Annotated in this window: 56 protein-coding genes (1 of these 56 only partly in view); 22 read left to right on the forward strand and 34 right to left on the reverse strand. The window is 72.0% G+C overall.

The features are described 5' to 3' along the window. Positions 1–547 carry the 3' portion of a YbhB/YbcL family Raf kinase inhibitor-like protein gene (locus tag JYK04_RS12215; protein ID WP_373297399.1) on the forward strand. It extends 17 nt beyond the left edge of the window, so the window shows 547 of its 564 coding nt (coding positions 18–564); its start codon lies off the left edge, out of view; its stop codon occupies positions 545–547. Positions 548–696: 149 nt separating this feature from the next. Continuing rightward, positions 697–1,200, forward strand: a complete 504-nt coding sequence (locus JYK04_RS12220; RefSeq protein WP_030773127.1) for an HNH endonuclease — start codon at positions 697–699, stop codon at positions 1,198–1,200. 60 nt (positions 1,201–1,260) lie between these two features. Here JYK04_RS12220 and JYK04_RS12225 read toward each other — a convergent pair whose 3' ends face one another. The 4 genes from JYK04_RS12225 to JYK04_RS12240 all read right to left on the reverse strand — a co-directional run bounded on the left by JYK04_RS12225 (position 1,261) and on the right by JYK04_RS12240 (position 4,652). After that, a complete protein-coding gene (locus JYK04_RS12225) occupies positions 1,261–2,031 on the reverse strand; it encodes a sulfite exporter TauE/SafE family protein (protein WP_189735746.1) in 771 nt (256 codons plus the stop codon). An 89-nt stretch (positions 2,032–2,120) separates the two neighbouring features. Next, positions 2,121–3,107 (reverse strand): SPFH domain-containing protein, encoded by a 987-nt coding sequence (locus tag JYK04_RS12230; protein ID WP_189735748.1) that lies wholly within the window; start codon positions 3,105–3,107, stop codon positions 2,121–2,123. 84 nt (positions 3,108–3,191) lie between these two features. Continuing rightward, a complete protein-coding gene (locus tag JYK04_RS12235) occupies positions 3,192–3,620 on the reverse strand; it encodes an NfeD family protein (protein ID WP_189735750.1) in 429 nt (142 codons plus the stop codon). A 237-nt stretch (positions 3,621–3,857) separates the two neighbouring features. Then, positions 3,858–4,652: an ABC transporter ATP-binding protein gene (locus tag JYK04_RS12240; protein WP_030010491.1), complete on the reverse strand. Its 795-nt coding sequence runs from the start codon at positions 4,650–4,652 to the stop codon at positions 3,858–3,860. 133 nt (positions 4,653–4,785) lie between these two features. Between JYK04_RS12240 and JYK04_RS12245 the strand changes: the two genes are divergently transcribed. After that, on the forward strand, positions 4,786–5,568 hold the full coding sequence (locus tag JYK04_RS12245) for a hypothetical protein (RefSeq protein ID WP_189735753.1): 783 nt from the start codon (positions 4,786–4,788) through the stop codon (positions 5,566–5,568). A gap of 209 nt (positions 5,569–5,777) precedes the next feature. On the opposite strand, the gene JYK04_RS12250 is transcribed toward JYK04_RS12245, so the two are convergent. From JYK04_RS12250 to JYK04_RS12260, 3 genes are all read right to left on the reverse strand, one after another. Then, positions 5,778–6,023 carry a chaplin gene (locus JYK04_RS12250; RefSeq protein ID WP_030012639.1) on the reverse strand — a complete coding sequence of 82 codons (246 nt, stop codon included), beginning with the start codon at positions 6,021–6,023 and terminating at the stop codon, positions 5,778–5,780. A gap of 149 nt (positions 6,024–6,172) precedes the next feature. After that, positions 6,173–6,835 (reverse strand): response regulator, encoded by a 663-nt coding sequence (locus tag JYK04_RS12255; protein ID WP_189735755.1) that lies wholly within the window; start codon positions 6,833–6,835, stop codon positions 6,173–6,175. Further along, complete coding sequence (locus JYK04_RS12260; protein ID WP_189735757.1) at positions 6,828–7,976, reverse strand: GAF domain-containing sensor histidine kinase; 1,149 nt, start codon at positions 7,974–7,976, stop codon at positions 6,828–6,830. The genes JYK04_RS12255 and JYK04_RS12260 overlap by 8 nt, the downstream gene beginning before the upstream one ends. A 157-nt stretch (positions 7,977–8,133) precedes the next feature. Between JYK04_RS12260 and JYK04_RS12265 the strand changes: the two genes are divergently transcribed. The 3 genes from JYK04_RS12265 (at position 8,134) to JYK04_RS12275 (ending at position 11,036) form a co-directional block, all read left to right on the forward strand. Next, positions 8,134–8,925 carry an SDR family NAD(P)-dependent oxidoreductase gene (locus JYK04_RS12265; RefSeq protein WP_189735759.1) on the forward strand — a complete coding sequence of 264 codons (792 nt, stop codon included), beginning with the start codon at positions 8,134–8,136 and terminating at the stop codon, positions 8,923–8,925. Positions 8,926–8,939: 14 nt separating this feature from the next. Beyond that, positions 8,940–10,073 carry an S-adenosylmethionine:tRNA ribosyltransferase-isomerase gene (locus tag JYK04_RS12270; RefSeq protein ID WP_373297411.1) on the forward strand — a complete coding sequence of 378 codons (1,134 nt, stop codon included), beginning with the start codon at positions 8,940–8,942 and terminating at the stop codon, positions 10,071–10,073. A gap of 282 nt (positions 10,074–10,355) precedes the next feature. After that, a complete protein-coding gene (locus JYK04_RS12275) occupies positions 10,356–11,036 on the forward strand; it encodes a transglycosylase SLT domain-containing protein (RefSeq protein WP_189735761.1) in 681 nt (226 codons plus the stop codon). 129 nt (positions 11,037–11,165) lie between these two features. Here the strand turns inward: JYK04_RS12275 and JYK04_RS12280 are convergent, their stop codons facing one another. After that, the gene (locus JYK04_RS12280; RefSeq protein ID WP_189735763.1) at positions 11,166–13,697 is read right to left on the reverse strand and encodes an ABC transporter ATP-binding protein/permease; all 2,532 of its coding nucleotides are present in this window, start codon (positions 13,695–13,697) and stop codon (positions 11,166–11,168) included. Positions 13,698–13,929: 232 nt separating this feature from the next. Between JYK04_RS12280 and JYK04_RS12285 the strand changes: the two genes are divergently transcribed. Next, entirely contained in the window at positions 13,930–15,471 is a 1,542-nt protein-coding gene (locus tag JYK04_RS12285) for a streptophobe family protein (RefSeq protein WP_189735765.1), read from the forward strand. A gap of 171 nt (positions 15,472–15,642) precedes the next feature. Further along, positions 15,643–16,842, forward strand: coding sequence for a phosphoserine phosphatase SerB (serB, locus tag JYK04_RS12290; protein WP_189735767.1), 1,200 nt, complete (start codon positions 15,643–15,645; stop codon positions 16,840–16,842). Positions 16,843–16,921: 79 nt separating this feature from the next. On the opposite strand, the gene JYK04_RS12295 is transcribed toward serB, so the two are convergent. From JYK04_RS12295 to JYK04_RS12305, 4 genes are all read right to left on the reverse strand, one after another. Further along, the gene (locus JYK04_RS12295) at positions 16,922–17,443 is read right to left on the reverse strand and encodes a SixA phosphatase family protein (protein ID WP_030720119.1); all 522 of its coding nucleotides are present in this window, start codon (positions 17,441–17,443) and stop codon (positions 16,922–16,924) included. A gap of 80 nt (positions 17,444–17,523) precedes the next feature. Further along, a complete protein-coding gene (locus JYK04_RS12300; RefSeq protein WP_189735770.1) occupies positions 17,524–17,751 on the reverse strand; it encodes a hypothetical protein in 228 nt (75 codons plus the stop codon). 156 nt (positions 17,752–17,907) lie between these two features. Next, complete coding sequence (locus JYK04_RS41885) at positions 17,908–18,027, reverse strand: SGM_5486 family transporter-associated protein (protein WP_266598082.1); 120 nt, start codon at positions 18,025–18,027, stop codon at positions 17,908–17,910. A 5-nt stretch (positions 18,028–18,032) separates the two neighbouring features. Continuing rightward, positions 18,033–19,325, reverse strand: coding sequence for a CynX/NimT family MFS transporter (locus JYK04_RS12305; protein WP_189735772.1), 1,293 nt, complete (start codon positions 19,323–19,325; stop codon positions 18,033–18,035). Positions 19,326–19,434: 109 nt separating this feature from the next. Between JYK04_RS12305 and JYK04_RS12310 the strand changes: the two genes are divergently transcribed. Next, complete coding sequence (locus JYK04_RS12310; protein WP_189735774.1) at positions 19,435–20,139, forward strand: FadR/GntR family transcriptional regulator; 705 nt, start codon at positions 19,435–19,437, stop codon at positions 20,137–20,139. Here the strand turns inward: JYK04_RS12310 and JYK04_RS41160 are convergent. The 3 genes from JYK04_RS41160 to fabG form a co-directional block, all read right to left on the reverse strand. Further along, positions 20,120–20,521: a hypothetical protein gene (locus tag JYK04_RS41160; RefSeq protein ID WP_308431017.1), complete on the reverse strand. Its 402-nt coding sequence runs from the start codon at positions 20,519–20,521 to the stop codon at positions 20,120–20,122. The two genes, JYK04_RS12310 and JYK04_RS41160, sit on opposite strands and share 20 nt — an antisense overlap. A gap of 236 nt (positions 20,522–20,757) precedes the next feature. Then, positions 20,758–21,528, reverse strand: a complete 771-nt coding sequence (gene fabI / locus JYK04_RS12320; protein WP_189735778.1) for an enoyl-ACP reductase FabI — start codon at positions 21,526–21,528, stop codon at positions 20,758–20,760. A gap of 5 nt (positions 21,529–21,533) precedes the next feature. Next, positions 21,534–22,253 carry a 3-oxoacyl-[acyl-carrier-protein] reductase gene (gene fabG / locus JYK04_RS12325; RefSeq protein ID WP_030016879.1) on the reverse strand — a complete coding sequence of 240 codons (720 nt, stop codon included), beginning with the start codon at positions 22,251–22,253 and terminating at the stop codon, positions 21,534–21,536. A gap of 144 nt (positions 22,254–22,397) precedes the next feature. Between fabG and JYK04_RS12330 the strand changes: the two genes are divergently transcribed. From JYK04_RS12330 to tyrS, 3 genes are all read left to right on the forward strand, one after another. Then, the gene (locus JYK04_RS12330; protein ID WP_373297400.1) at positions 22,398–23,960 is read left to right on the forward strand and encodes a TldD/PmbA family protein; all 1,563 of its coding nucleotides are present in this window, start codon (positions 22,398–22,400) and stop codon (positions 23,958–23,960) included. After that, positions 23,957–25,357, forward strand: a complete 1,401-nt coding sequence (locus JYK04_RS12335) for a metallopeptidase TldD-related protein (protein ID WP_189735782.1) — start codon at positions 23,957–23,959, stop codon at positions 25,355–25,357. Before JYK04_RS12330 ends, JYK04_RS12335 begins: the two co-directional genes overlap by 4 nt. 72 nt (positions 25,358–25,429) lie before the next feature. Then, complete coding sequence (gene tyrS, locus JYK04_RS12340) at positions 25,430–26,698, forward strand: tyrosine--tRNA ligase (RefSeq protein WP_189735784.1); 1,269 nt, start codon at positions 25,430–25,432, stop codon at positions 26,696–26,698. Positions 26,699–26,803: 105 nt separating this feature from the next. Here tyrS and JYK04_RS12345 read toward each other — a convergent pair whose 3' ends face one another. Further along, entirely contained in the window at positions 26,804–27,082 is a 279-nt protein-coding gene (locus JYK04_RS12345; protein WP_189735786.1) for a GlsB/YeaQ/YmgE family stress response membrane protein, read from the reverse strand. Positions 27,083–27,258: 176 nt separating this feature from the next. Here JYK04_RS12345 and JYK04_RS41165 point away from each other — a divergent pair, with 176 nt between their 5' ends. Both JYK04_RS41165 and JYK04_RS12355 read left to right on the forward strand, forming a co-directional pair. Then, positions 27,259–27,600 carry a DUF3099 domain-containing protein gene (locus tag JYK04_RS41165; protein ID WP_268254140.1) on the forward strand — a complete coding sequence of 114 codons (342 nt, stop codon included), beginning with the start codon at positions 27,259–27,261 and terminating at the stop codon, positions 27,598–27,600. Positions 27,601–27,736: 136 nt separating this feature from the next. Next, positions 27,737–27,988 (forward strand): hypothetical protein, encoded by a 252-nt coding sequence (locus JYK04_RS12355; RefSeq protein ID WP_189735791.1) that lies wholly within the window; start codon positions 27,737–27,739, stop codon positions 27,986–27,988. Between the two features lie 33 nt (positions 27,989–28,021). Here JYK04_RS12355 and moaA read toward each other — a convergent pair whose 3' ends face one another. From moaA to JYK04_RS12370, 3 genes are all read right to left on the reverse strand, one after another. Further along, on the reverse strand, positions 28,022–29,011 hold the full coding sequence (gene moaA, locus JYK04_RS12360; RefSeq protein WP_229875131.1) for a GTP 3',8-cyclase MoaA: 990 nt from the start codon (positions 29,009–29,011) through the stop codon (positions 28,022–28,024). Between the two features lie 178 nt (positions 29,012–29,189). Next, complete coding sequence (locus tag JYK04_RS12365; RefSeq protein WP_189735795.1) at positions 29,190–30,818, reverse strand: solute symporter family protein; 1,629 nt, start codon at positions 30,816–30,818, stop codon at positions 29,190–29,192. Beyond that, positions 30,815–31,180 carry a DUF485 domain-containing protein gene (locus JYK04_RS12370; RefSeq protein WP_189735797.1) on the reverse strand — a complete coding sequence of 122 codons (366 nt, stop codon included), beginning with the start codon at positions 31,178–31,180 and terminating at the stop codon, positions 30,815–30,817. The genes JYK04_RS12365 and JYK04_RS12370 overlap by 4 nt, the downstream gene beginning before the upstream one ends. Before the next feature lie 258 nt (positions 31,181–31,438). Between JYK04_RS12370 and JYK04_RS12375 the strand changes: the two genes are divergently transcribed. Then, a complete protein-coding gene (locus tag JYK04_RS12375) occupies positions 31,439–32,995 on the forward strand; it encodes a S8 family serine peptidase (RefSeq protein ID WP_189735799.1) in 1,557 nt (518 codons plus the stop codon). Positions 32,996–33,082: 87 nt separating this feature from the next. Here the strand turns inward: JYK04_RS12375 and JYK04_RS12380 are convergent, their stop codons facing one another. From JYK04_RS12380 to JYK04_RS12390, 3 genes are read right to left on the reverse strand one after another with little or no spacing between them, the layout of a single operon-like run. After that, entirely contained in the window at positions 33,083–34,126 is a 1,044-nt protein-coding gene (locus tag JYK04_RS12380; RefSeq protein WP_189735801.1) for a zinc-dependent alcohol dehydrogenase family protein, read from the reverse strand. Between the two features lie 56 nt (positions 34,127–34,182). Beyond that, entirely contained in the window at positions 34,183–34,869 is a 687-nt protein-coding gene (locus JYK04_RS12385) for a lysoplasmalogenase (RefSeq protein WP_189735804.1), read from the reverse strand. After that, on the reverse strand, positions 34,866–35,813 hold the full coding sequence (locus tag JYK04_RS12390; RefSeq protein ID WP_189735805.1) for a sterol desaturase family protein: 948 nt from the start codon (positions 35,811–35,813) through the stop codon (positions 34,866–34,868). The genes JYK04_RS12385 and JYK04_RS12390 overlap by 4 nt, the downstream gene beginning before the upstream one ends. A 115-nt stretch (positions 35,814–35,928) precedes the next feature. On the opposite strand from JYK04_RS12390, the gene JYK04_RS12395 reads away from it, so the two are divergent. Beyond that, complete coding sequence (locus tag JYK04_RS12395; RefSeq protein WP_189735807.1) at positions 35,929–39,021, forward strand: NACHT domain-containing protein; 3,093 nt, start codon at positions 35,929–35,931, stop codon at positions 39,019–39,021. A 22-nt stretch (positions 39,022–39,043) separates the two neighbouring features. Here JYK04_RS12395 and JYK04_RS12400 read toward each other — a convergent pair whose 3' ends face one another. Genes JYK04_RS12400 through JYK04_RS12415 form a run of 4 tightly spaced genes read right to left on the reverse strand, consistent with a single transcriptional unit; the run spans position 39,044 to position 43,270 of the window. Next, positions 39,044–40,267: an amidohydrolase family protein gene (locus tag JYK04_RS12400; protein WP_189735809.1), complete on the reverse strand. Its 1,224-nt coding sequence runs from the start codon at positions 40,265–40,267 to the stop codon at positions 39,044–39,046. After that, a complete protein-coding gene (locus JYK04_RS12405; RefSeq protein WP_189735811.1) occupies positions 40,264–41,562 on the reverse strand; it encodes an amidohydrolase family protein in 1,299 nt (432 codons plus the stop codon). Before JYK04_RS12405 ends, JYK04_RS12400 begins: the two co-directional genes overlap by 4 nt. Positions 41,563–41,574: 12 nt before the next feature. Next, complete coding sequence (locus JYK04_RS12410) at positions 41,575–42,459, reverse strand: SDR family NAD(P)-dependent oxidoreductase (RefSeq protein ID WP_189735813.1); 885 nt, start codon at positions 42,457–42,459, stop codon at positions 41,575–41,577. A 1-nt stretch (position 42,460) separates the two neighbouring features. Beyond that, positions 42,461–43,270 carry an acetoacetate decarboxylase family protein gene (locus JYK04_RS12415; RefSeq protein ID WP_189735815.1) on the reverse strand — a complete coding sequence of 270 codons (810 nt, stop codon included), beginning with the start codon at positions 43,268–43,270 and terminating at the stop codon, positions 42,461–42,463. A gap of 124 nt (positions 43,271–43,394) precedes the next feature. Here JYK04_RS12415 and JYK04_RS12420 point away from each other — a divergent pair, with 124 nt between their 5' ends. The 6 genes from JYK04_RS12420 to JYK04_RS12445 all read left to right on the forward strand — a co-directional run bounded on the left by JYK04_RS12420 (position 43,395) and on the right by JYK04_RS12445 (position 49,778). Further along, a complete protein-coding gene (locus JYK04_RS12420) occupies positions 43,395–44,042 on the forward strand; it encodes a TetR/AcrR family transcriptional regulator (protein ID WP_189735817.1) in 648 nt (215 codons plus the stop codon). A 151-nt stretch (positions 44,043–44,193) separates the two neighbouring features. Further along, complete coding sequence (locus JYK04_RS12425; protein ID WP_189735819.1) at positions 44,194–46,782, forward strand: MXAN_6230/SCO0854 family RING domain-containing protein; 2,589 nt, start codon at positions 44,194–44,196, stop codon at positions 46,780–46,782. 53 nt (positions 46,783–46,835) lie between these two features. Beyond that, a complete protein-coding gene (locus tag JYK04_RS12430; RefSeq protein WP_189735821.1) occupies positions 46,836–47,813 on the forward strand; it encodes a DEDDh family exonuclease in 978 nt (325 codons plus the stop codon). 96 nt (positions 47,814–47,909) lie between these two features. Continuing rightward, on the forward strand, positions 47,910–48,143 hold the full coding sequence (locus JYK04_RS12435; RefSeq protein WP_030009585.1) for a hypothetical protein: 234 nt from the start codon (positions 47,910–47,912) through the stop codon (positions 48,141–48,143). Positions 48,144–48,221: 78 nt separating this feature from the next. Next, positions 48,222–49,013 carry an SURF1 family cytochrome oxidase biogenesis protein gene (locus JYK04_RS12440; RefSeq protein WP_189735823.1) on the forward strand — a complete coding sequence of 264 codons (792 nt, stop codon included), beginning with the start codon at positions 48,222–48,224 and terminating at the stop codon, positions 49,011–49,013. 9 nt (positions 49,014–49,022) lie between these two features. Further along, positions 49,023–49,778, forward strand: coding sequence for an SDR family oxidoreductase (locus tag JYK04_RS12445; protein WP_189735825.1), 756 nt, complete (start codon positions 49,023–49,025; stop codon positions 49,776–49,778). 185 nt (positions 49,779–49,963) lie between these two features. Here JYK04_RS12445 and amaP read toward each other — a convergent pair whose 3' ends face one another. From amaP to JYK04_RS12485, 8 genes are all read right to left on the reverse strand, one after another. Continuing rightward, complete coding sequence (gene amaP, locus JYK04_RS12450; protein WP_189735828.1) at positions 49,964–50,521, reverse strand: alkaline shock response membrane anchor protein AmaP; 558 nt, start codon at positions 50,519–50,521, stop codon at positions 49,964–49,966. A gap of 4 nt (positions 50,522–50,525) precedes the next feature. Then, entirely contained in the window at positions 50,526–51,086 is a 561-nt protein-coding gene (locus tag JYK04_RS12455) for a DUF6286 domain-containing protein (RefSeq protein ID WP_229875132.1), read from the reverse strand. After that, positions 51,083–51,448 (reverse strand): hypothetical protein, encoded by a 366-nt coding sequence (locus JYK04_RS12460; protein WP_189735832.1) that lies wholly within the window; start codon positions 51,446–51,448, stop codon positions 51,083–51,085. Before JYK04_RS12460 ends, JYK04_RS12455 begins: the two co-directional genes overlap by 4 nt. A gap of 7 nt (positions 51,449–51,455) precedes the next feature. After that, on the reverse strand, positions 51,456–51,641 hold the full coding sequence (locus JYK04_RS12465; protein WP_030010792.1) for a hypothetical protein: 186 nt from the start codon (positions 51,639–51,641) through the stop codon (positions 51,456–51,458). Positions 51,642–51,656: 15 nt separating this feature from the next. Then, positions 51,657–52,094, reverse strand: coding sequence for an Asp23/Gls24 family envelope stress response protein (locus JYK04_RS12470; RefSeq protein ID WP_189735834.1), 438 nt, complete (start codon positions 52,092–52,094; stop codon positions 51,657–51,659). Between the two features lie 126 nt (positions 52,095–52,220). Beyond that, the gene (locus JYK04_RS12475; RefSeq protein ID WP_189735835.1) at positions 52,221–53,000 is read right to left on the reverse strand and encodes an enoyl-CoA hydratase/isomerase family protein; all 780 of its coding nucleotides are present in this window, start codon (positions 52,998–53,000) and stop codon (positions 52,221–52,223) included. Between the two features lie 159 nt (positions 53,001–53,159). Further along, entirely contained in the window at positions 53,160–53,381 is a 222-nt protein-coding gene (locus tag JYK04_RS12480; protein ID WP_030010789.1) for a helix-turn-helix domain-containing protein, read from the reverse strand. 364 nt (positions 53,382–53,745) lie between these two features. Next, the gene (locus tag JYK04_RS12485; protein WP_030010788.1) at positions 53,746–55,344 is read right to left on the reverse strand and encodes an ABC-F family ATP-binding cassette domain-containing protein; all 1,599 of its coding nucleotides are present in this window, start codon (positions 55,342–55,344) and stop codon (positions 53,746–53,748) included. Positions 55,345–55,579 lie beyond the last annotated feature (235 nt).

The following is a 55,579-nucleotide window of genomic DNA, read 5'->3' on the forward strand; positions in this document are numbered from 1 at the left end:
AGGTTCAGCAGTGTCAGAGCAGAGCAGGCCGCACCTTCCGCACGACTTCCACCCCGAGGTCGCGGCCTTCACCTTGACGAGCGAGGACGTCTCCCATGGAGCCGACCTGCACGCCGCCCAGGTCCTCACGGGGAAGAACATCTCGCCCCACCTGCGCTGGGAGGGCTTTCCCGAGGGGACGAAGAGCTTCGCCGTGACCTGCTTCGACCCGGACGCGCCCACGGGCAGCGGGTTCTGGCACTGGGTCCTCTTCGACCTGCCCGTTTCGGTGACGGAGCTGCCGGCCGGGGCGGGCACCGGGGACTTCGCGGGTCTGCCTGAAGGGGCTGTGCACGCGCGGAACGACTACGGCACGAGGGACTTCGGCGGTGCGGCCCCGCCGCGCGGGGAGCGGCACCGCTACGTGTTCACCGTGTACGCGGTGGACCGGGAGCAGCTCGGCCCGGACGAGGACTCGTCGCCGGCGGTCGTCGGATTCCATCTGCGGTTCCACGCCCTGGGGCGTGCGCAGCTCGTCGCGGAGTACGAGGCACCCGCCGCGCGCTGATCGTTCCCCGAGCGTTCGCCCGGTCCTGGTCTAAAGAAGGCCAGGACCGGGCATTTTTATTGCGTTGTCCCGCGTGGCGCGCGCGGCCAGAGTGGTTGCGGGCCCTGCCGCCATGGTGGTCGCGGGCCTGCACACGGGAGGTGGGCGAGATGCGGGACACGCTGGTGCTGAATGCGAGCTTCGAGCCGCTGTCGACAGTGACTCTGAACCGGGCCGTGGTTCTGGTGCTCCAGGACAAGGCCGTCGTCGAACAGTCGCACCCCGAGCTGCGTGTGCGCGCGGCCACCATGGATCTTCCGATGCCCCGGGTGATCAGGCTCTGCAGGTATGTCCGGGTGCCCTTCCGAAGACATGCTCCCTGGTCGCGGAGGGGGGTGCTGGTCCGGGACCAGCACCGTTGCGCGTACTGCGGGAAGCGCGCGACGACCGTGGACCACGTACTGCCGCGGGCCCAGGGGGGCGGGGACACCTGGCTGAACACGGTGGCGTCCTGCGCCGAGGACAACCACCGCAAGGCGGCGCGGACTCCGGAGGAGGCGGGGATGCCGCTCCTCCGGAAGCCCTTCGTGCCGTCGCCGGCGGATGCGATGCTGCTGGCCCTGGGGGTGGCCGGGCGGGAGGCGCTCCCGGAGTGGCTGGAGCGTTCCGCCTGAGCGGATCTCCCGCGTTCGGTGGATGCGGTCGCGCTGGGCGGCGTAGTTCTTCTACGTCGCTCAGCTGACGAGCAGTTGGACGATGGCGAGGATGCCGACCGTCACGATGACTGCGCGCAGGACGGTCGGCGAGAGGCGGCGGCCGACCTTGGCGCCGATCTGGCCGCCGATCGTGGAGCCGACGGCGATGAGCACGACGGCCGTCCAGTCGAACTCGGCGACGAAGAGGAAGACGACGGCCGCGATGCCGTTCACCAGTGCGGCGATGACGTTCTTGACGGCGTTGATGCGTTGCAGGTCCTCGCGGAGCAGCAGGCCCATCAGGCCGAGGTAGAGCACGCCCTGGGCGGCACCGAAGTAGCCGCCGTAGGCGCTGGAGAGCAGCATGCCGCCGAGCAGGGCGGGTCCGCCGTCGGGGTGGCCGGTGTCGCCTCCGGCGGCTTCCTGGCGTCGGCGCAGCGCGGCGGCGAGCCGGGGCTGGAGGACGACGAGGACCAGGGCCAGGGCGATCAGGACGGGCACGATCGTGTCGAAGGACTCGGACGGCAGGGTGAGGAGCAGGAGCGCGCCCGCGAGTCCGCCGACGAGCGACACGGAGCCGAGCCGCAGGATGCGGGCGCGCTGGCCCTGGAGCTCCTTGCGGTAGCCGATGGCTCCGCTGATCGAACCGGGCACCAGGCCGAGGGTGTTGGACACGTTGGCGGTGACCGGGGGCAGTCCGGTGGCGAGCAGCACCGGGAAGGTGATCAGGGTGCCGGAGCCGACGATGGTGTTGATCGTGCCCGCGCCGATGCCGGCGGCGAAGACAGCGAGTGATTCCCAGATGGACATGGACGGTGCCATCCCCTTTGCATGAGTGAGTCGCCTCCCCGCCATGAAGGTCGAGGGGCCTCACTGATCATGCAGGAAGGGGTGGCGGGTCAGTCGATGGGGGGCTGTTCCCGGCGCTCCGCGCCGTCCTTGTCCCGCGCGGCCGGGATGCCGCCGCCGTCCTTGCCGGTCCCGCTCGGGTTGAAGCCCGAACCGCCGCCCATGGGGCCGAAGTTGCCCATGGCGCCGGAGAGGCCCTTGAGGGCGTCGCCGATCTCGCTCGGCACGATCCAGAGCTTGTTTGCGTCGCCTTCGGCGATCTTCGGGAGCATCTGGAGGTACTGGTAGGCGAGGAGCTTCTGGTCGGCGTCGCCGGCGTGGATGGACTCGAAGACCGTACGGATGGCCTGCGCCTCGCCCTCGGCGCGCAGTGCGGCGGCCTTGGCGTCACCTTCGGCACGCAGGATGGAGGACTGCTTCTCACCCTCGGCGCGCAGGATCTCGGACTGCCGGACGCCTTCGGCCTGGAGGATCGCGGCGCGCTTGTCGCGGTCGGCGCGCATCTGCTTCTCCATCGAGTCCTGGATGGAGGTCGGCGGCTCGATGGCCTTGAGCTCGACGCGGTTGACGCGGATGCCCCACTTGCCGGTGGCCTCGTCGAGGACTCCGCGCAGGGCCGCGTTGATCTCCTCGCGGGAGGTGAGGGTCCGCTCCAGGTCCATGCCGCCGATGATGTTGCGGAGCGTGGTGACGGTGAGCTGCTCGATGGCCTGGATGTAGCTGGCCACCTCGTAGGTCGCGGCGCGCGCGTCGGTCACCTGGTAGTAGATGACGGTGTCGATGTTGACGACCAGGTTGTCCTGGGTGATGACGGGCTGCGGCGGGAACGGGACGACCTGTTCGCGGAGGTCGATCCGGTTGCGGATGGAGTCGATGAACGGGACGACGATGTTGAGGCCCGCGTTGAGGGTGCGGGTGTAGCGGCCGAACCGCTCGACGATGGCGGCGCTGGCCTGCGGGATCACCTGGATCGTCTTGACCAGTGCGATGAAGACCAGAACCACCAGAATGATCAGGACGATGATGATCGGTTGCATGCGGTTCCCCGTGCCCTTCCGGCTGTCTGTGCTGCCCCGTTGATCGGAGTCTCGCAGACCCGGGGGCCGCGAGCAGGCTGCTTCTCACATCACGACGGCGGTCGCTCCGTCGATCTCCACCACGTCGACGGACTGGCCGGGTTCGAAGCTGGTGTCCGCGTCGAGGGTGCGCGCGGACCAGACCTCGCCGGCGAGCTTGATGCGGCCGCCGCTGCCGTCGACCCGTTCCAGGACGACGGCGGATCTGCCCCTCAACGCGTCGATGCCGCTGCGGTGTTGGGGGCGCTGGGTGCGGTGCCGGTTGGCGATGGGGCGGACGACGGCGATGAGCGCGACGGACACGATCACGAAGACCAGGACCTGCGCCACCACTCCCCCGCCGACGGCGGCCGTGACGGCGGCCGCGACCGCGCCGACTGCGAACATGCCGAACTCCGGCAAGGCGGTCAGGACGAGGGGGATGCCCAGTCCGACCGCGCCGATGAGCCACCACACCCACGCGTCGATGTCCACATGGTCATGGTAGGTCGGTTGGGCGCGGTCGGGACAGGGTGCGGGGACCCGTAGGAGACGTAAGAGGCGGGCCTAGGCCGTCTCTTACGGATCTTGCCGGGCCCGCGACGCCCGGCACCGCACCTGGCCGCGTTGTCGGGGCACCCGAGTACGTCCAGTACACGGTGCGCTCCTCCGCCTTGCCACGCACGGCACCGGACGCCGCGGACTCGGCCGACAAGATCCGAAAGAGACGGCCTAGCCGAGCGGCAGGCCCTGGGCGGTCCAGCGGTCGGTCCCGTTGCGCTCGACGACCAGCGGGAGGCCGAAGCAGAGGGAGAGGTTGCGGGAGGTCAGTTCGAGGTCGATCGGGCCCGCGGTGACGACCTTGCCCTGACGGATCATCAGGACGTGGGTGAAGCCGGGGGCGATCTCCTCGACGTGGTGCGTGACCATGACCATCGACGGGGCGAGCGGGTCGCGGGCCAGGCGGCCGAGGCGGCGTACGAGGTCCTCGCGGCCGCCGAGGTCCAGACCGGCGGCGGGCTCGTCGAGGAGCAGCAGCTCGGGGTCGGTCATCAGGGCGCGTGCGATCAGCGTGCGCTTGCGCTCTCCCTCGGAGAGGGTGCCGAACTTGCGGTCGAGGTACTCGGTCATGCCGAGGCGGTCGAGGAAGGCGCGGGCGCGCTGCTCGTCGACGTCCTCGTACTCCTCCTGCCACGTCGCCGTCATGCCGTAGGCGGCGGTGAGGACGGTCTGCAGGACGGTCTGCCGCTTGGGCAGCTTGTCGGCCATCGCGATGCCGGCGACACCGATGCGGGGGCGCAGCTCGAAGACGTCCACCTTGCCGAGGGTGCTGCCGAGGATGGTGGCGGTGCCCTTGGTGGGGAAGAGGTAGCTGGAGGCGAGGTTCAGCAGTGTGGTCTTGCCGGCGCCGTTGGGGCCGAGGATCACCCAGCGCTCGCCCTCCTTCACCGACCAGGAGACCTGGTCCACCAGAGCCCGGCCCTCGCGGACCACGGATACGTCCACCAGCTCCAGAACATCGCTCATGAGCGTGTTGTCACCCCTTGCAGTCACGGTTCTCTGTGCGCCGGTAGACGCAGCCCCAGAGGAAAACCTACGCCACTCGGAGAGCGGTCCGGGGCCGGGGCCCGGTGCCGGGGCCGATCCGTAAAGTAGGGGGATGCTTTTCGAACCACGTTCAGGGCGCTTGGCCGCCTGGGGGAACGCACTGCTGGCCGGTCTGGTCTCGCCCGACGAGGCCGTGTTGTCGATCGTGGGCGAGGACGCCGTGCACCGGGTGGAGGGGCTGCCGGGTGAGACGGGCCCCGTCGGACTCACCCTGGCGCTCGGCCGGCTGCGGGTCCTGGGGGTGACCGGGCTGCGGGTGGCGCTGCCCGCGCCGGGGCATCCGCTGGGGCTGAGCGGGCCGCCGGAGTTCAATGCGCGGGCGCTGGAGGCGGAGGAGGCGGTCGTCGCGGTGGGGGCGGCGCTGGGTCTGGTGCCGGAGGTGTCCGAGGTGGGGCCGGCCGGGGACGTCCACGTGTCGGTGACCTGGCACGTGCTGCCGGTACGGGAGGCCCCGCCGGCGGACGTGCCCTCGCTGGGCGAGGCGGAGCGCGAGCTGGCGGAGGCGCTGCGCGAGGCGACCGAGGTGCTGACCCGGCTGGACGTGGCGGGGTCCGGGCCGGTCGCGGAGGCCGCGCTGTCGGCGTACCGGGCGCGGGCGGAGGCCGGGCGGGACGCGCTGGCGCCGGGGTACCCGCCGCGGGCGGTGCGGGTGCTGGCGCTGGCGCAGCGGGTGGACCTGATGGTGTCGCTGGCGTACGAGAACGGGCACGGGGGCGCGGTGGCCGCCTCGGAGATCGCGGCGCGGGCGGAGGCGCTACGGCCGGTCGAGCGGGTCGCTCGGCGGGCGCTGGTCGCGGCGTACAACTCGGCCGTTGAGGCGCGCGAGCGGGGGTGACCCCCGGGGCCGGAGCCTGGCCCCGGTTGCGGGTGCGGCGCCGCTGCGCGGGCGGCCCCGGCTGCGCCGGGCTTTGCGGGGCTCCGCCCCACACCCCGCGCCTCAAACGCCGGCGGGGCTGAGAGGGGCATGGCGGGGCTGGATCGGCGGGGCAGAAAGGAACCCCGCTTCCCAGGGAGAGGAGGGGAAGCGGGGCCGGGTGGGGCGGGTCAGGCGTTGACTCCGGTGTTGCCGAACGCGCCGTTGAGCAGGCCGATCACGTTGACGGTGTTGCCGACCACGTTCACCGGGACGTGCACGGGGACCTGGACCTGGTTCCCGGAGGCCACGCCGGGCGAGTTCAGGGCCTCGCCCTCCGCCGACGCACCGCCGTGCGCCGAGGAGACACCGGCGCCGGCGGCGAGGAGGCCGCCCGCGATCATGGTGACGGCTGCGGCCTTCTTGAAGTTCTTCACGTTCTCGTCCTCCAGTACGTCTGCCGCGACCAGCCGTCGCGGCACGCCATGGAGAACGGCCGGCCCCTCGTCGGGATACGCCATGTGGGCTACATACACCCGACCGTATGAATCTCAGACCGGAACGAGACGATCCGATTTACCTCCGATCAGTCGGCGATTCCGTGCCTGACCGCCCACAATGCGGCCTGGGTCCGATCGGAAAGGTCCAACTTCATCAGGATGTTCGAGACGTGCGTCTTGACCGTCTTCTCGGACAGGACCAGGGCGCGGGCGATCTCGCGGTTGGAGCGGCCGTCGGCGATCAGGCCCAGGACCTCGCGTTCGCGGTCGGTCAGCGAGCCGGGCCGGCCCGCCGAGGAGCCCTGGTCCTCCTGGGACAGCAGGGCCAGGGCCACCTCCGGCTGGAGGAGCACGTGGCCCGCGTGGACGGAGCGGATGGCTCCGGCCAGCGCGTCCGGGTCGATGTCCTTGTAGACGTATCCGGCCGCGCCGGCCCGCAGGGCGGGGACCACGGTCCGCTGCTCGGTGAAGCTGGTGACGATCAGCACCCGGGCCGGGTTCGCCAGCTCGCGCAGCCTGCGCAGCGCCTCGATGCCGTCGGTGCCCGGCATCTTGATGTCCATCAGGATCACGTCGGGTCCCAGCTCCTCGGCGCGGGCGATGCCCTCCTCGCCGTCGGAGGCCTCGCCGACCACCTCGATGTCCTCCTGGACCTCCAGGAAGGTGCGCAGGCCCCGCCGGACCACCTGGTGGTCGTCGACCAGCAGTACTCGAATGCCGCTGCCGCTGCGGCCGGTGCTGTCAGCCACCGGGGACCTCCATCTCGATCGTGGTGCCCCGACCGGGCTCCGAGTGCACGGTGAGCCGGCCGCCGACGCCGCTCGCGCGGTCCCGCATGGAGACCAGGCCCAGGTGACGGCCCGCCCGGCGGACGGTCCGGGGGTCGAAGCCCTTGCCGGTGTCGACGACCTCGAGGACCGCGCCCCCGGCCGGCGTCCGGGCCAGGGTGACGTCGACGCGGTCGCCGCCGGAGTGGCGCAGGGCGTTGTGCAGGGCCTCCTGCGCGACGCGGAGCAGGGCTTCCTCCTGGGTCGCCGGCAGGGCCCGTACGCCGTCACAGGTGAAGGTGACGTGCGCGGTGTGGGCGCGGTCGAGGACGTGGACGTGCGTGCGGAGGGTGGCGACCAGTCCGTCCTCGTCCAGCGCTGCGGGGCGCAGCTCGGTCACGGCGGCGCGCAGTTCGTCGGCGGCCTCCGCCGCCAGGGCCGCCACCTGCTGGAGCTCGTCCTTGGCCCGGGCCGGGTCGCGGTCGACGAGGGCGGCGGCGGCCTGGGCGGTGAGGCGGAGCGAGAAGAGCTTCTGGCTGACGGCGTCGTGCAGCTCGTGGGCGAGCCGGGAGCGCTCCTCGGCGATGGTGAGCTCGCGGCTGCGCTCGTAGAGGTGGGCGTTGGTGAGGGCGATCGCCGCGTGCTGGGCGAGGAGGGAGAGGAGTTCCTGGTCCTCGTCGCTGAACCCGTGAGGGCCGCGTTTGTTCGCCAGGAAGAGGGCGCCGAGGGTCTCCTCGCCGTCGCGTACGGGCATGCCGAGGAAGTCGGACATCTCCGGGTGGGCGGCCGGCCAGCCCTCGAAGCGCGGGTCCTTGCGTACGTCGGCCAGGCGCTCGGGGCCCCCCTCGTGCAGCATCGCGGCGAGGATGCCGTGCTGGCGGGGCAGCGGGCCGATGAGGCGCCACTGCTCCGCGCTGATGCCGTCCACGACGAACTGGGCGAAGCCGCCGTGGTCGTCCGGGACGCCCAGGGCCGCGTACTCGGCGTCCAGGAGTTCACGGGCGGACACGACGATCGTGCGCAGGACGTCGCGGACCTCCAGGCGGCGGCTCATGGCGAGCAGTGCGGTGCTCACGGCGGCCAGGCCGCTGGGGGGCCCGCCGTGCGGGGGGCTAGCGGTCATGGGCTCACCGTACCCGCGGCCGTGACCTGCGGGATCGGGCCGTGGACGTAGGTCGAAGGGACCCGTGGGGGTGGGGCTCGTGGCCGACGCGGTGGGGGGTGGGCCGTTCCTAGGTTGGGGGCATCTGCTGATCGGGACGGAAGGCGAGGGTGCTGTCATGTCGGTGGCGATCGTGACGGGGGCGTCCAGGGGGCTGGGCCGGGCGCTGGCCGGGGAGCTGGCGGCGCGGGGCTGGGACCTGGTGCTGAGCGCGCGGGGTGCGGCGGCGCTGGAGGAGACCGCGGCCGGGACGGCGGGGGCGGCCGGGGCGCGGGTGGTGGCGGTGGCCGGGGACGTGTCCTCGGCGGCGCACCGGGCGGCGCTGGTGGCGGCGGCGCGGGAGCTGGGCGGGCTGGATCTGCTGGTGAACAACGCGGGGGTGCTCGGGGCCGAGCCGCTGGTGCCGCTGGCGGAGCACGCGCTGGACGGGCTGCGGGAGGCCTTCGAGGTCAATGTGGTGGGGCCGCTGGGGCTGGTCCAGGAGGGGCTGCCGCTGTTGCGGGCGGCGCGGGCCGGGGCGGTGCTGAACATCAGCTCGGACGCGGCGGTGGTGGCGTACGCGACGTGGGGGGCGTACGGGGCGACCAAGGCGGCGGGGGACCTGATGTCGGCGGTGCTGGCGGTGGAGGAGCCGGGGCTGCGGGTGTGGTGGGCCGATCCGGGGTCGATGCGGACGCGGATGATGGCGGCGGCCGAGCCGGGCGAGGACCTGGCGGGGCTGCCGACGCCCGCGGAGGTGGCTCCGGCGCTGCTGCGGCTGGTGGAGCGGGCGCTGCCGAGCGGTCGGTACACGGCGCAGGAGCTGGGGGTGGACGCGGGCCCGGGGGCGAGCCCGGGCGCGGCCGCAGGGGCGGCCCCGGCGGCGGGCCTGGACGCGGCTGCGGGGGCGGGCGCGGGGGGCGGGCGGTGAGCGGGCATCGGGCCCTGCGGGAGGAGGGTCCATATATAACGGACATACCACCGCAATTGTCGGCCCGGATTCCGGCCGAGCAGCGGGGACCGGGGCTGGGCCGGGACGCCGTGCGGCTGCTGGTGTCCCAGGGCTGCGAGCGGGTGTCGCTGCACGCCTTCCGGGAGCTGCCGGGGCTGCTGCGGGCCGGGGACGTACTGGTGGTGAACACCTCGGCCACGCTGGCGGCCGCGGTGGACGCCCGGCTGGGCGGCGAGGACCTGGTGGTGCACTTCTCGACCCGGGGCGACAGGGGGCACCCCCGGACGAAGTCTGGGGGAGGCCGCTGGGCGGTGGAGCTGCGCGCCCCGGACGGCGGCGGGACGACCCGGCCGCGGGCCGGAGGGCCCGCCGGGGCGGTGCTGGAGCTGCCGGGCGGGCACCGCCTCACCCTGGAGGAGCCCCTGGCGGCGGGCGCGGACCGGCTCTGGTGGGCGCGCCCCTCCCCCGCGCCGGACGGGGTACCGGCGCTGCTGCGGGCGTACGGGCGGCCGATCCGGTACGCGTACACCGAGCGGGACCAGCCGATCTCGGCCTATCAGACGGTGTTCGCGGTGCCGGCCGCCGACGGGGCGGGCTCGGCGGAGATGCCGAGTGCGGGCCGGCCCTTCACGGCGGAGCTGGTGGCGCGCCTGGTGAGCCGGGGGGTGCAGTTCGCCCCGCTGGTCCTGCACACGGGGGTGGCCTCGCAGGAGGCGCACGAGCCCCCTTACCCGGAGCGGTACGAGGTGTCCGCCACGACGGCGGGCCTGGTGAACGCCGCCAGGGCCGCCGGAGGGAGGGTCATCGCGGTGGGGACCACGGCCGTACGGGCCCTGGAGTCGGCCGCGGACGCGCGGGGGCGGGTGCGCCCGGCAGCCGGGTGGACCGATCTGGTGGTGACCCCGGAGCGCGGGGTGCGGGTGGTGGACGGGCTGCTGACCGGGCTGCACGAGCCCGGGGCGTCCCATCTGCTGATGCTGGAGGCGGTCGCGGGGCGGGCCGCCGTACGGCTCGGGTATGCCGAGGCGCTGGCCCGGCTCTGCCTCTGGCACGAGTTCGGGGACGTCCATCTGCTACTCAAGGATGAGAACCGTGACCATATGCATTGCGACAGCAACTCACGGTAAAACCGCCGCATGTCCGATGTGACCCCGCACATAGGACCCACATCACTTACGAAGCTGCCTAGTGGACGGATAAAGACCCTGTCAGTGCTGTCCCACCTAGCGCCGAGGCCCGAAATCGGGCCTCGGCGCCCGCGCGTGATCCACTAAGCGGGATCGTACGTCACACCTTTGCCACAGGATTTTGCCGCCGCTAAGAATTGCTCCCGTCGCACAGCACCGCGGATCCCCGGATCCACAAAGCGCCTTCCTGCGACTCCCGCTATTCGAAGAGGTTGCCCCGCCATGTCTGCTTCCCGCACCCCCGGTCACAGTCGTCTGACGAAGGCACACAAGCTGTCCATTGCCGGTGTCGCCACGCTGAGCGCCGCCGCCGTCGCCTTCTCCCTCGTGCCGGCCGACGCCGCCGAGGCGCAGACGGTCAACGCCGCCCCCGTCGCCTGGACCCAGGCCGTCAACGGCGCGCAGACGAAGGCGCTGCACGGAAACCTCTCCGCCCAGCAGGTCATCTCCCAGGCGAACGCGAAGGCCGCGGCCAAGATCAAGGCCGACGCCGACGCCAAGGCCAAGGCCGAGGCCGCCGCGAAGAAGGCGCGCGAGACCAAGGCGGCCGCGAGCCGTTCCGCCGCCCGCACCCCGGTGTTCGCGAACAACCTCGACGGCTGGATCAAGGAAGCCCTCTTCATCATGAAGAAGGAGGGCATTCCGGGCACCTACGCCGGGATCCACAAGAACATCATGCGCGAGTCCAGCGGTAACCCGATGGCGATCAACAACTGGGACATCAACGCCCAGAACGGCATCCCCAGCAAGGGTCTGCTCCAGGTCATCTACCCGACCTTCAAGACGTACCACGTCAAGGGCACCAAGTTCGACCAGTACGACCCGGTCGCCAACATCGTCGCCGCCTGCAACTACGCGGCCGACCGCTACGGCTCCATGGACAACGTCAACAGCGCCTACTAGGCCTCGGCGTACCCAAGCCCCCCCCATGCGCCTCAGGGCGGCACCCGGACTTCCGGATGCCGCCCTGAGGCGTTTTGCCGTACCTGCGGACGTGATGCCCGCGTGCGTGCGGTCGTCCCGCGCGCGGTCCTACTTGCCCGCGCGCATGACCTCGGGCTCGTGGCGGCGCAGCAGGCGCTGCACGGCGAAGCCGCAGGCGACGCCGATGAGCAGCAGGATGGTGATGTTCAGGCTCCACTGGCCGATCGTGGCGTCCCAGAGCGGGTCGGCGTTGGTCGGGTTCTCCGCGTCCCACGGCGGCATGAGCTTGCCGAGGTTCAGCGTGGTGCCGGCGGCGGCGATGGCCCAGCGGGACGGCATCAGCCAGGCGAACTGCTCCAGGCCCGGGGAGTCGTAGACCTGGAAGAGGATGCCGGTGAAGACGACCTGGACGATCGCGAACATGACCAGCAGCGGCATCGTCTTCTCGGCGGTCTTCACCAGCGAGGAGATCACCAGGCCGAACATCATCGAGGTGAAGCCGAGCGCGATGACCGACAGGCAGATCTCGACGGCCGGCGGCATGATCAGGCCCTCGGCGGGCAGGTCGCGCGGGAAGAAGCCGATCGCGCAGATGATCACGCCCTGGATGGCCGTGATGACGCCGAGGACGATCACCTTCGACATGAGGTACGCGGACCGGTACAGGCCGGTCGCGCGTTCCCGCTCGTAGATGACCCGTTCCTTGATCAGCTCACGGACCGAGTTGGCGGCACCCGAGAAGCACATGCCGACCGCGAGGATCAGCATGATCGTGCCGGCGTCGCCGTTGAAGCGGGACGGCGCGACGGGCGGCGCGAGGCCGAACTTCGCGGGGATCACCGTGGAGACCACGCCCAGGACCGCGGGCAGGAGCACCATCAGGGCGAGGAAGCCCACGTCCGAGGCGATCACCGAGACGTAGCGGCGCATCAGCGTGAACAGCTGCGAGCCCCAGCCCTGCGGGGTGCTCGGGCGCATCTGCTGGGCCGGCGGCATGGCGACCGACTGCGGGGCGACCGCGTCGAGGTCGGCGGCGTAGAGCTGGTAGTGCTGGGAGCCCTTCCAGCGGCCGGCCCAGTCGTAGTCGCGGTAGTTCTCGAACGCCGAGAACACGTCGGCCCACGTGCTGTAGCCGAAGAAGTTCAGCGCGTCGTCCGGCGGGCCGAAGTACGCGACCGACCCACCCGGGGCCATGACCAGCAGCTTGTCGCAGATGGCCAGCTCGGCGACCGAGTGCGTGACGACGAGGACCGTGCGGCCGTCGTCGGCGAGGCCGCGCAGCAGCTGCATGACGTCGCGGTCCATGCCCGGGTCGAGGCCGGAGGTCGGCTCGTCCAGGAAGATCAGCGACGGCTTGGTGAGCAGCTCCAGGGCCACGGACACGCGCTTGCGCTGACCACCGGAGAGCGCGGTGATCTTCTTGTCCTTGTGGATGTCGAGCTTGAGCTCGCGCAGCACCTCGTCGATGCGCGCGGCGCGCTCGGACTCGGCGGTGTCGCCCGGGAAGCGGAGCTTGGCCGCGTACTTGAGGGCCGTGCTGACCTTCAGCTCCTTGTGCAGGATGTCGTCCTGCGGGACCAGGCCGATGCGCTGGCGGAGCTCCGCGAACTGCTTGTACAGGTTGCGGTTGTCGTAGAGCACGTCACCCTGGTTGGCGGGCCGGTAGCCGGTCAGCGCCTTGAGCAGGGTCGACTTGCCGGAGCCCGAGGGTCCGATGACGCCGATCAGCGACTTCTCCGGGACGCCGAAGGTGACGTCCTTGAGGATCTGCTTGCCGCCGTCGACGGTGACCGTGAGGTGGCGGGCCGAGAAGGAGACCTCGCCGGTGTCGACGAACTCCTCGAGGCGGTCGCCGACGATCCGGAACGTCGAGTGGCCGACGCCGACGATGTCGTTCGGGCCCAGCAGCGCGGTGCCGGACTTCGCCAGCGGCTGACCGTTGACGTAGGTGCCGTTGTGGCTGCCGAGGTCGTGGATCTCGAAGCGGCCGCCGGGCATCGAGCGGAACTCGGCGTGGTGGCGCGAGACCTGGAGGTCGGAGACCACCAGCTCGTTCTCCAGCGCACGGCCGATCCGCATGACGTGGCCCAGCGAGAGCTGGTGGAACGTCGTCGGGCTGCGGTCTCCGTAGGCCGGGGCCCCGCCCTGCGCCGGGCGGGGAGCGGCGGCGCCCTGCTGGTGCGGGAGGTGGACCTGCGGCTGCTGCGGCTGCTGCTGCGCGTGCTGCTGCTGTTCCCAGGCCTGGTGCTGGGGCTGCTGCTGCGGGGCCTGGTAGGCCGGGGCCTGCGGCTGGGCGTACGCCTGCGCCGGGGCCTGCTGTGCCACGGCCGGCTGCGGTGCGGCCGCGCCGGCGGCGCTCAGATTCAGCCGCGGGCCGTCCGTCGCGTTGCCCAGGTGGACCGGCGTGCCGGGCACGAGCTCGGTCTGCTGGACCCTGGCCCCGTGCACGTAGGTGCCGTTGGTGCTGCCGTGGTCCTCGATGCCCCAACCCCGGCCGTTCCAGGCGATGGTGGCATGCCGCCACGACACCCGGGCATCGTCGATCACCACGTCTCCCTGGGGGTCACGCCCCAGCGAGTACGACCTGGACGGATCGAGCGTCCAGGTCCTTCCATTCAATTCCAGTACGAGTTCCGGCACTCCAGCCCCACTTAAGTCCCCCGAGAATCCCCCATGACGTCAGGGAGTCTAGGGATGGCGAACATCCGGGGGAACTATTTCAGGCCTACAGCCGTATGTGGAATCCGGGCCTGGCCGGGGCGTCTACGCCTGCCCGTTGACGGGGTCGAAAGTCACCCGGAGAGTGAGATACGGGACTTCTCGCCCGGTGGTCCCGTCGCGTACCGCTCGGTAGGCATCGGGGGTTCACCGTATGCGCCGCATCCGTTGGGGGGACGTGCTGCTGTCCTCCGTCGCCACCGTGGGCTGGTCCCTGATCGCGATGGCGGGGGTGGCCGGACTCGGGCTGCACCTGCTGGGCGCCGATGCCTCCGGCGCCGCGGAAGGCTCGCTCGGCGCGATGACGGCCGCCACGGTGGTCCTCGCGGTCGGTGGAACCGTGACCCCCTCGGGTGACGTCTCGGTCCTCGGAGTCACCGGTGCGGGCGCCGAAAGCTCCCTGGACGTCATGCCCTTGGGGGTGTCGCTGGCCGGGGCGCTGGTCCTGGCCTCGCTGTTCCTGCGATCCCTGCGGGCCGGGGCGGGCCACGGGGAGACGGCGGCCGGGGTGGTGGTCCTCGGCGCGCTGTTCGTGGCGACGGCGGGCGCTCTGGCGTGGGCCGGGCACGACGTGGTCACCCTCGACGGGACGCTGCCGCTGCCGAAGACCCCCGTGAAGGTCGAGATCCCGGGGATCGGTGACATCGGCGGGCTGCTCCCGGACCGGATCGGGGACCTGATCGAGACCCGGACCCGGGTGGGGTTCTCGGTGGAGCTCGCGCCGACGCTGCGGGGCGCGGCGCTGTGGGTGCTCGCCGTACTGGCGCTCGCGCTGCTGGTGTCGCGGCGCGGGCCGGCCGCGGCGGGCCGGCTGCGTCCGGCCGCCTCGGCGGTGGTGGCGATGCTGCTGGTCGCGGTGGCGGCCGGGTGGGCCGCGGCGGTGTGGGCGGCGCTGGGCGACGACCAGCCGCGGCGGGTGCTGGGCGGAGCGCTGCTGGGGGCGCCGAACGGGAGCTGGCTGGGGGTGCTGCTGGGGCTGTTCGTACCGGTGCGCGGCCGGGTCGCGGGGGCTCCGGCCCGGCTGCTGCCCGATCCGCTGGACGATCTGCTGGCGGTATCCGCTCGGGAGCCGGTGACGGTGGCCCGGCTCGGGGAGTACGACGAACGGGTGTGGCTGCTGGTCGCGGGGGCGGCCCTGCTGCTGCTCTACGCGGGCGTGCTGGCGGCCGTACGGACACCGGGGCGCGGGATCCTGGGGTGCGCGGCACGGCTGTCGGCCTGCACCGCGGTGGCCCTGGCGGTGCTGGTGCGGCTGACGGGGTTCTCGGCGGACACCTCGCTCGCGGTGCTGGGGGTGGACGCGGTGGACGCGGGGGTGGAGCTGCGGGGGGACGTCCCGTACGCGCTGCTGCTGGGCGCGCTCTGGGGGGCGGCGGCCGGAGCCGCGGGGGCGCTGCTGACCCGCCGGCGCCGGGCGGCCCTCCCCCGGCCGGCCGGATCGCCGGGATCCGCCCCGGGGTGGCCCGCCCCCGGGAGGCCCACGGCCGCGTACCCCGGGGCCGGACCGTACGGCGGACCTGCGCGCGGTCCGCGGCCCGGAGCGGGCGGGGAGGTGGACGGCTCCTGGGACGTGACCGTGACGGGCGTCCCGCCCTGGTCGCCCGGGCCGCCGAAACCGCCCCGCCGGGAGCCCTTCACTCCCCCGCCCCCGCCGGGAGCCCCGCCCCCGCCGAAGCCGCCGGCGCCACCGCGGTGAGGCGGGCTGGGGGGGCCGCTGCGCGGAGCCGTCCCCTGCCCGCCCTTCCACCGTTCCCCGGGGCTCAATCGCCGGCGAGGCTGAATTCCTCGCCGACCACTGGGGCGCGACCGTTCAAGAGGTGGGACGGGGGTCCTGGGGGCCGGGTCGGGAAGATACGGTGAGGGCACCATGAGCGCATCGCAGACCTCCGACGTCCCCACCCTCCTCGTCAAGATCTTCGGCAAGGACCGTCCCGGGATCACCGCCGGGCTGTTCGACACCCTCGCCGCCTACTCCGTCGACGTCGTCGACATCGAGCAGGTCGTCACGCGTGGCCGCATCGTCCTGTGCGCCCTCGTCACCAAGCCCGCCGGCGGAGCCGAGGGCGACCTGCGGGCCACCGTCCACAGCTGGGCCGAATCCCTCAAGATGCAGGCCGAGATCCTCTCCGGTACCGGTGACAACCGGCCGCGCGGCAGCGGCCGCTCGCATGTCACCGTGCTCGGGCACCCGCTCACCGCCGAGTCCACCGCCGCGATCGCCGCCCGGATCACCGAGACCGGCGGCAACATCGACCGTATCTTCCGGCTCGCCAAGTACCCCGTGACGGCAGTGGAGTTCGCCGTCTCCGGTGTCGAGACCGAGCCGCTGCGCACCGCGCTGGCCACCGCTTCCGCGCACATCGGCGTGGACGTGGCCGTGATCTCGGCCGGGCTGCACCGCCGGGCCCAGCGCCTGGTCGTCATGGACGTGGACTCGACCCTCATCCAGGACGAGGTCATCGAGCTGTTCGCGGCGCACGCCGGGTGCGAGGCCGAGGTCGCCGAGGTCACAGAGCGCGCCATGCGCGGTGAGCTGGACTTCGAGCAGTCGCTGCACGCCCGGGTGGCGCTGCTCGCGGGTCTGGACGCGTCCGTCGTGGACAAGGTCCGCGCCGAGGTGCAGCTGACCCCGGGCGCGCGGACCCTGATCCGCACGCTCAAGCGGCTCGGCTACCAGGTGGGCGTGGTCTCCGGCGGCTTCACCCAGGTGACGGACGATCTGCGGGAGCGGCTGGGGCTGGACTTCGCCTCCGCCAACACCCTGGAGATCGTCGACGGGAAGCTGACGGGCAAGGTCACGGGCGAGATCGTGGACCGGGCGGGCAAGGCCCGGCTGCTGCGCCGCTTCGCCGCGGAGGCCGACGTACCGCTGTCCCAGACGGTGGCCATCGGTGACGGGGCCAACGACCTGGACATGCTGAACGCGGCCGGGCTGGGTGTGGCCTTCAATGCCAAGCCGGTGGTCCGCGAGGCCGCGCACACCGCGGTGAACGTGCCCTTCCTCGACGCGGTGCTGTATCTGCTCGGCATCACCCGCGAGGAGATCGAGGCCGCCGACCTGGCCTGACCCCCGGCCCCGACGCACGCGAACGGGCCCCGGCGGCCGCATCGGCTGCCGGGGCCCTTCGGTGTCCTGGGACCGGCGGTCAGAGGCCCTTGGGGGTCCAGTAGTCGAGCAGGGTGCCCACGCCGTGTTCCACTGACTTCCACGATCCGGTGAAGGAGACCACGGCGAGGGCCGCGGTCGGGAAGCCCGTACGGGTCATACGCGTCAGGGTGTCGCCCTCCGCGCGCCCCGAGAGGGCGTCGGCGAGGGCGTGCATGCCGGGGTTGTGCCCGATGACGAGGAGGTCGGAGACCTCGTCGGAGGTCTCGTTGAGCAGGGCGATGAGCTCGCCCAGCGAGGCGTCGTAGAGCCTCTCCTCGTAGTGGGTCTTCGGCCGGTGCGGCATCTCCTGGACGGCGAGCTTCCAGGTCTCGCGGGTGCGGGCGGCGGTGGAGCACAGGGCCAGGTCGAAGACGATGCCGGTTTCGGCGAGCTTCAGACCGACGGCCGGCGCGTCCTTGCGGCCTCGTTCCGCGAGCGGGCGATCGTGGTCGGACACCTCGGGCCAGTCGGCCTTGGCGTGCCGGAGGAGGGCGATCCTGCGGGGTGTGTCGGCGCTCATGACTCCCAGCTTCGCATGAAACGAGGCACGGGGCGCAGGGCGTTGGGGGGCTCACGCCCTGGGGACGGGCGCGCGGGAGGTCAGCCGACGGCGCGCAGGAGCTGCTCGGCGACCTGGACGAGGCCCGAGACCTCGCCGGTGGCCGCGTGGGCCTCACCGGATCCGGCGAGGAGCAGCAGCAGGAGCCCGAAGGCGAGGGCGGGCAGGGCCAGTGCCCACCAGTGCAGCCGGGTGCTCGCGCCGGTGGCGCGGGCGCGGGGGCGGGAGGGGCCCGGCGTGAGGGGGCCGATGTGTGTGGGGGCCGACATGGCCGCCTCCGTGGGTGTGGACCGGACTGACTCGCTGCCTGCGAATCTATGGATCCGGGGCGGTGGTTCCCATCCGGGACACACCCCACTCCACCCTGAACCTGGCCCCCTAGGGGAAGTGGGGTTACCCCCACCCCCCGCCCCGGAGGGCCGGGATCACGGGGAGGCGATCGTGGCGATGACGGAGATGATCACGGTGACGGCGAGGAACGCGCCGAGCACGAGGCCGAGCTTCTTGCGGCCGTTCTGCGGGTTCGGTTCAAGTACGGGCGTCATGCCGGTCAGTCTCCCATGCCGCATTCGTCCTCGATCGTGCGGTCCCGGCCGGCGAGGACGCCCAGCGCGATCTGCGGTACGAGCAGTCCGGCCATCAGGGCGAGCGGCAGGTCCCAGCCGCCGCTGTGCTGGTAGAGGGCGCCGATGACGAGCGGGCCGGGGATGGAGATGAGGTAGCCGGTGCTCTGGGCGAAGGCGGAGAGCTTGACCACGCCGGCCGGGGACTTGGCGCGCAGCCCGATCATGGTGATGACGAGGGGGAAGGCGCAGTTGGAGATGCCGAGCAGGAGGGCCCAGGCCCAGGCTCCGGCGGCGGGGGCGAAGTAGAGGCCGAGGTAGCCGGTCAGGCCGAAGACGCCGAGGGTGACGGCGATGGCGCCCTGGTTCTTCATCCGGGCGGCGAGGCCGGGGATGACGAAGGCGAGCGGGACGCCCATGACCATGGTGACGGCGAGGAGCACGCCGGCCGTGGAGGCGGAGACCCCAGCGTCGCGGAAGATCTGCGGGAGCCAGCCCATGGTGATGTACGCGCCGGTGGCCTGGAGGCCGAAGTAGCAGGCCAGGGCCCAGGCGGTACGGCTGCGGACGACCCGCGGGCCGGCCGCGGAGCCGACGGGGGCGGCGGCCGCCCCGGCCCGCTCGGCGCGCCGGGAGGCGCGGGCGACGGGCAGCCAGGGCAGCACGGCGAACAGGGCGAGCACGGCCCAGATCAGCAGGCCGGTGCGCCAGCTGCCGCCGAGGGCGCCGGTCAGCGGGACGGTCGCGGCGGCGGCGAGCGAGGTGCCGGCGGCCAGGGACATGGAGTACAGGCCGGTCATGGTCCCGACCTTGTCCGGGAAGTAGCGCTTGACGATCACCGGGAGCAGCACGTTGGTGAGGGCTATGCCGGCCAGCGAGAGGGCGCTGGCGGCGAGGAAGCCGACGGCGCCGGTCGCGAAGGGGCGTATCAGCAGGCCGGTGGCGACCGCGGCCATGCCGGCGCAGACGACGGCGGCCGGGCCGAAGCGGCGGGAGAGCCGGGGTGCGGTGACGCCGAAGACGGCGAAGCAGAGGGCGGGGACGGAGGTGATCAGTCCGGCGACGGTGCCGCTCATGCCGAGACCCGTCCGGGTCTCCTCGAAGAGGGCGCCGAGGCTGGTGATGGCGGGCCGCAGGTTGAGGGCGGCCAGCACGATTCCGACGATGAGCACCGGGCCGAGCCAGGTCGGGGCGGCCGGGGCGGGGGCGTGGAGGTACTGGTCAGGAGCGGTGCGCACGACCAGCGGGCGGTTCATGGTCCGGATCTCTTCGTCGGGCATTCAACCATCATAGAATCATGGGATGATTGGTTGTCCAATCGCTTTCGAAGTCCCTCGAAGTCCCTCGAAGTCACTCGAAGTCCGTTGAAGTCACTCCGGAGAGGAACCCATGCCGCTGACGTCGCCCCGGCGCTCCGCACTCGTCGATCAGGTGATCGCCCAGCTGCGGAACCAGATCACCTCCGGCGAGTGGCCGGTCGGCGCCCGCATCCCGACCGAGCCGGAGCTCGTCGAGCTGCTCGGCGTCGCCCGCAACACGGTGCGCGAGGCCGTGCGGGCGCTGGCGCACAACGGCCTCCTCGACATCCGGCAGGGCTCGGGGACGTACGTCATCGCCACCAGCGAGCTGGCCGGCGTGATGCACCGCCGCTTCGCCGGGGCCGATCCGCGGCACATCGCCGAGCTGCGTTCGACGCTGGAGTCCTCGGCGGCCCGGCTGGCGGCGGAGCGGCGCACCGAGCGCGACCTCGCACAGCTGGACGCCCTGCTGGCGCGCCGCGAGGAGGCCTGGGCGGGCGGGGACGCGGAGGTCTTCGTGGCGGCGGACGTGAGTCTGCACATGGCGGTGGTGACCGCCTCGCACAACGACGTGCTGATCGAGCTGTACGCGGACCTCGGCGACCTGGTGGCCGACTGGCTGCGGGCGGACGTGGGCACCGAGCTGCACCCTTCCGCCCATCTGGACCACGCCCGGCTGATCGAGGCGATCCGGCGGGGCGACGGGGACGCGGCGGCCTCGGAGGCCGCGGGCTACCCCTTCGCCTGCCTCGGCAAGAACGCGGAGGACGCCCCCCTCACGGGCGCCGGTGACTGACCCACGCCGAGCGGACCTCTTTCCAGCAGCGGCCCACGAGCTCGGTCCGGCCGGCCGGACCGACGGCCACGGCGACGCCGTCGCCGTCCACGTCCCACCAGCGGTCGCACTCGACGTGCAGCCGTACGAGGTCGGTCTCCGGGTAGGCGTTGTGGCAGTACGCCGACACCTGCGAGCCGTGGATCACGGTGTCGCAGTCGGCGCCGAACAGTTCGCCCCCGGCGGGCCGTGCGGGCTGCGCGGGGGGTTCGGCGGGGATGTCGGCGAGCTCCACGACGGCGGGGGCCACCGCCTCGGGGCCGGGTACGGGCTCCTCCCCCACGGGCTGCGCGGCGGCTCCGGGGACCAGGAGTCCGGTCAGGATCACGGTCGTGACCAGCACGCATACAGCTCGGCTCGGCCTCGCGCGCACTCCTACCTCCTCCCCGCAGGAGCCGAGAAGATCCCGGCCTGGTCAGTTTGCAGGCATCTGCCCCGGTTTTCGACTCGGGAAGATCCGGTCGGCAGGTGAACATGCGATCGAAGACGCCCCTGCGGAGCACGCAAACGGCGGCGGCCGCGCCTCCCGGAAGGGAAGCGCGGCCGCCGCCGTACGAACGCGGGAGACCCGGTCGAGGATCAGGCACCCATCGCGTGCAGGCCGCCGTCCACGTGGACGATCTCGCCGGTGGTCTTCGGGAACCAGTCCGACAGCAGGGCCACGACGCCCTTGCCGGTCGGCTCCGGGTCGCTCATGTCCCACTCCAGCATGGAGCGGGAGTTCCAGACCTCGGCCAGCTCGCCGAATCCCGGGATGGACTTCGCGGCCATGGAGCCGATCGGACCGGCCGAGACCAGGTTGCAGCGGATGTTCTCCTTGCCCAGGTCGCGGGCGAGGTAACGGCTGGTGGCCTCCAGGGCGGCCTTGGCCGGGCCCATCCAGTCGTACTGCGGCCAGGCGAACTGCGCGTCGAAGGTGAGGCCGACGATGGCCGCGCCCTCCGCCGGGAACAGCGGCTTGCAGGCCATGGCCAGCGACTTCAGCGAGAACGCCGAGACGTGCATGGCGGTGGCCACCGACTCGAACGGGGTGTTCAGGAAGTTGCCGCCGAGGGCGTCCTGCGGCGCGAAGCCGATGGAGTGGACGACGCCGTCGAGGCCGCCGAGCTCGTCGCGGACGAGGCCCTCCAGGCGGGCCAGGTGCTCGTCGTTGGTGACGTCGAGCTCGATCACCTTGACCGGCTTCGGCAGCTTCTTCGCGATGCGCTCGGTCAGCGAAGGACGCGGCCACGCGGTGAGGATGACCTCGGCGCCCTGCTCCTGGGCCAGCCGGGCCGTGTGGAAGGCGATGGACGACTCCATCAGCACACCCGTGATGAGGATGCGCTTGCCCTCGAGAATTCCGCTCATGGTGATCAGTGACCCATGCCCAATCCGCCGTCAACGGGAATGACGGCTCCGGTGATGTACGCGGCGTCGTCGGACGCCAGGAAGCGGACGGCTGCCGCGATCTCCTCGGGCTGCGCGTAACGGCCGAGCGGCACCTGGCCCACGATGCCCGCGCGCTGCTCGTCGGTGAGCACCTTCGTCATGTCGGTGTCCACGAAACCGGGGGCGACGACGTTGAAGGTGATGTTGCGGGAACCCAGCTCGCGTGCGAGGGAGCGGGCGAAGCCCACCAGCGCGGCCTTGGAGGCGGCGTAGTTGGCCTGGCCGGCCGAGCCCAGGAGCCCGACGACCGAGGAGATCAGGACGACGCGGCCCTTCTTGGCCCGGAGCATGCCCCGGTTCGCGCGCTTGACCACCCGGAACGTGCCCGTGAGGTTGGTGTCGAGGACGGACGTGAAGTCCTCCTCGGACATGCGCATCAGCAGCGTGTCCTTGGTGATGCCGGCGTTGGCCACGAGGACCTCGACCGCGCCGTGCGCGTCCTCGATCTCCTTGTAGGCCTGCTCCACCTGCTCGGAGTCGGTGATGTCGCACCGCACCGCCAGGACACCGAGCGAGGTGAGCGCCTCCGGCGGCTCACCCGACCGGTACGTGATCGCGACCTTGTCGCCGGCCTCCGCGAAGGCTTGGGCGATGGCGAGGCCGATGCCCCGGTTTCCTCCGGTGACGAGAACCGAGCGGCTCAACGGATCACCCTTTCGCTAGCGGTCTGAATACCAAAAACCTATAGGTCGCATCGCTCGTACGCAGAATCGACCCCGACAGGGCCTTGCGACCGGCTCTGTTGAATCCCTACAGAAAGATGTAGGCACAAGGGCCCCGATCGCGACATGATCGGGGCGACCGGCCCCGACCACGGGAGGACTTCCGTGCCCCATTCCATCGACGCGGCCTTCACCGCGCTGCCCCTGCGGGCGCTCGCCGACGCGGCGCTCGCCCGGGCCCGCGCGCTGGGCGCCGAGCATGCCGACTTCCGGCTGGAGCGGATCCGCAGCGCCTCCTGGCGCCTGCGGGACGCCAAGCCGTCCGGCGGCTCCGACACCACCGATCTCGGGTACGCGGTCCGGGTCGTGCACGGGGGCAGCTGGGGATTCGCCTCCGGTGTGGACCTGACCATGGACGCCGCCGCCAAGGTGGCCTCGCAGGCCGTGGCCATGGCGAAGCTGTCCGCCCAGGTGATCAAGGCCGCCGGTTCGGACGAGCGGGTGGAGCTCGCCGACGAGCCGGTGCACGCCGACCGGACGTGGATCTCCGCGTACGACGTGAACCCCTTCGAGGTTCCGGACGCGGAGAAGGCGGCGCTGCTCGCCGACTGGAGCTCGCGCCTGCTGGCGGCCGACGGGGTGGCCCACGTGGACGCCTCGCTGCTCGCCGTCCACGAGAACAAGTTCTACGCCGACACCGCGGGCACCTCGACCACGCAGCAGCGGGTCCGGATCCACCCGCAGCTCACCGCGGTCGCCGTGAACGGCACGACCGGCGAGTTCGACTCGATGCGCACCATCGCCCCGCCCGCGGGCCGCGGCTGGGAGTACCTGACCGGCACCGGCTGGGACTGGAACTCCGAGCTGGAGCAGATCCCCGGCCTGCTCGCCGAGAAGATGCGGGCGCCGAGCGTCGAGGCCGGCCGCTACGACCTGGTGGTGGACCCGTCCAACCTGTGGCTCACCATCCACGAGTCGATCGGCCATGCCACCGAGCTGGACCGGGCGCTGGGCTACGAGGCGGCGTACGCGGGGACCTCCTTCGCCACCTTCGACCAGCTGGGCAAGCTCAAGTACGGCTCCTCGATCATGAACGTGACGGGTGACCGCACCGCCGAGCACGGGCTGGCCACCGTCGGCTTCGACGACGAGGGCGTCCAGGCGCAGAGCTGGGACCTGGTCAAGGACGGCACCCTGGTCGGCTACCAGCTGGACCGGCGGATCGCGAAGCTGACCGGCCTCGGGCGCTCCAACGGCTGCGCCTTCGCCGACTCCCCCGGGCACGTGCCGGTCCAGCGGATGGCGAACGTCTCCCTCCAGCCGGATCCGGGCGGGCTCTCGACCGAGGACCTGATCGGCGGGGTGGAGCGCGGGATCTACGTGGTCGGCGACCGCTCCTGGTCGATCGACATGCAGCGCTACAACTTCCAGTTCACCGGACAGCGGTTCTTCCGCATCGAGAACGGCAAGCTGGCCGGGCAGCTGCGCGATGTCGCCTACCAGGCCACCACCACCGATTTCTGGGGCTCGATGGAGAAGGTCGGCGGCCCGCAGACCTACGTCCTGGGCGGCGCCTTCAACTGCGGCAAGGCCCAGCCGGGCCAGGTGGCGGCGGTCTCGCACGGCTGCCCGTCCGCGCTGTTCCGCGACGTGAACATCCTGAACACCACGCAGGAGGCCGGGCGATGAGCTCGACGAACCGCATCACCAAGCCCCACGAGATCGTCGAGCGGGCCCTGGAGCTGTCCACCGCCGACGGCTGTGTCGTCATCGCCGACGAGGGGTCGAGCGCCAATCTGCGCTGGGCGGGCAACGCCCTGACGACGAACGGCGTGACCCGCTCCCGGACCCTGACGGTCATCGCCACGGTCGACGGCAAGGAGGGCACGGCCTCGGGGGTCGTCTCGCGCTCCGCCGTCACCGCGGAGGACCTGGAGCCGCTGGTCCGGGCCGCCGAGGCGGCCGCCCGCGGGGCGGGCCCGGCCGAGGACGCGCAGCCGCTGGTCACCGGGGTTCCGGCCGCGCCGGACTTCACCGACGCCCCGGCCGAGACGAGCTCGGCGGTCTTCGCGGACTTCGCGCCGGCCCTCGGCGAGGCCTTCGCCCGGGCCCGCGAGGGCGGCCGGGAGCTGTACGGCTTCGCCAACCACGAGCTGGTCTCCACGTACGTCGGCACCTCGACGGGCCTGCGGCTGCGCCACGACCAGCCGAACGGCACCCTCGAGCTGAACGCGAAGTCCCCGGACCGGCAGCGCTCCGCCTGGGCGGGCCGCTCCACCCGGGACTTCAAGGACGTGGACCCGACCGTGCTGGACGCGGAGCTCGCCGTGCGCCTCGGCTGGGCGGAGCGGAAGATCGACCTGCCCGCGGGCCGGTACGAGACCCTGCTGCCGCCGACCGCCGTGGCCGACCTGCTGATCTACCAGATGTGGTCGGCGGCGGCCCGGGACGCGGTGGAGGGCCGCACGGTCTTCTCCAAGCCCGGCGGCGGCACGCGGCTCGGCGAGAAGCTGTCCGGGCTGCCGCTGTCCCTGCGCAGCGACCCGAACGCGCCGGGCCTGGAGTCCGCCCCGTTCGTGATCGCGCACAGCTCCGGCGACGACGCCTCGGTGTTCGACAACGGCCTGCCGGTCCCGGCGACCGAGTGGATCGCGGACGGTCACCTGAACCGGCTGAGCACGACCCGGCACACGGCGGGCCTGACCGGGATGCAGCTCTCCCCCGGCTTCGGGAACCTCATCCTGGACGCGGGCGGCGAGAAGTCGCTGGAGGAGATGGTCGCGGCCACCGAGCGGGGTCTGCTGCTGACCTGCCTCTGGTACATCCGCGAGGTGGACCCGGCGACGCTGCTGCTCACGGGCCTGACCCGGGACGGCGTCTACCTGGTGGAGAACGGGCAGGTGGTCGGCGAGGTCAACAACTTCCGGTTCAACGAGTCCCCCGTGGACCTGCTGTCGCGGGCCTCGGAGGCCGGCCGTACCGAGAAGACCCTGCCGCGCGAGTGGAGCGACTGGTTCACACGTGCCGCGATGCCGGCGCTGCGTATCCCGGACTTCAACATGAGTTCGGTGAGCAAGGGCGTCTGACCACCTAGAATGTGCGGGTAGACCCCTCATCCACGCCCCTACTCACTCCATCTCTCAAGGAGAGTCACGACCGTGACTGACATCGTCGACGAACTGAAGTGGCGCGGGCTCTTCGCCCAGTCCACCGACGAAGAAGCGCTGCGCAAGGCCTTCGCGGACGGTCCGGTCACCTTCTATTGCGGTTTCGACCCGACCGCGGCCTCGCTGCACGTGGGGCACCTGGTCCAGGTGCTCACCGTGCGCCGGCTCCAGCAGGCCGGCAACCGGCCGCTGGCGCTGGTCGGCGGGGCCACGGGGCAGATCGGCGACCCGCGACCGACGGCCGAGCGGACCCTGAACGACCCGGAGACCGTCGCGAACTGGGTGACCCGGCTGCGCACCCAGATCGAGCCGTTCCTGTCCTTCGAGGGCGAGAACGCGGCGCTCATGGTGAACAACCTGGACTGGACGGCGGGCATGTCCGCCATCGAGTTCCTGCGGGACATCGGCAAGCACTTCCGCGTCAACAAGATGCTGACTAAGGACTCGGTCGCCAAGCGGCTCGACTCCGACCAGGGCATCAGCTACACCGAGTTCAGCTACCAGCTGCTCCAGGGCATGGACTTCCTGGAGCTGTACCGGCGCTACGGCTGCGTGCTCCAGCAGGGCGGCTCCGACCAGTGGGGCAACCTGACGGCCGGACTCGACCTGATCCACCGGGTCGAGCCGGGCGCGGTCGTGCACGCGCTGGCGACGCCGCTGATGGTCAAGGCGGACGGCACCAAGTTCGGCAAGTCCGAGAGCGGCGCCGTGTGGCTGGACCCGGAGATGACCACGCCGTACGCGTTCTACCAGTTCTGGCTGAACGTGGACGACCGGGACATCTCCACCTACATGCGGATCCTGTCCTTCAAGTCCCGTGAGGAGCTGGAGGAGCTGGAGGCGCAGACCGCCGAGCGGCCGCAGGCGCGCGCCGCCCAGCGGGCGCTGGCCGAGGAGCTGACCACGCTCGTGCACGGCGCCGACCAGTGCGCCGCCGTGATCGCCGCGTCGAAGGCCCTGTTCGGTCAGGGCGACCTGGCGGAGCTGGACGAGGCCACGCTGGCCGCGGCCCTGTCCGAACTGCCGCACGCCCAGGTGGCGGAGCCCGGTCTCGTGGTGGACATGCTCGCGGAGACCGGCCTGGTCGCGAGCAAGTCGGCCGGCCGCCGGACCGTGAAGGAGGGCGGTGCCTACGTGAACAACGCGAAGGTCACCGCCGAGGACGCGGTCCCCGCCAAGGAGGACCTGCTCCACGGGCGCTGGCTGGTGCTGCGCCGGGGCAAGAAGAACCTGGCCGCGGTGGAGGTCACCGGCGCCTGACGCGGCCGACGCGTCGCAGGGCGCGGGTGAGCAACGCGGAGCACGGCGGAGGGGCCGGTTCGGACGCTTGGTCCGGCCGGCCCCTTCGTCATGACCCGCGCTGCGTCACGTCGTCTGCCGCTTGCCCTTGATCGCTCCGTACATCATCTCGCCGAGCGCGACCACGAGGACCGCTCCCGCGATCTGCAGCAGGTGCCGGGTCCAGTCGATGCCCGCGGTCTCACCGACACCGATCCAGGTGGCCACCGCGTTGCCGATGACGGCGCCGACGATGCCGAAGAGGGTGGTCAGCCACAGCGGCTGGTGCTGCTTGCCCGGCAGGATGGCCTTGGCTATCAGCCCCAGCACGAAACCGACGACGATCGCCCACAACCAACCACCCATGTCGAGCCTCCTCCCGGCGCCTTGTGCGCACGTGCGCCCAGTGTCGACCCATCCGGCGTACGGCGCATTTCGGACAGTGTCGTACGGGGGTCCCCCCTCTCCCCGCGGCCCGGGGGCGGGCGTACCGTGGGAGGGACCGGGCCGGGAGTGCCCGGAGGGCGATCGGGTGGTGGAGCGTGGAGCGGACGAAGCGGCAGAAGCGGAACGGGGCCGAGGTCTTCCGGATCACCGGTGCGCGGATGGGTCTCGCCGAGGACGTGCGGGGCCGTCAGCGCCGGTACGTGATCTCGATGACGATCAGGACCCTTTCGGTCATCGCGACCGTGCTGTTGTGGAACGTGCAGCGCCCGGTGGCCATCGTGACGCTCGTGGCCGGAGCCCTGCTCCCCTACGTGGCCGTGGTCATCGCCAACGCCGGGCGAGAGTCGACGCCGTCGCTGCCCTCGCACTTCGTCCCGGCCCCCGTGCGACCGGCGCTCGACGCGGGAAACCTCAAGAAAAGCTCAGATCAATCATGAAGTTCCGGTGCACTCCACCGGGTCCTGCGTGACATACTGCTCACGCGCTCCGCATCCCCCGTCGGAGCGACGGACCGACGCCGGGCAGCTCCCCCCGTGGCTGCTCGGCGTCGCCATTCCGTTCTAATGTGGGCCTGTGACTTCCTCCAGCGCCTCCGGCTCCGACGAGAACCCCACCTGCTCCGCCAAGGGCTGCCGCGACACGGCCGTGTGGGTCCTGGCGTGGAACAACCCGACGCTGCACACGCCGGAGCGGCGCAAGACCTGGCTGGCGTGCGAGGAGCACCGCGAACACCTCTCCCAGTTCCTGGGGGTCCGCGGTTTCCTCAAGGACGTCGTGAAGCTGGACGAGTGGGTGCAGCCGGAGGGCTCGGAACGCCCCCGCTGACCAGGCCCGTACCACGCCCGTACCTGAGAGCGGTCAGCCGCCGATCGCGGACATCGGGCGGTCGGGCTGCAGGAAGGACGGGTCGTCGAGACCGGATCCGGCCTTCTTGCCCCACATCGCGACCTTCCACAGCCGGGCGATCTCCTCGTCCGGGGCGCCCGAGCGCAGGGCCGCGCGCAGGTCCGACTCCTCCGTCGCGAACAGGCACGTGCGCACCTGGCCGTCGGCCGTGAGCCGCGTACGGTCGCAGGCGCCGCAGAACGGACGGGTGACCGAGGCGATGACACCGACGGTGGCCGGTCCCCCGTCGACCACCCAGCGCTCTGCCGGGGCGGAGCCGCGCTCGACGGCGCCTTCCTCGGTGAGCGTGAAGCGGGTGCGCAGGGACTCCAGGATGTCCCCGGCGGTGATCATGCCGTCGCGCTTCCAGCCGTGCTGGGCGTCGAGCGGCATCTGCTCGATGAAGCGGAGCTCGTACTCGTTCTCCACGGCCCAGGCCAGCAGGTCGGGGGCCTCGTCGTCGTTGAGGCCGGGCATGAGGACGGCATTGACCTTGACGGGGGTGAGGCCGGCCTCGCGGGCCGCGGCCATGCCCTCGACGACGTCCTTGTGCCGGTCGCGGCGGGTCAGGGTCTTGAAGACATCGGGCCGCAGGGTGTCCAGGGAGACGTTCACCCGGTCCAGGCCGGCGGCCTTCAGGGCCTGCGCGGTGCGCTTCAGGCCGATACCGTTGGTGGTCAGGGACATCTTGGGGCGGGGCTCCAGGGCCGCGCACCGCTCGACGATGCCGACCAGGCCGGGCCGCAGCAGCGGTTCGCCGCCGGTGAACCGGACCTCGGTGATCCCCAGCTGCGTGACCGCGATGCGGATCAACCGGACGATCTCGTCATCACTGAGCAGGTCCGACTTGCCCAGCCATTGCAGCCCTTCTTCGGGCATGCAGTAGGTGCAGCGCAGATTGCACCGGTCCGTCAGCGAGACGCGCAGGTCAGTGGCCACGCGGCCGTAGGTATCGAGAAGCACTGTGGGCCCCCTCCCCTGTCCGGAAGTAGAGGTACGCGCGGGCATTCGATCTACTTCACGCGTTCTATTTCGAGACTACGCGACGCCTGTGTCATCCAGAGGTGCCCGAATGAACGAGACGTGACGTGGCCGCGTCGTAGGGAACTACGACGCGGCCACGCTGGGTGTTCGGATGATGTCAGTGCGCCCCGGTTCCGGTGAGGGAGCGCACCTCGAGCTCCGCGAACTTCCGGGGGTCGGCCTTCTCCTTGGAGAGGACGGTTCCCAGCCAGCCCAGCAGGAAGCCGAGGGGGATCGAGATGATCCCCGGGTTCTCCAGCGGGAACCAGAAGAAGTCCGCGTCCTTGAACATCGAGGTGGGCTTACCGGACACGACCGGGGAGAACAGCACCAGGCCGACCGCCGAGACCAGTCCGCCGTAGATGGACCAGAGCGCTCCCCGGGTGGTGAAGCGCTTCCAGAAGAGGCTGTAGAGGATCGTCGGCAGGTTCGCGGAGGCGGCGACCGCGAAGGCGAGCGCGACCAGTCCGGCCACGTTCAGGTCGCGGGCCAGTGCGCCGAGGCCGATGGCGACGGCTCCGATGACGACGGTGGACCAGCGGGCGGCGCGCATCTCCTCCTTCTCGGTGGCCTTGCCCTTGCGGATCACGTTCACGTACAGGTCGTGCGCGAAGGACGAGGAGGAGGCGAGGGTGAGGCCCGCGACGACGGCCAGGATGGTGGCGAAGGCGACCGCGGAGATCACGGCGAGCAGGATGGCGCCGCCGGTGGAGTCGGGACCGCCGCCGACGGCCTGGGCGAGCAGCGGGGCTGCGGTGTTGCCGGCCTTGTTGGACTTGATGATCTCGTCGCGGTCGAGCAGCGCCGCGGCGCCGAAACCGAGGGCGATCGTCATCAGGTAGAAGCCGCCGATGATGCCGATGGCCCAGAGGACGGACTTACGGGCGGCCTGCGCGGTGGGCACCGTGTAGAAGCGGATCAGGATGTGCGGCAGGCCGGCGGTACCGAGGACGAGGGCGAGGCCGAGCGAGAGGAAGTCCAGCTTCGAGGTCGGGTCCTTGCCGTACTTGAGGCCGGGTTCGAGGAACTTCGCCCCCTGCCCGCTGTTCTCCGCGGCCTTGCCCAGCAGGTCGGAGATGTTGAAGTTGAACTTCACCAGCACCAGGAGGGTGATCAGCAGGGTGCCCGCGATCAGCAGCACCGCCTTGACCATCTGGACCCAGGTGGTGCCCTTCATGCCGCCGATGGTCACGTAGACGATCATCAGTACGCCGACCAGCGCGACGACGGCCACCTTGCCCCCGTCGCTGGTGATCCCCAGGAGCAGCGAGACGAGCACGCCTGCGCCGGCCATCTGCGCGAGCAGGTAGAAGATCGAGACCACGATGGTGGAGGTGCCGGCGGCGGTGCGGACGGGCCGCTGGCGCATCCGGTACGCGAGGACGTCGCCCATCGTGTAGCGGCCGGAGTTGCGCAGCGGCTCGGCGACGAGCAGCAGGGCGACCAGCCAGGCGACGAGGAAGCCGATCGAGTAGAGGAATCCGTCGTAGCCGAAGAGGGCGATGGCTCCGGCGATGCCGAGGAAGGACGCGGCGGACATGTAGTCGCCGGAGATGGCGAGGCCGTTCTGGAAGCCGGTGAACTGGCGGCCGCCCGCGTAGAAGTCGGAAACGTCCTTGGTCTGGCGGCCGGCCCAGACGGTGATGATCAGGGTGGCGACGACGAACAGCCCGAACAGGGTGATGATCAGCGGACGGTGCTCGGAGGCTCCCGCGGCGAGCGTCGTCAGGTGGTGCGCCCCGCTCATTCGGCGGCCTCCATCCGCGCCTTGATGGCCTCGGCCTTGGGGTCGAGCCGCGCGGCCGCGTGCCGGGCGTAGAGCCAGGCGATCAGGAAGGTCGTCGCGAACTGGGCGAGGCCGAGCACGAGGGCGACGTTGATGTTGCCGAAGAGCTTGGTCCCCATGAAGCCGCCCGCGTAGTTGGACAGCAGGACGTACAGCAGGTACCAGGCGATGAAGGCCACGGTGAGCGGGAAGGCGAAGGAGCGGTAGGAGCCGCGCAGTTCGGTGAACTCGGCGCTCTGCTGGACGCTCGTGTAGTCGTCTGCCGCGGGGGCCGCCGGTGGCGTTCCCGCGCTGCCCGGCGGCGGCGCTGCTTCGGTGGTCACGGGGGGATCTCCTTGTGACGCGGGTGCGGTGGGGACGACGGACAAAACAACCTCCGTGTGGGGGGACGGTGGTGCCGAGCCCCCCTTGTCAACGGCACGGACGGCGCGTCGGGACGGTTCAACACCGATTGATTCTTGGGGAACTGATTTCTCGAACTGATGGCGTGGAGGGGAACGGCGACGCTAGGTTCACTTGTCATGAACCCGTCCGACGCGACCGCGTCCGGGCGGCTTTTTCGAGGACGACCTGGAGAACCCATGGATCAGCTGGGGTCGCGTGCGCCCAAGAAGCGCAGCCGTGCTCTCGCCGTACCCGTCGGCCTGGCGCTCACCGCCTCGCTCGCCTTCCTGCCCGCGATCTCGGCCTCGGCCGCCCCGCTGGGCGGTGCGGCCGACACGGCGCCGGCCGCGAAGGCCGACACCTCCGGCCCCAAACTGTCGTACGTGGCCAACCTGAACGCGTACGCCACGGTGAAGGCGGCGAAGAAGGCCGTCGAGCGGGCCGGCGGAACGGTGGTGACGGCCTATGAGCAGATCGGGGTCGTGGTCGCACACTCCCAGAACCCGGACTTCGCCAAGCAGCTGCGCGCCCAGCGCGGTCTGTTCGTGTCGGTCGGCGCCACCCGGACGGCCCCGATGTCGGCGGCGCGGACCACCGAGGAGGGAGCGACCCAGCAGCTGAGCGCGGCGGACGCCGCCAAGGCGGCGGCCGTGGCCCAGGAGGGTCAGGAGCCGCTGGAGCCCAACCAGTGGGACCTGCGGACGATCAAGGCCGACAAGGCTCACAAGATCAACGATGGCAGCCGGAACGTCACGGTGGGCATCATCGACACGGGTGTCGACGACACCCACCCCGATCTCGCCCCGAACTTCTCCAAGGGCCAGTCGGCCAACTGCGTGGGCGGCGTCGCCGACACCACCGAGGGCGCCTGGCGCCCGTACCCCGACGGCAGCGACCACGGCACGCACGTGGCCGGCACCATCGGGGCCGCACGCAACGGCATCGGCATCAGCGGTGTCGCGCCGGGCGTGAAGATAGCCGCGATCAAGGTGAGCGAGCCCGGGACCAGCCTCTTCTACACCGAGGCGGTCGTCTGCGGCTTCATGTTCGCCGCCGAGAAGGGGATCGAGGTGACCAACAACAGCTACTACGTCGACCCGTGGCTCTTCAACTGCAAGTCCGACGACGACCAGAAGGCGCTGGTGGAGGCCATCGGCCGGGCCACCAAGTACGCCGAGCGCAAGGGCACGCTCCACATCGCCTCGGCCGGCAATTCCAACCAGGACCTGGCGGCCGACTCCCTCGTCGACGAGACCAGCCCGAACGACACCACCCCGGTGCCGCGCACGATCGACCCGAAGGTCTGCCTGGACCTGCCCACGCAGCTGCCGGGCGTGGTCACCGTCTCCGCGACCGGCGACAAGGGCCTGCGCTCGTACTACTCCAGCTACGGCCTCGGGGTCGTGGACGTCGCCGCCCCCGGTGGTGACAAGTGGCAGGTCCCCGACACCCCGGACGCCAACGGGCGCGTGCTGTCGACCGTCCCCGGCGGGGGCTACGGCTACAAGCAGGGCACCTCGATGGCCGCCCCGCACGTCGCGGGCGTCGCGGCGCTCCTCAAGAGCGCCCACCCGTCGGCCACGCCCTCGCAGCTCCAGGCGATGCTGAAGGCCCAGTCCACGAAGGCGGCCTGCCCGACGCAGATATACGACGCCGCGGGCACCCTGATCGACGCCACCACCTGCGCGAGCAAGTGGGGACAGACGGGCTACTACGGCTACGGCGTGATCGACGCGCTCAAGGCCGTGAAGTAGCACCCGGCGCAGCGGGGCGGACGGGCCGGGCGGGGATCACCCGCCCGGCCCGTCCGCCCTGGCCGCCCGCCCGTCCGTCAGGTCAGGTCAGGGCTTGATCATCACCTTGAGCGCGCTGCGGTCGTCCATCGCCCGGTAGCCGTCCGGGACCTCGTCCAGGGACACGGCCCGGTCGAAGACGGGCGCCGGGTCGATCGCGCCGCTGAGCACGTCCTTCAGCAGCTCCGGGATGTACGCGCGGACCGGGGCCACGCCGCCGCGCAGGGTGATGTTGCGGTCGAACATGACACCGAGGTCGAGGCCGGTGCCGCTGCCGTGCGGGACGCCGACGTAGCCGATGGCCCCGCCGTCGCGGGTGATGTTCACGGCGGTGCGCATCGACTGCTCGGTGCCGACCGCCTCGATGACCGCGTGCGCGCCCCGGCCGCCGAGGAGCTCGCGCACGGCCGCCTCGGCGGCCTCGCCGCGCTCGGCGACGACGTCGGTGGCCCCGAAGAGCTTGGCGATGTCCGTCCGTACGGTGTGGCGGCCCAGGGCGATGATCCGCTCGGCGCCCAGGCGCTTGGCGGCGAGGACGCCGCACAGGCCGACCGCACCGTCGCCGACGACGGCGACCGTGGAGCCCTCGCGCACGCCCGCGCCCAGCGCGGCGTGGTGGCCGGTGCCCATGACGTCGGACAGCGCGAGCAGTCCGGTCAGCAGGTGGTCGTCGGAAGCGGCCTCGGCGGGCAGCTTCACCAGGGTGCCGTCGGCGTGCGGGACGCGGACGGCCTCGCCCTGGCCTCCGTCGTGGCCGACCGAGCCCCAGAAGCCGCCGTGCTCGCAGGAGGTGAAGAGGCCTTCGGAGCAGTACTCGCAGGTGCCGTCCGACCACATGAAGGGCGCGACGACGAGGTCGCCGGCCCGCAGGCCGGACACGGCGGAGCCGGTCTCCTCGACGATGCCCAGGAACTCGTGGCCGATGCGCTGGCCGGGCTGGCGCGCGGCCTCGCCGCGGTAGGCCCACAGGTCGCTGCCGCAGATACAGGCACGAAGGACGCGGACGACGGCGTCCTCGGGTCGCTGGATCGCAGCGTCGGGCACCTCCTCCACGCGTATGTCGTGCGGGGCGTGGATAACGGTGGCGCGCATGGTGGTGCAGTCCTCCGGTTCGAAATCGTTCAGTCTTGTACGACTGTGGAACCGTCCTACCGTACGCCTGCTTCCCGGGAGGTCGCGCCAGTGGCCAGCAGGTACTGGGCGGCCAGGTACGTGGCCATGATCCAGAAGTCCGGGCGGGGCAGCTGGGGCCACTCGGCGACGCCGGTGGCGATGAGGGTGTCGGAGAGCAGGAACAGCCCGCCGCCGATCCCGGCCCGCAGGCCGAGGGCGCTGGAGCGGAACGCCATGGCGGTGAGCAGCAGGCTGTAGCCGGCCACGGGGATCCGCAGGTCGGGCGGCAGATCGGACCACAGCAGGGCGACGGTGCCGAGGAGGGCGAGCGCGTACGCGCCTGCGAGCAGCGGGTTCGCGGGCCGCTTGCCGAAGAGGACGAGGTAGCAGACGTGGCCGACGGCGAAGGAGCCCATGCCCACGAGGAAGGCGGGCTCGGCGTCGAAGAGCAGGGCCAGGTCTCCGCCCCAGCCGAACAGCAGGGCGGCGAGCAGCAGCCGGGGCGCGCCGCGGGTGGCCATGTGGGTCACGAGCAGCGGCATGAGGAGCGGCTTGGCGATGACGTGCCCGAGGTGCCAGCCGGCCAGCAGCGAGCCGAGGTCGACGGCGGCGGCCACGGCGAAGGCCAGGAGGGCGATGCGGCCGAGGCGCGGCCGGCCGGCCGGAGCCTGGTCCGCCGCCCAGGCGGGGGCGGGTCGGCCCGGGGACTCGGCGGTGCTCACGCGGTGCTCTCCTGTACGGCCGGGGCGGCGGGGTCGGCTGCGGCGCCGGCGGCCGGAGCGGGAGCGGATGTGGCTGCGGGTGCGGCTGCGGATGTGGGTGCGGGTGCGGGTGCGGGTGCGGGCTGCCAGCCGGGGCCGCGGAAGACGTGTCCGGCCCGCGCGCGCCAGCTCCCGGCGGCGCGCACGTCCCGGGCGATGGCCGCGTACTCGTGGGTGGCCACGCGCAGCGGGTTGTGGGTGCCGATGTTCTTGGTGAGCCCGTAGACGGGCTTGTCCGTCTCCCCCACCCAGGATCCGAACATCCGGTCCCAGACGATCAGGATGCCGCCGAAGTTGCGGTCCAGGTAGCCGCCCTGCGAGGCGTGGTGGACCCGGTGGTGGGAGGGGGTGTTGAAGACGTACTCGTAGGGCCGCGGCAGCTTCCCGATGCGCTCGGTGTGGACCCAGAACTGGTAGAGCAGGTTGATCCCGTAGCAGAAGGGGATCGCCGCCGGGTGCACGCCGAGGGCCACCATGGGCAGGTAGAACCACCAGGTGGTCGCGCTGGTCCAGGGCTGGCGCAGGGCGGTGGTGAGGTTGAACCGCCGGCTGCTGTGGTGGACCACGTGGCAGGCCCACAGGATGCGGATGACGTGGTGGAGGCGGTGCTGCCAGTAGTAGAGGAAGTCCTGGGCGAGCAGCATCAGCAGGGCGGTCCACCACAGGAACGGCACGCGCAGCGGGGTCAGTTCGTAGACCGCGGTGAAGACGGCGACGACCGGGATCTTCCAGAGCAGGTCGAACCCGATGCTGCCGAGCCCCATGGTGATGCTCGTGGCGGCGTCCTTGGTGTCGTAGCCGGCGGCGTCCTCGTCGGGATGGAGCCGGTAGCTCACCACCTCTATGACGGTGAGCAGCACGAAGGCAGGTATGGACCACAGCACGACATCGGGCAGGTTCGGCATGTCCCGCACCATAGAGGCGCTCTCAGGGGTGCCGCTAGGGGTTGTTACCGATCGGTATCCATCGGTGTTACCGGCGGTTCACGAGATGATGTACGGGCCGAGAAGGGGGCGGGGCATGACGGGGTTCGAGACGGTTCTCTTACGGGTGGCGGGGACGGCGGCGGGGACGCTGGTGAAGTCCCTCCTGGCCCGGGCCCCGGGGGCGGGCCTGGCGGCCGACCCGGCACTGCCGGTGCAGCGCTGGCGCAAGCCTCCGGGGAAACTCGGCGACGGCGAGATGCGGCGCCTGGCCGAAGCCCTGGCGGAGCGCCTCGGCCCGGAGTGCGCGGCGCTGCCGGAGCACGAACGCCTGGCGGCGCTGGACGCGGCCGGGGACGCCTTCGCGGCACTGGGCCCCCTCGACACGCAGGCCCTCTTCGCGGCGGACCTCGACCCGTCGGCCCTGGCGGCGGCCCTCCCCGGCCCCCCGGCGGGCCTGAGCCCGGCCGCGGAGGTCCTGTACGGACGGCTGGTCCGGCTGTGCTGCGCGCACGCGGTGGAGTACGTGACGACCCTGCCGGGCTTCGGGGCCCGGGCGGACGTGGAACTCGTCCGGCGGACGGGCGAGCTGGCCCGTTCGCTGGACCGGCTCCAGGAGGGCGCGGACGGGTCGGCGTACGCCTTCGAGGAGCGCTACGCGCAGTACATCGCCGAGACCCACAGCCGCCTCCAGCTCTTCGGCCTGACCCTCAGTCACGCGCGCGAGGAGTGGCCCCTGGACCTGGCGTACATCAGCCTCGCGGTGACGGGCGAGCAGCTGCTGGAGGATCCGGGCCGGCACTCGGCGATGAAGACCGAGCTGGCACTCGGCACGTCCGAGCGGGTGCTGCTGCGCGGCCCGGCGGGTTCGGGCAAGAGCACCCTGGTCCAGTGGCTGGCGCTGAACGCGGCGAGACGGAGCTTCAAGGTCGGCCTGCGCCACTGGAACACGCTCGTCCCCTTCGTCCTGCGGCTGCGCTCGTTCAACTCGCCCGAGGGCTTGCCGATGCCGGAGAACTGGCTGCGCGCCTCGGGCGTGCCGCTGCGGGCCCCTGACGGATGGGTCGAGGACCTGCTGTCCGAAGGACGGGCACTCGTCCTGATCGACGGGGTCGACGAGGTCCCGTCCAAGCTCCGCAGCCGGACCGAGGAGTGGCTGAGATCCCTGCTCGCGGCCTATCCCCGGGCCCGCTACGTGGTGACCACGCGCCCGTCGGCGGTCCCGGAGGACTGGCTGACCGGGCAGGCCTTCTCCCTGCTGTCCCTGCTGCCGATGGAGCGCGCCGACGTCAGCGCGTTCATCACGCACTGGCACGACTCCGCCCGTGCCGAGTGCGGCTCCGAGGAGGAGCGCGACACCCTCGACCGGTACGAGGGATCACTGATCCGGTCCGTCGGTTCCCGCCGGGACCTCGGATGGCTGGCCTCGAACCCCCTGATGTGCGCCCTGCTGTGCGCCCTGAACCGGGACCGTCACATGCACCTGCCGAGGGCGCGCAAGGAGCTGTACGACGCCGCCCTGGACATGCTCCTCGTGCGCCGGGACACCGAGCGGGACATCTCCGGTGTCGAGGGCGTGTACCTCAGCAGGGACGAGCAGACCCTGCTGCTCCAGCGGCTCGCGTACTGGCTGATCCGCAACGGCCAGCTGGAGGCGTCCCGCGGGGAGGCCGAGGAGATGGTCGGCGAGTGGCTCGGCGCCATGCCCCAGGTCCGGGCGCAGGCCGGTGCCGAGCAGGTGTTCCGGCACCTGCTGATCCGCAGCGGGCTGCTCCGGGAGACGGTCCCGGGGTCGGTCCACTTCGTGCACCGCACCTTCCAGGACTACCTCGGGGCCAAGGCGGCCGTGGAGGCACGGGACTTCGGTGTGCTGGTGGGCAACGCCCACGAGGACACGTGGGAGGACGTGATCCGCATGGCGGTGGGGCACGCCCGCCCCGACGAGCGCGCACGCCTGCTCCGCCAGCTCCTGCGGCGGGCCGACAAGGTCAAGCGGGACCAGAACCGGCTGGTGCTGCTGGCCGCGGCCTGCCTGGAGCACGCCCCGGAGCTGGACCCCGAGGTCTGGCACGAGGTGCAGGCGCGTACGGCGCACCTGCTGCCGCCGCACTCGGTGGGGCAGGCCGAGGAACTGGCCAAGGCGGGCGAGCTGGTCCTGGAACTCCTGCCGGACCCCGCGGGCCTGGACGAGCAGCAGGCTGCCGCCATCATCCGTACGGCCGCGCTCGTCAACGGGGACCGGGCGCTCCAGGTCATCGCCGGCTTCCGGCGGGACGACCGCTACGACGTGGTCCATGAACTGTCCGACGCCTGGGGGCGGTTCCGCACCGACGACTACGCGGACGCGGTCCTGGCCGACGCCCCCGTGCGCGTCGGGCACCTGCACGTCCGCACGCGCGAGCAGCTCGCCGCGCTGGGTCGGCTGCCCCACGTCCGGCGGGTCCACCTGACCTGGAACGGCGCCCTCCCGGCGGAGATATCCGGGCGGCGGGACCTGGAGTGGCTGGTCATCCACCGCAATCCGGCCCTGACCGATCTCGCGCCGCTGGCCGGGCATCCGACGCTCCGGCACCTCGGCGTACTGGACTGTCCCGAGGTCACGGGCATCGAGGTGGTCACCGAACTGTCGGCGGACAGCCTCGCCTTCGGCTACCTGCGGGACGGGCTCTCGCTGGCTCCGCTGGCGGCGGTCGGCGGGCTCACATCCCTGGTCATCGGGTTCGAGCCCGAGCAGCGGGCGATCGGGGACGTCCCGGCGGCCGAGGGGCTGGCCTCCCTGGCGCTGTGGCAGGGCGCCCGCCGGATGACCCTCGACGGCATCGAGCGGTGGCCGGGGGTGACGGACCTGACGATCGCGGGCAGCCTGCAGTACCGGCAGCTGGTCCACTCGCTCCCGCTCCCGGAACTGGATTCGCTGCAGATCCGGCACGCCGCACCGGTGTCGGCCGCGGCCCTCGTGCCGTACCGGCGGCTGAGGGAACTCGTACTGATCAGGTGCATGTTCGAGGGGACCCTGGAGCCGCTGGCCGAGTTGCCCGGGCTGCGGCTGCTCGTCCTGAGCGAATGCCTCGGGACGGTGGACCTCTCGCCCCTCGCGGCCGTGGACGGGCTGGTCGTCGAGGTGGACCGGCGCACTGGCGTGGTCGGCACCGAGAGCATCCCGCCGGAGCGGCTCGTGTACAAGAACTGAGCCGCTCCGGCGGGAGCCGGTGTCACCAGACCCGGACCGACCCCCCTCGGGCGAATGCCGGGCTGGTGGCCTCCGGGGGCACGGCCGTCAACGGCTGTGCGATCTCCGAGACCAGGGGGCCGTGCTTGGCGGCGACCGCGTCCAGCAGGGCGAGGTCGAAGCCGTACACGCGGGCCGCGTTGCCGCCGACCATCGCGGCGACCTCCTCGCGCGGCAGGCCCGCGTAGGCGATGCGGAGGCCTTCGCGGGAGAAGGGGGTGGTGCCCTCGTCGTGGGGGTAGTCGCTGCCCCACATGATCTTGTCGAGGCCGATCCGCTCCCGCAGCGGGACCTCGTGGGGGCGCATGAAGCTCGCTCCCACGAAGCAGTTGTCCCGCCAGACCTCGCTCGGGCCCCGGCCCATCGACTCCGCGAGGCCCGCCCCGAACTTGGACTCGGCCGTGGCCGATGCCGCCACCAGGCGGCCGTGGTAGTAGTCCAGCATCTCCAGCACACCGGGGATCCACCCGGAGCCCTGCTCCGTCAGGACCAGCTTGAGGCCCGGGTGACGGTGGAAGGCCCCGCCGAAGACGAGGTGCCACAGGGCGCGGTGCGAGAACCATGTCGTCTCCACCATGAAGACGGCGCGGGCCGCCGGTTCGTCGCCGAGCGGCGGTGAGGCCGAGCCGCCGTGGTGGTTGACCGGGACGTCCAGCTCGTCGCACACCGCCCAGACGGGGTCGTAGGCCGCGGAGTACAGCTCGGGCACCGTGGAGCCGGGCGGGACGCCGGGGAGCAGGATGCCGCCCGTCAGGCCGGCGGCCCGCGCCCGGCGGATCTCGCCGACCGCTGCGTCCACGTCGTTCAGCAGGATCTGCGCGACCCCCGCCCGGCGCCCCGGGGCGTCCGCGCAGAAGTCCGCCAGCCAGCGGTTGTGGGCCTGCAGACCCGCCCAGCGCAGCTCGTACTCGGCGGCCGTCGGGGGCTGGGCCATCAGGGAGGCCTTGGGGAAGAACGGCGGGATGGTGTTCGGGAAGAGGACTTCCGCGACGATGCCGTCCGCTTCGAGTTCGGCGAGGCGGCGCGCCGAGTTCCAGTTGCGGTCGGCGGTGTCCGCCAGGAGGTCCTCGTACGGGTTCACGTACGTGGCGGCCCAGGCGTCGAAGTCCTCGTGGTGGCGCTTGGCCAGGTACGGCTTGTAGTCCAGCAGGTCGGCGCCGGCGTGGCAGTCCGCCGAGATCACCGTGTAGCGGTCCTCGGACGTCACGGGTTCACCCCCAGCACCGGGAAGTCGTTGTCGGTGAGCCAGTGGCGGCCCACCTCGCGGGAGCGGGCCCAGGAGGCCTCCACCGCCGCCTGGTCCGGGGACTGGCCCAGTTCCGCCGGGGTGGGGCCGATCCGGCGGGCGATCGGGGCCAGCTTCGCGGTGTCGAAGCCGAAGACCTCGGCCGCCGCGAGCCCGAGCATCCGGCGGGTCTCGGCGACCGGGATGTCGTGGAAGGTGTTCTTCAGCCAGCTGCGGGTGTTCGGCCAGGTGCCCTCGGGGTGTGGGAAGTCCGAGCCCCACAGGATGTTGTCCACGCCGATCTCGTACCGCTGCGCGAGCTCCCGGCGCTTGGTGTTCGTGGCGCAGATGAACACCTGGCGGTCCAGGTACTCGCTGGGCGGCCGCTTCAGCTCCTCGAACGGTGAGAGCTTCTTGCCGCCGTGCGCGCCGAGGTAGAGCCGGTCCATGAACCACAGCTGGTTGGGCAGCCACCAGCAGCCCGCCTCGGCGACGCCGAACTTCAGGCCGGGGTGGCGTTCGAAGACCCCCGACCAGAGCAGGAACCACAGCGGGCGGGCCGGCCACCAGGTGACCTCGGAGACGAAGATGCCCAGGTGGTCGCCGTACTCGTGGCGCGGCGAGGACCCGGAGTGGGTGACGATCGGCATCTGCGTCTCGGCGGCCGCCGCCCAGACGGGGTCGTAGCGGCGGTCGTGGTACGGCGCCCGGTCCACCCACATCGCGGGGATCATCAGCGCTCCCAGCCCGGACGCCTTGGCCCGGTGGATCTCGGCGACGACCTTCTTCGGCTCGCCCGTGATGGGGAGCAGGGCGACTCCGCAGTGCCGCTCCGGGTGCCGGCCCACGAATTCCGCGAGCCAGCGGTTGTGCGCCTGCGCGCCCGCCATGCCGAGCTCGGGGTCCTGGTCGCCGGAGAGGCCGAGGCCGACGCCGAAGGGGGCGGCGGTCTGGCTGTCGACGGCGTCCGCGTCGGGGAAGACGACCTCGGCGGCCACGCCGTCGCCGTCGAGTTCCTTCAGCCGCTGCCCGGTGTCCCAACCGCCTTTGAGGCCTTCCTCGTGGTCGTGGAACCACTTCTCGGCGAAGGCCTCGTTGCGGACGCCGAGGCGGGTGGCCTCCGCGCGGCGGGCGTCGCGTTCGCCGAGGAACTCGTCGAACCGGGGGTGGAAGCGGGAGTCCAGGTAGGGCCGGTACTGCTCGGTGGGCAGGCCGGCGTGGCAGTCGGAGGAGATGATCAGGTACGGGTCTTCGGTCCGGTCTTCGTGCGTACTCACCACAGACGCCCCTCAGTCGAGGATGAAGCTTTCCAGGTAGCCGGGGTTGGTCCGGTCGAGCATCGACTGCGACCGGGCGCGGATCTGCCGGTCGCTGTGCTCGCCGGCCGGGAGCATCCAGAAGCGGTCGGCGCGGATGCCGTCGACGACGTGCTCGGCGACCTCCTCGACCGGGGTGAAGCGCACCTCGTGGCCGGCCTGCTTCATCGCCGCCTCGTACTGGTCGAGGCTGCGGTACGGGGCCTTGCGCGGCCGCTCCTTCGCGTACCGCTCGGGCCGGTTGCGGTGCGACTCCCACAGCCCGGTGCGCAGCATGTGCGGTCCGGGGAAGAGGACGGAGGCCCCGACGGGGGCGCCCTCCGCCTTGAGGTGGGCGTAGAGCGACTCGGTCATGGTGACCACGGCCGCCTTGGTGACGGCGTACACGGACGCGGTGGGCAGCGGGGCGATGCCGCCGTCGCCGGAGGAGGTGTTGACGACGTGGCCGGGGCCGCCGGCGGCGATCATGCGGGGGACGAAGGCCTGGATGCCGTGGAAGACCCCCCATACGTTGACGGAGAAGGCCCATTTCCAGTCGTTGGGCTCGTGCTCCCACATCCGGCCCTCGGCGCCGGAGCCGACGCCGGCGTTGTTGCAGAGCACGTGCACGGCGCCGAAGGCCTCGTAGGCGGCGTCGGCCAGCGCGGTCACGGAGTCGCGGTCGCTGACGTCGACCACCCTGGCGAGCACCTGGGCCCCGTCCGCGACGAGTTCGCCGGCGGCCTTGCGCAGGGCGCCCTCCTCGACGTCGGCGAGGACCACCTTCAGCCCCTCGGCGGCGAAGCGGCGGGCCATGGCGAGGCCGATGCCACTGGCGGCTCCGGTGACCACGGCCACCTGTCCCGGTTCGAGTCGCATGTCAGCCCCTCCCCCCTGACGAGCCCTCCGGGGGCGCGTCGAGGATCTGCAGGGGGTCGTCGTAGCGCTGGTGGATGTACGGGAGCAGGGCCTGGGCGCTGACCCGCTCGGCGACGCGGCCCTTCTGGTCGGTGGTCTTCTCGCCGATGGTGATCTCCACGATCCGGCGGACGGGAAGGTCGGCGACCGGGTCGAACATCGACTCGCGCAGCACGACGTCCCCGGTGATGTGCTCCAGCTTGCGGACCTTCTCGTTGCGCGTGCAGTGCACGAGCACCGGGTCCACGTCGAATCCCGAACCGTCGACGGCGGGCAGGAACTTGAAGTAGAAGTCGGTCTTCCGGGTGGGCTCGGGCAGCGGCAGCGCGCGGTCCACCGCCCCGCGCACCTCGACGAAGGCGATCCCGTGCCGGGCGAGAGCGGCCCGTACGACGAGTCCGTCGCGCTCCACGGTGACCTCGCCGAGCTTCTTCGGCTCGCCGAAGACCTCGCGGCCGCCGGTCAGTGCGCGCTCCATGGTCATCGGCATGACCAGGGGGTACCAGCCCTCGACCCCGCCGTGCTGGGCGGCGACGGCCACCGAGCCGGCGCCGAGCGGGTAGCCGGGCAGGTCGACCTTGCTGATGTTGGCCCGTACCAGGGGCCGGTCGGCCGGTTTGAGCGGCGGCGGCAGGACCGCCGCGACCACGTCGGGGTCGCTCTCCCAGACGGCCACGACGCCGGTGGACCAGATGTCGGGGAGCTTGGAACTCTTCTCGCGCGACGCCGCGATCTCGGCCTCGGTCCGCGCTCCGTACCGTACGCGTGCCATGTCTCGCACCATCCCTCGGCTCGGGGGGAGTCGGTTCTGTAACACAGTTACACCGCCGCCGATGAAGGGTAAAGACTCCTGCACGGACCAGAATTGACGATCCGACAGATTGGTGGTGGACGCCGTGGCCAGAACCACGCTCACCCGCGACGAGGTGTTGGACGCCGCCGCGTCCCTCGTCATGCAGCACGGCCCGGCCGCGCTCACCATGCGCAAGCTCGCCGCCGAGCTGGGCACCGCCGTGACGTCCATCTACTGGCACGTCGGCAACCGTGAATCGCTGCTCGACGCCCTCGTGCGGCGCACCGTGGAGGAGATGGGCGCGATCCGGCCCACCGGCCGCACCCCCGCCGACCGGATCCTGGCGGTGGCCCGGATCCTGCGCCGCGAACTGCGGGCCCGTCCGCACCTGATCGCGATGGTCCACGAACGCGGGCTCACCGAGCGGATGTTCCTGCCCGCCCAGCAGGCGCTCGTCCACGAGGTGCACGCCGCCGGGCTGCGCGGCGCCCGGGCGGCGGACGCGGTCCGCGCCGTCCAGTTCCAGGTCGTCGGGTACCTGCTCGTCGAGCGCAACCGCGAACGCGCCCCCGCGCAGTCCCCGGCCGAGAGCGAGCTCTGGGACCCGGCCGCGGCCCCCCACGACCCGGCGCTCGCCCGCGCCCTGGCCCGCCCGGCGGACCCGGACCGGCTGTTCCTGCTGTCCGTACGGGCCCTGGTGCACGCCCTGCTCGCGCCGGGCCCGGCGGCCGGCGCGGCCCCGCCGCGATAAATCGCTTGGCGCGCTCCCGGGCCCGTGGTTGTATCTGCGGCGCGGGGGCGGCTCCGCGACGTGCTTCCTTCTCACCTTCCTGCGAACCCGTAGCGCGTCCCCTCTCCGCCCCCGCCCACTCCCCCTTTCCGGTTCCGGAGGACTCCCCCCTTTGCCCGAGCTGTCGACCGTCCTGTTGCGCCGTCTGCACACCGTCTACGTCGACCAGGCCGGGCCGCGCCCGGGCGACCCGTCGACGACCGAGGGCCTGACGGCCCTGGAGGCCGAACTGCTCGACCGGGGCTACGCCCTGACGGGCCCGCTGCGTTCGGCGCTCGCCTGGCTCGGACCCGCCGGACTCGCCGCCGCCGGCGCGCAGCTGATCCGGGACATCGACATCCTGCTGGGCGCGGACCGCACCCACATGCCGCTGTTCCGCTCGTTCCCGGCCTCGGTGCCCGACGACACCCGCGCGCTGTGGATCGACCGCGTCCTGACCCTGCTCCTGCAGTGGCCGGACCAGCCGTGCGTGCTGTGCGAGACCGTCGGCAGCGTCCACCCCGTCGCGCCCTGCGCCCACCTGGTCTGCCGGACCTGCTGGGACGGCGCCGACTACACCGGCTGCCCGATCTGCCACCGCCGCGTCGACGCCGACGATCCCTTCATCCGGCCGTCCCCGCACCCGGGGGAGGTCCCCTCCGGAGGGGGTCCGCTGCGGCTGCTGTCCTTCGCCACCGACCGCGCGGCCGACGCCGTCACCGCCCTCGGCAGGCTCCTCGCCCGCCGTACCCCGCTCTCCCCGCAGGACCGGGAAGAGGCCCGGGTGCTCCTCGCCCACGTGCCGGCCGGCCTCGACTGGCTCCCGGACGCCGTACCGGTGCGGGAGACCAAGGCCCTGGTACTGGGCACCCTGCTGCGCGAGCGCCGTACGCGGGAGGCCGTACGGGCCCTGCTGCCCGAGCGGCTCACCACCGCCACCGACGTGCTGCGGCTGCTGGCCGTGTGGTCCGGCGGCGAGGCCGACCTCCTGGAACCCCCGCGGCTGCGTTCCCTGCCGCGCCCGCTGCGCCGTGACCTGCTGGCCGTCCTGGACGGCCTCGATCCGGCACTGCTCGTCGAGGACGTCCTGCGCCACGCGGACCTGTGGAAGCGGGCCGCCGAGATCCTGCACCCCTTCGAGCAGTACGCCCGCCACCCGCGGGCCGCGCTCGCCTTCGCCGTGCTCCGCGGCACCGACACCACCGGCACCGCCCTGGGCGCCGCACTGCTCGCCACCGCCGCCGCGTACCCGCACGCGGTGCGGATCGACGGCTCGCGCGTCCGGGCGGCCACCTGGCTGGGGCGGGCCGAGGGGGCCCTGCGCGGCGGGGATCCGGACCGGGCCCTGGCCGTACTGGCCGAACGGCCCGGCGAGCTCGTCCGCCGCCTGGACCACCTGCTGCGGCTCTACGCGGCCGACACGCTGCCGCCACAGGTCGCCGAGGTACTGGCGCGGCGGCTGCCGAAGGCCGGGCCGGGGCCGGTGCTGTCCGCGCTCGGGCGGCTGCGGATCCGCCACCTCCCCGGAACCCGGCGGGTGTTCTTCCCGCGCGGACAGGTCGCGCACTCCTTCACCGTGCCGGACGACCGGACCCCGCTGGCCGAGGCGGTGACCCGTTCGGTGTGCGGGCTGTTCGAGGGTGAGGTGCTGCGCCGGCTGGCCGCGGCCGACCCGTACGACGTGGCGGTCCTCGACTCCCGCCTCGCCCACCTCCACGTCCCCTCCGCCGAGCGGGCGGCGGCCAAGGCGCTGGTCACCGTCCCCAAGGGCAGCTTCCAGGCGCTGCCGGACGGCGAGGTGCTGCGCATGTTCCTGCACTGGATGGAGCCGGCGCGCAAGCGCGTGGACCTGGACCTGTCGGTGGTGCTGTTCGACGCCGACTGGAACTACGCGGGCCTGTGCGACTTCACGAACCTCGTGTACGGCGCCGGGGCCGTCGTCCACTCCGGCGACCTCGTCTCGGCGCCGGCGCCGCACGGGGCGAGCGAGTACGTGGACGTCGACCTGGACGCCCTGGCCGATTCCGGTGTGCGCTTCGCCATGCCGGTCGTCTTCAGCTACAACAACATCCCCTTCGAGCTGCTGCCCGATGCCTTCGCCGGGTTCATGGCCCTGCCCACCCGCTCCGGCCGCACCGCCCGCTACGACCCGCGGACCGTGCGCCAGCGCTACGACCTGGTCGGCAACTCCCGGATCCACGTGCCGCTCCTCGTCGACCTGGAGCGGCGCGGCTTCCTGTGGACCGACGTCCACCTGCCCGACGACGAGGGCTACCACAGTGTGTGGGCGCACCAGGAGGACCTGGCCCGGATCGGCCGCGATCTGTTCCAGTACTTCTCGACCGGCCGCACCACCCTGTGGGAGCTGGCCGGCTGGCACGCGGCCGCGCGCTGCCGCGAGGTGGCCGTGCTGCGCCGGACGCCCCGGCCGAGCGACCCCGACGAACTGTGGACCTACCGCCGGGACTCCGGCGAGGACACGGCGGCCTTCGCCGCCCGGGTGGTCGGCCTGCGCGATCCGGACGCGGTGCTGGCCTCCACGGAGGTCGACGCCCTCGCGGGCACCGCCGTTTCGGGCCGGTCGGTGTTCCTCGCGCTGGTGGACGGCGAGGTCGCGCCCGCCGGCGCGAGCGGCTCCGTATACCGGCTGCTGCCGGGGCCGGTTGACGGCTGCGGCCTCGAACAGCTCGCGGCGGGCGACCTGGTCGCCGCCCTGGGCTGACGGCCGGGAAGCGCCGGGGCGGCCACGGGTGTCAGTCGGGGCCGATATCCTCTGTGACCATGCTCGACGACCGTACGACCGCAGACACGATGTGGCCGACCGCGTACCCACAGGGGTACGCGGTCGTCGACGTGGAGACCACCGGGCTCGCTCGCGACGACCGGATAGTCTCCGCCGCCGTCTACCGGCTCGACGCCCAGGGCAACGTGGAGGACCACTGGTACACGCTGGTCAATCCGCGGCGGGACCCGGGACCGGTGTGGATCCACGGGCTGACGAGCGCGATGCTCGCCGACGCCCCGCTCTTCGAGGACATCGCCGAGGAGTTCGCCGACCGTCTCGCGGACCGGGTGCTGGTCGCGCACAACGCCATCTTCGACTGGCAGATGATCGCCCGGGAGTACGCGCGGGCCGCCGCGACCGCACCGGTCCGCCAGCGGCTGTGCACCATCGCCCTGTCGAAGGAACTGAACCTGCCGCTGCCCAACCACAAGCTGGAGTCGCTCGCCGCGCACTTCGGCGTGGTCCAGCAGCGCGCCCACCACGCGCTCGACGACGCCCGGGTGCTGGCGGAGGCGTTCCGCCCCTCGCTGCACGCGGCCGCGCAGGGCGGCGTACGGCTGCCGCTGCTGGAATGCCGGCCGCTGACGGAGTGGTCGGATTCCGCCGTGACCCCGCGGGTCGGGTACCAGGCCTCGTACCGGGGCAGCAGCTGGCGGCCCTCGCGCAAGCGGCCGCCGTGCCCGCACCCCAATCCGGGGCGCTTCGAGGACGGCAAGCCGCTGAAGCAGGGCATGCGGATCGCCTTCTCCGGTGACACCTCGGTGGAGCGGGAGCTGCTGGAGGACCGGGCGGTCGAGGCGGGCCTGCACATCGCGACGAGTGTGTCGCGGCTCACGAGCCTGCTGGTGACCAACGACCCCGACTCGGCGACCTCCAAGACGGTCAAGGCGAAGAGCTTCGGCACGCCGGTCGTCGACGAGGCGGCCTTCACCCAGCTGCTGCGGGACGTGGCCCCGGCCGAGTCCTGAACCGGAGGGCGGACCGTTGCGCCGGCCGGGTGCAGGCGCCGCGACTCACCCCGCCGGATCTTGTTCCGCTCCTTCCCCGTGCGCAGCATTCGGCCCATGGCACGTTGTGAGGTCTGCGGAAACGATTACGGCATGTCCTTCGAGGTGCACGCGCAGGGCGCCGTGCACGTCTTCGACTGCTTCTCCTGCGCCATCCACCGCATGGCGCCCGTCTGTGAGCACTGCCGGGTCTCGATCATCGGCCAGGGCGTCGAGGTCGCGGGCCAGTGGTTCTGCGGGGCGCACTGCGCCCGGGCGGAGGGGAAGGTGGGCATCGTCGACCGCGTCTGACTCCCCCGTCCGTACGCCATGACCCCGGACGGCCACCCGGCCGCCGGGGTCCTTCGCGCTGCGGGTACCGTCGTGGGCGTGTACCGCTTTGTGCTGACCCGGCAGTGGGTGTTCCTCACCCTGATGGCCCTCGCCCTCATCCCCGCGATGATCAAGCTGGGGTTCTGGCAGTACCACCGCCATGAGCACCGGGTCGCGCAGAACCAGCTGATCGAGGCGAACCTGCGGGCGAAGCCGGCCCCCGTGACCGAGCTCACCTCCCCCGGACACCGGGTCCCCCGCGCGGACTTCTGGCGCGCGGTCACCGCGACCGGCACGTACGACTCCGCGCACGAGGTCGTCGTCCGGATGCGCACCGACCGCGACGACAAGGTCGGCTTCCACGTCCTGACCCCGCTGGTCCTCTCCGACGGCCGGGTGGTCCTGGTCAACCGGGGCTGGGTGCCGGGCGGCGACGACCCGCGCGCCTACCCGCCGGTGCCGGCCGCGCCCACGGGCGAGGTCACGGTCACCGGCCGGCTGAAGGCCGACGAGACCAGCGGCGGCAGCGGCATCAAGGACCGCAAGGGCCTGCCGGACCGCCAGGTGATGCTGATCAACAGCGCGCAGCAGGCGGAGTACCTGGGCCGCACGGTCCTCGGCGGATATCTGGAGCTGACCGCTCCGGTCCCGGCGGACGGCAGCCCGGAGACCATCGCCGACCCCGACCACGACTCGATCGGGCCCCACATGGCGTACGCCGTCCAGTGGTGGCTGTTCGCCGGCGCGGTTCCGGTGGGCTGGGTGGTCCTCGTACGGCGGGAGAAGCGCGAGCGCGAGGAAGAGGCCGCCCGGGCCGAAGCCTCCCGGCAGGAGCCGGCGACGGCGTAGCGTGTCGGCATGGATCTTGGACTGAAAGACCGTGTCTACATCGTCACCGGGGCCACGCGCGGTCTCGGCCTGGCCTCCGCCCGGGAACTGGCCGCCGACGGCGCCAAGGTGCTCCTGACGGGCCGGGACGAGAAGCGGGCGGCCGACGCCGCCGCCGAGCTCGGCCCGAACGCGGCCGGTGTGGCGGCCGACAACTCCGACCCGGAGGCGGCCGAACGGCTGGTCGCCACCGCGCGGGAGCGCTTCGGCCGCCTCGACGGCATCCTCATCAGCGTGGGCGGCCCGGCGCCGGGCTTCGCCGCGGACAACACCGACGCGCAGTGGTCGGCGGCCTTCGAGTCGGTCTTCCTGGGCGCGGTCCGCCTCGCCCGGGCGGCGGCCGCCGAGCTGGGCGAGGGCGGGGTCATCGGCTTCGTCCTGTCGGGCTCGGTCCACGAGCCGATCCCCGGCCTGACCATCTCCAACGGCCTGCGCCCGGGCCTCGCCGGCTTCGCGAAGTCCCTCTCGCTGGAGCTCGGCCCGCGCGGGATCCGGGTGGTCGGCCTGCTTCCGGCCCGCATCGACACCGACCGCGTGCGCGAGCTCGACGCGCTGTCCGGTGACGTGGAGGCCGCGCGGGCGGGGCACGAGTCCCGCATCCCGCTGCGCCGGTACGGCACCCCGGAGGAGTTCGGCCGCACCGCGGCCTTCCTGCTCTCTCCGGCGGCGTCGTACCTGACGGGTGTCATGCTCCCGGTCGACGGCGGCTCCCGGCACGGCTTCTGACCCGCCGTGCCCCGGTCCCCCCAGGCCGTCTCTTCCGGATCTTGCCGGGCCCGCGACGCCCGGCACCGCACCTGGCCGCGTTGTCGGGGCACCCGAGTACGTCCAGTACACGGTGCGCTCCTCCGCCTTGCCATGTACGGCAACGGACGCCGCGAGCTCGGCCGACAAGATCCGAAAGAGACGGCCTAGGTCACGCGCCGGGCCCGGTGGGACGTCACCTTGAGGCGGGCCTCCGCGGGCAGTTCCGGGAGGCCCGCCGAGGTCCGCGCGTGGGTCAGGACCGGGCCGGCCACGGCGGCCAGGGCGTCGGCGGGGACCGCGTGGGGTTCCAGTTCCAGCGCGACCCGCAGCGCGGGCGACCCGCGCCGCCCGCGCAGGGCGACCCGGCAGCCGGCGACCCCCTCCAGGGCGCCGGCCTCCGCGGCCACCGCCTCCTCCAGCGCGCGCCCGCGCAGCATGGCGAACGCCCCGTCCCCGGTGTCCACCACCACCGCCTGCAGCCGCGGGCGCCTGAGCTGGGACAGCAGCCACCACAGCGCCAGCAGCACACCCACCGCGAGGGCGGCGAGCACCGCCCACCACCACCAGCCCTCGGCGTGCCAGTACCGGTTCCTGGTCTGCTCGCTCAGCAGCGGCGCATGCCGACCGTGCAGCGGCCACCAGCCCGTCAGCACCACGATGCCGGCCGCCACCAGGACCGCTCCGGCCACCGCCAGCAGGATCCGGTTCACCGTTGCGAGCACTGCCTCACCTCCTGACCCGTACCCGCGGCTGCGGCGGGCGCGCGAGGCCCAGTTCCTCGATGCCGACGGCGAGCACCGCGTCGAGGTCGGCTTGTACGTCGTCCAGCTCGCGGAAGTGCGAGGTGGCCCGCACCCCGACGCGGGACCGGCCCACCTTGACCCGGACGGACCGGACTCCGGACACCTCCATGGCCCGGTCCCGCAGGATCTGCGCGGCGGCCTTGCGGCCCAGCCCGGCCCGGACTCCCGCCCGCTGGTCCGGGGTCCGCATCGGCAGGATCCCGCGCAGCCCGGGGGCCAGTGCCAGCAGCAGGAGCACCAGCCCGACCAGGACCAGGCCCCCTCCGATCAGCTGCACCCCCAGGTCCGCGGGGGTGTGCGTGGCGAGCTGGTCGGCGAGGTCGCGGCGCCAGCCCATCCCGGGCCGGCCGGACCGTACGGCGGCCAGGTCGTACAGGAACAGGACCGCCACCCCGAGCACGACCAAGGCCGTGAGCGCGGCGGGCACCCGCCGGGGGGAGCGGAACCGGTGGGCCGGGCCCGGGCCCGAGCCGCGGGCCGTCACCGCAGCCGCCGGTCCCGCCCGGAGGCGGTTCGGGAGTGGCCGGAGTGCAGGTGCTCGATGTCGATGTCCACCTCGGGCACCGACATCGACGCGCACTCCTCGACCCGGAGGGCCACCTGACGGCGTACGGCCGCGCACTGGGCGGCCAGGTCGGAGGGGTAGTCCAGCTCCAGGCTGACCCGGACCCGGGCGATGTCGTGGTGCACGGTGACGGTGGCGTGCGGGGGTGTGCCGGGGACCGTGGCGAGCGCCTCCCGGGCGGCCTGGGCGGCGATCTTCGCCACGACCCGGTCGGCGATACGGGTGGCACCGCGCTCGGCGGCGGCCACCCGGGGCGGGGCGGAGCGCGGCGGGCTGCTCATCGGCGCCTCACCCGCGCCGGTCGTCACGGCGGCGGAACAGGTCACCCGGTTCCAGGTCCCCGTCGAGGAACCGGCCGGCGACGAAACCGATGGCGCCGAGGGCGGCCACCAGCAGGAAGGCCCCGAAACCGCCGAAGTAGCCGGCGAACGCCAGGGCCATGCCGGCGAACAGTCCGGCGATCGCCATGCTCATGCGGGCTCCTCTCGGCTACTGGAGACGGGATTCCGGTTCCTCGTCGGGCTCATCGGGCAGCTTGACGTCGCTCACCGCGATGTTGACCTCGACGACCTCCAGGCTGGTCATCCGTTCGACCGCCGAGATGACGTTCTCCCGGACCGCCCGCGCCACGTCACGGATCGAGACGCCGTAGTCCACGACGATCTCCAGGTCGAGGGCGGTCTGGGTCTCGCCGACCTCCGCCTTGACCCCGCGGCTGACCGCGGCCTTGCCGCCGCCGGGCACCCGGTCGCGGACGGCGCCGAAGGTGCGGGAGAGGCCGCTGCCGCTGCCCATGGCGTGCACGCCGACCACCTCGCGGGCGGCCAGCCCGGCGATCTTCTCGACCACCCCGTCGGCGATGCTCGTGCGTCCCCGGTCGCCGGGTTCCTTGCCCTTGACGGAGCCCCCTGATGCGGATTCGGTCATCGCGTGTCCCTTCCGTGCGTGGTGGACTCACTCCGCACCACGTTAGGCGCCCGGGCGCGCGGGCGCCCCGGGAGTACGCCGGTCGGCTGGCCGGCCCTCCCCGGGGCTCCGGTGTCGCGGCGTCCCTCAGTCGGAGAGACCGGCCAGGTCCCGCAGGCGGCGGGCCTGGGCCGCGCGCTCGGCGGCGCGCTGGTCGTCGTAGGGGCGGGCCTGGGCGGAGCGCAGCAGTGTCTTGGTCTCGATCACGGCGTCCCGCGGCGGGGCCAGCAGGGCGGTGGTGAGGTCCTGGACTGCGGCGTCGAGCTCGTCCGCGGGGACGACGAGGTTGGCGAGGCCGACCCGCTCCGCCTCTTCGGCGTGCACGAAGCGGCCCGTCGCGCAGATCTCCAGCGCGCGGGCGTAGCCGACCAGGGAGGTCAGGGGCTGGGTACCGGCCAGGTCGGGGACCAGGCCCAGGCTGGTCTCGCGCATGGCGAACTGCACGTCGTCCGCGACCACGCGCAGGTCGCACGCGAGCGCGAGCTGGAAGCCGGCGCCGATCGCGTGCCCCTGCACGGCGGCGACGGAGATGATGTCGTTACGCCTCCACCAGGTGAATGCCTCCTGGTACTCGGCGATCGTGGAGTCGAGCAGTTCGTCCGAACCGCGTGCCAGATCGAGGAAGGACGGCTCGCCCTCGAAACCTTCGGGGGTGAACGCCTGCCGGTCGAGCCCTGCGGAGAAGGACTTGCCCTCACCGCGCAGCACGACGATCCGGACGGTGCCCGGCAACAACCTCCCGGCCTCGGCCAAAGCCCGCCAGAGCGCGGGGGATTGGGCATTTCGCTTGGCCGGATTGGTCAGTGTCACCGTGGCGACCGTGTCGTCGACGGTGAGTCGTACGCCGTCCTTGTCGAGCAGAGCCATCTTTCATGCCTCCGGTGTGCAGTCGGCCGCAAGCTCGGCCTAAGTGACTGCACAGTAACCACCCGGTCGACCGAAAGGCCGACCGGGGGTCACCGAAGGAACCGTCGGATCATGATGAGCCTTGATGCCGTTGGAGCGTTGGAACCGATGGGACCGGGGTCAGGCCGTAGCGGCCTTCTTGCCGCGCGTCGCGCCTCCGCGACCACGCAGCGACACCCCGGACTCACTGAGCATCCGATGGACGAATCCATAGGACCGGCCGGTCTCTTCGGCCAGCGCCCGGATACTCGCACCGGAGTCGTACTTCTTCTTCAGGTCTGCCGCGAGCTTGTCGCGCGCGGCGCCGGTTACCCGGCTGCCCTTCTTCAGAGTCTCGGCCACCCGTGCCTCCTCGTGGGAAGTGCGCTCTGGACTTCTCATGATCACCCCTCCCACGCTTCCTGGCCACCCATTCAGCAAGGTCGGTACGACGGCATTTCCCGACCGGTGGACGCCCGAGCAGAACGGAATCTCCCCTTCCGCTGCATGACTTCCGTCACACTCCGCTGCCCTCGCCGGGAATCTCCAGGTCAGGGGCGCGGAACCGGAAAGCGAACGGCCCCGGGCGCACACCTTGGCGGGTGCGACCGGGGCCGTGGGACGACGCGCAACGGTACGAGACCGTCTCACTCAGATGATGGATCACCCGTGAGCCGAATGATCCATAAGGAACTGGATCAGAACCGGAACGTGAACCGGAACCCGATCAGGCGAGGGCCACCAGGTCCCGGTAGTCCGGTCCCCACAGGTCCTCGACGCCGTCCGGGAGCAGGATGATCCGCTCCGGCTCCAGCGCCTCGACGGCGCCCTCGTCGTGCGTGACGAGGATGACCGCGCCCTTGTACGTGCGCAGCGCGCCCAGGATCTCCTCGCGGCTGGCCGGGTCGAGGTTGTTCGTGGGCTCGTCGAGGAGCAGCACGTTCGCCGAGGAGACGACCAGCGTGGCCAGGGCCAGCCGGGTCTTCTCGCCACCGGAGAGCACCCCGGCGGGCTTGTCCACGTCGTCCCCGGAGAAGAGGAAGGAGCCGAGCGTCTTGCGGACGGCGACCAGGTCCAGGTCGGGGGCCGAGGAGCGCATGTTCTCCAGGACCGTGCGCTCCGGGTCCAGGGTCTCGTGCTCCTGGGCGTAGTAGCCGAGCTTGAGGCCGTGACCGGGAACGACCGTGCCGGTGTCCGGCTTCTCGGTACCCGAGAGCAGGCGCAGCAGGGTGGTCTTGCCGGCGCCGTTGAGACCGAGGATGACGACGCGGGAGCCCTTGTCGATGGCCAGGTCGACGTCGGTGAAGATCTCCAGGGAGCCGTACGACTTCGAGAGGCCCTCGGCGGTCAGCGGGGTCTTGCCGCAGGGCGCCGGGTCCGGGAAGCGGAGCTTGGCGACCTTGTCGTTGACGCGGACGGCCTCCAGGCCGGCGAGCAGCCGGTCGGCGCGCTTGGCCATGTTCTGCGCGGCGACCGTCTTGGTGGCCTTGGCGCGCATCTTGTCGGCCTGCGAGTTCAGCGCCGCGGCCTTCTTCTCGGCGTTCTGGCGCTCGCGCTTGCGGCGCTTCTCGTCCGCCTCGCGCTGCTGCTGGTAGAGCTTCCAGCCCATGTTGTAGACGTCGATCTGGGAGCGGTTGGCGTCCAGGTAGAAGACCTTGTTGACGACGGTCTCGACGAGGTCCACGTCGTGGGAGATGACGATGAAGCCACCGCGGTAGGTCTTCAGGTAGTCGCGCAGCCAGACGATGGAGTCGGCGTCGAGGTGGTTGGTGGGCTCGTCGAGGAGCAGGGTGTCGGCGTCCGAGAAGAGGATCCGGGCCAGCTCGACGCGGCGGCGCTGACCACCGGAGAGGGTGTGGAGCGGCTGGCCGAGCACCCGGTCGGGCAGGCCGAGGGCGGCCGAGATGGTCGCGGCCTCCGCCTCGGCGGCGTACCCGCCCTTGGTCAGGAACTCCGTCTCCTGGCGCTCGTACTGCTTCATCGCCTTGTCGCGGGTGCCGCCGGTGCCGGTGGCGATGCGCTCCTCGTTGGCGCGCATCTTCTTGATCAGCACGTCGAGGCCGCGCGCGGACAGGATCCGGTCCCGGGCCAGAACGTCGAGGTCGCCGGTGCGCGGGTCCTGCGGGAGGTAGCCGACCTCACCCGAACGGGCGATGGAGCCGGCGGCGGGCTGACCCTCGCCCGCGAGGCACTTGGTGAGGGTGGTCTTGCCCGCTCCGTTGCGGCCGACCAGGCCGATGCGGTCGCCCTTGGCGACACGGAAGGAGGCGGACTCGATAAGGACGCGGGCGCCGGCGCGCAGCTCGATGCCGGTGGCGGTGATCACGGAAATACTCCAGGGCGGGTCGGGACGGCGGAAGGGGGGCAGGACGCGAAGCTTCGACGCCGCTAATCCGCGAGGAGATTTGCCATGAGAGACATTCTACCGGGGGTGTGCAACTGGTTTCCGGGCCCGGGCCGGGCCGTCCGGCCTGCGGGATCCGCTTCCCCGTGTCCCCCGTCCGGCCCAGTGGCCCCGCGGAGCGGCAGAGGCGCAGATCGGGATGATCGGGTCGATACTC

It is taken from the genome of Streptomyces nojiriensis (assembly GCF_017639205.1).
Taxonomy (GTDB): Bacteria; Actinomycetota; Actinomycetes; order Streptomycetales; family Streptomycetaceae; genus Streptomyces; species Streptomyces nojiriensis.

Bases quoted from the DNA above. Each gene is read 5' to 3' on its own strand.
- JYK04_RS12230 (WP_189735748.1), bottom strand. From the start codon at position 3,107: ATGCAACCGATCATCATCGTCCTGATCATTCTGGTGGTTCTGGTCTTC.
- JYK04_RS12465 (WP_030010792.1), bottom strand. From the start codon at position 51,641: ATGAGCATGGCGATCGCCGGACTGTTCGCCGGCATGGCCCTGGCGTTC.
- fabI (WP_189735778.1), bottom strand. From the start codon at position 21,528: ATGAGCGGAATTCTCGAGGGCAAGCGCATCCTCATCACGGGTGTGCTG.
- JYK04_RS12380 (WP_189735801.1), bottom strand. From the start codon at position 34,126: ATGCGCGCCACCGTTATCCACGCCCCGCACGACATACGCGTGGAGGAG.
- JYK04_RS12330 (WP_373297400.1), top strand. From the start codon at position 22,398: ATGATCGGGGCGACCGGCCCCGACCACGGGAGGACTTCCGTGCCCCAT.
- JYK04_RS12245 (WP_189735753.1), top strand. From the start codon at position 4,786: ATGCTTTTCGAACCACGTTCAGGGCGCTTGGCCGCCTGGGGGAACGCA.
- JYK04_RS12395 (WP_189735807.1), top strand. From the start codon at position 35,929: ATGACGGGGTTCGAGACGGTTCTCTTACGGGTGGCGGGGACGGCGGCG.
- JYK04_RS41885 (WP_266598082.1), bottom strand. From the start codon at position 18,027: ATGACGCCCGTACTTGAACCGAACCCGCAGAACGGCCGCAAGAAGCTC.
- serB (WP_189735767.1), top strand. From the start codon at position 15,643: ATGAGCGCATCGCAGACCTCCGACGTCCCCACCCTCCTCGTCAAGATC.
- JYK04_RS12345 (WP_189735786.1), bottom strand. From the start codon at position 27,082: ATGGGTGGTTGGTTGTGGGCGATCGTCGTCGGTTTCGTGCTGGGGCTG.
- JYK04_RS12285 (WP_189735765.1), top strand. From the start codon at position 13,930: ATGCGCCGCATCCGTTGGGGGGACGTGCTGCTGTCCTCCGTCGCCACC.
- JYK04_RS12335 (WP_189735782.1), top strand. From the start codon at position 23,957: ATGAGCTCGACGAACCGCATCACCAAGCCCCACGAGATCGTCGAGCGG.
- JYK04_RS12375 (WP_189735799.1), top strand. From the start codon at position 31,439: ATGGATCAGCTGGGGTCGCGTGCGCCCAAGAAGCGCAGCCGTGCTCTC.
- JYK04_RS12410 (WP_189735813.1), bottom strand. From the start codon at position 42,459: ATGCGACTCGAACCGGGACAGGTGGCCGTGGTCACCGGAGCCGCCAGT.
- JYK04_RS12300 (WP_189735770.1), bottom strand. From the start codon at position 17,751: ATGTCGGCCCCCACACACATCGGCCCCCTCACGCCGGGCCCCTCCCGC.
- JYK04_RS12310 (WP_189735774.1), top strand. From the start codon at position 19,435: ATGCCGCTGACGTCGCCCCGGCGCTCCGCACTCGTCGATCAGGTGATC.
- JYK04_RS12445 (WP_189735825.1), top strand. From the start codon at position 49,023: ATGGATCTTGGACTGAAAGACCGTGTCTACATCGTCACCGGGGCCACG.
- JYK04_RS12240 (WP_030010491.1), bottom strand. From the start codon at position 4,652: ATGAGCGATGTTCTGGAGCTGGTGGACGTATCCGTGGTCCGCGAGGGC.
- JYK04_RS12365 (WP_189735795.1), bottom strand. From the start codon at position 30,818: ATGAGCGGGGCGCACCACCTGACGACGCTCGCCGCGGGAGCCTCCGAG.
- JYK04_RS12435 (WP_030009585.1), top strand. From the start codon at position 47,910: ATGGCACGTTGTGAGGTCTGCGGAAACGATTACGGCATGTCCTTCGAG.
- JYK04_RS12265 (WP_189735759.1), top strand. From the start codon at position 8,134: ATGTCGGTGGCGATCGTGACGGGGGCGTCCAGGGGGCTGGGCCGGGCG.
- JYK04_RS12415 (WP_189735815.1), bottom strand. From the start codon at position 43,270: ATGGCACGCGTACGGTACGGAGCGCGGACCGAGGCCGAGATCGCGGCG.
- JYK04_RS12220 (WP_030773127.1), top strand. From the start codon at position 697: ATGCGGGACACGCTGGTGCTGAATGCGAGCTTCGAGCCGCTGTCGACA.
- JYK04_RS12390 (WP_189735805.1), bottom strand. From the start codon at position 35,813: ATGCCGAACCTGCCCGATGTCGTGCTGTGGTCCATACCTGCCTTCGTG.
- JYK04_RS12475 (WP_189735835.1), bottom strand. From the start codon at position 53,000: ATGGCTCTGCTCGACAAGGACGGCGTACGACTCACCGTCGACGACACG.
- JYK04_RS12295 (WP_030720119.1), bottom strand. From the start codon at position 17,443: ATGAGCGCCGACACACCCCGCAGGATCGCCCTCCTCCGGCACGCCAAG.
- JYK04_RS12470 (WP_189735834.1), bottom strand. From the start codon at position 52,094: ATGACCGAATCCGCATCAGGGGGCTCCGTCAAGGGCAAGGAACCCGGC.
- JYK04_RS12275 (WP_189735761.1), top strand. From the start codon at position 10,356: ATGTCTGCTTCCCGCACCCCCGGTCACAGTCGTCTGACGAAGGCACAC.
- JYK04_RS12305 (WP_189735772.1), bottom strand. From the start codon at position 19,325: ATGCCCGACGAAGAGATCCGGACCATGAACCGCCCGCTGGTCGTGCGC.
- JYK04_RS12260 (WP_189735757.1), bottom strand. From the start codon at position 7,976: ATGACCGCTAGCCCCCCGCACGGCGGGCCCCCCAGCGGCCTGGCCGCC.
- JYK04_RS12225 (WP_189735746.1), bottom strand. From the start codon at position 2,031: ATGTCCATCTGGGAATCACTCGCTGTCTTCGCCGCCGGCATCGGCGCG.
- JYK04_RS12460 (WP_189735832.1), bottom strand. From the start codon at position 51,448: ATGAGCAGCCCGCCGCGCTCCGCCCCGCCCCGGGTGGCCGCCGCCGAG.